The sequence below is a fragment of the Pseudomonas abieticivorans genome (assembly GCF_023509015.1).
In the GTDB taxonomy this organism is placed as follows: domain Bacteria; phylum Pseudomonadota; class Gammaproteobacteria; order Pseudomonadales; family Pseudomonadaceae; genus Aquipseudomonas; species Aquipseudomonas abieticivorans.
Genome location: NZ_CP094975.1, coordinates 3,114,577 through 3,172,247, shown reverse-complemented (window position 1 = coordinate 3,172,247; position 57,671 = coordinate 3,114,577). Strand labels below are relative to the sequence as shown.

The 57,671-nt window shown below is 61.4% G+C and carries 48 protein-coding genes, 1 tRNA gene and 1 pseudogene (2 of these 50 only partly in view); 37 read left to right on the top strand and 13 right to left on the bottom strand.

The window, feature by feature from the left end:
• Positions 1 to 169, top strand: partial view of a SpoVR family protein gene (locus tag L9B60_RS14395; protein WP_249679467.1) — the 3' end only. Its footprint begins 1,394 nt before the window's first position; only the last 169 of its 1,563 coding nucleotides appear in the window; its start codon lies off the left edge, out of view; the stop codon is at positions 167 to 169.
• 66 nt (positions 170 to 235) lie between these two features.
• Complete coding sequence (locus L9B60_RS14390; protein ID WP_249679466.1) at positions 236 to 1,462, top strand: multifunctional CCA addition/repair protein; 1,227 nt, start codon at positions 236 to 238, stop codon at positions 1,460 to 1,462.
• 68 nt (positions 1,463 to 1,530) lie between these two features.
• Here L9B60_RS14390 and folK read toward each other — a convergent pair whose 3' ends face one another.
• Complete coding sequence (folK, locus tag L9B60_RS14385) at positions 1,531 to 2,031, bottom strand: 2-amino-4-hydroxy-6-hydroxymethyldihydropteridine diphosphokinase (RefSeq protein WP_249679465.1); 501 nt, start codon at positions 2,029 to 2,031, stop codon at positions 1,531 to 1,533.
• Positions 2,022 to 2,375, bottom strand: coding sequence for a dihydroneopterin aldolase (gene folB, locus L9B60_RS14380; RefSeq protein ID WP_249679464.1), 354 nt, complete (start codon positions 2,373 to 2,375; stop codon positions 2,022 to 2,024). The genes folK and folB overlap by 10 nt, the downstream gene beginning before the upstream one ends.
• Before the next feature lie 74 nt (positions 2,376 to 2,449).
• Between folB and plsY the strand changes: the two genes are divergently transcribed.
• Positions 2,450 to 3,019: a glycerol-3-phosphate 1-O-acyltransferase PlsY gene (gene plsY / locus L9B60_RS14375; RefSeq protein WP_249679463.1), complete on the top strand. Its 570-nt coding sequence runs from the start codon at positions 2,450 to 2,452 to the stop codon at positions 3,017 to 3,019.
• A gap of 26 nt (positions 3,020 to 3,045) precedes the next feature.
• Here plsY and tsaD read toward each other — a convergent pair whose 3' ends face one another.
• Positions 3,046 to 4,071, bottom strand: coding sequence for a tRNA (adenosine(37)-N6)-threonylcarbamoyltransferase complex transferase subunit TsaD (tsaD, locus tag L9B60_RS14370; protein ID WP_249679744.1), 1,026 nt, complete (start codon positions 4,069 to 4,071; stop codon positions 3,046 to 3,048).
• A 202-nt stretch (positions 4,072 to 4,273) separates the two neighbouring features.
• Here tsaD and rpsU point away from each other — a divergent pair, with 202 nt between their 5' ends.
• The 6 genes from rpsU to trbL all read left to right on the top strand — a co-directional run bounded on the left by rpsU (position 4,274) and on the right by trbL (position 14,522).
• Entirely contained in the window at positions 4,274 to 4,489 is a 216-nt protein-coding gene (gene rpsU / locus L9B60_RS14365; RefSeq protein ID WP_002551877.1) for a 30S ribosomal protein S21, read from the top strand.
• A gap of 364 nt (positions 4,490 to 4,853) precedes the next feature.
• Positions 4,854 to 6,836 (top strand): DNA primase, encoded by a 1,983-nt coding sequence (gene dnaG, locus L9B60_RS14360; RefSeq protein WP_249679462.1) that lies wholly within the window; start codon positions 4,854 to 4,856, stop codon positions 6,834 to 6,836.
• A 67-nt stretch (positions 6,837 to 6,903) separates the two neighbouring features.
• Positions 6,904 to 8,754, top strand: a complete 1,851-nt coding sequence (gene rpoD, locus L9B60_RS14355; protein ID WP_249679461.1) for an RNA polymerase sigma factor RpoD — start codon at positions 6,904 to 6,906, stop codon at positions 8,752 to 8,754.
• A gap of 129 nt (positions 8,755 to 8,883) precedes the next feature.
• Complete coding sequence (locus L9B60_RS14350) at positions 8,884 to 12,618, top strand: bifunctional diguanylate cyclase/phosphodiesterase (protein WP_249679460.1); 3,735 nt, start codon at positions 8,884 to 8,886, stop codon at positions 12,616 to 12,618.
• A gap of 15 nt (positions 12,619 to 12,633) precedes the next feature.
• Positions 12,634 to 12,710, top strand: a tRNA-Ile gene (locus L9B60_RS14345).
• Between the two features lie 633 nt (positions 12,711 to 13,343).
• Positions 13,344 to 14,522 carry a P-type conjugative transfer protein TrbL gene (gene trbL / locus L9B60_RS14335; RefSeq protein WP_249679459.1) on the top strand — a complete coding sequence of 393 codons (1,179 nt, stop codon included), beginning with the start codon at positions 13,344 to 13,346 and terminating at the stop codon, positions 14,520 to 14,522.
• A gap of 467 nt (positions 14,523 to 14,989) precedes the next feature.
• Here the strand turns inward: trbL and L9B60_RS14330 are convergent, their stop codons facing one another.
• The 4 genes from L9B60_RS14330 to L9B60_RS14315 all read right to left on the bottom strand — a co-directional run bounded on the left by L9B60_RS14330 (position 14,990) and on the right by L9B60_RS14315 (position 17,379).
• Positions 14,990 to 15,280, bottom strand: coding sequence for an addiction module antidote protein (locus L9B60_RS14330; protein ID WP_249679458.1), 291 nt, complete (start codon positions 15,278 to 15,280; stop codon positions 14,990 to 14,992).
• Complete coding sequence (locus tag L9B60_RS14325; RefSeq protein ID WP_249679457.1) at positions 15,277 to 15,576, bottom strand: type II toxin-antitoxin system RelE/ParE family toxin; 300 nt, start codon at positions 15,574 to 15,576, stop codon at positions 15,277 to 15,279. The genes L9B60_RS14330 and L9B60_RS14325 overlap by 4 nt, the downstream gene beginning before the upstream one ends.
• A gap of 120 nt (positions 15,577 to 15,696) precedes the next feature.
• Positions 15,697 to 15,930, bottom strand: a complete 234-nt coding sequence (locus L9B60_RS14320) for a hypothetical protein (protein WP_249679456.1) — start codon at positions 15,928 to 15,930, stop codon at positions 15,697 to 15,699.
• A gap of 495 nt (positions 15,931 to 16,425) precedes the next feature.
• On the bottom strand, positions 16,426 to 17,379 hold the full coding sequence (locus L9B60_RS14315) for an NAD-dependent epimerase/dehydratase family protein (RefSeq protein ID WP_249679455.1): 954 nt from the start codon (positions 17,377 to 17,379) through the stop codon (positions 16,426 to 16,428).
• A 284-nt stretch (positions 17,380 to 17,663) separates the two neighbouring features.
• Between L9B60_RS14315 and L9B60_RS14310 the strand changes: the two genes are divergently transcribed.
• The 27 genes and pseudogenes from L9B60_RS14310 (at position 17,664) to L9B60_RS14180 (ending at position 49,276) form a co-directional block, all read left to right on the top strand.
• Positions 17,664 to 19,571: an acyltransferase family protein gene (locus L9B60_RS14310; RefSeq protein ID WP_249679454.1), complete on the top strand. Its 1,908-nt coding sequence runs from the start codon at positions 17,664 to 17,666 to the stop codon at positions 19,569 to 19,571.
• A 67-nt stretch (positions 19,572 to 19,638) separates the two neighbouring features.
• Positions 19,639 to 19,737, top strand: a pseudogene (locus L9B60_RS14305) (transcriptional regulator); the annotation flags it as partial.
• A gap of 65 nt (positions 19,738 to 19,802) precedes the next feature.
• Positions 19,803 to 20,264: an Lrp/AsnC family transcriptional regulator gene (locus L9B60_RS14300; RefSeq protein WP_249679743.1), complete on the top strand. Its 462-nt coding sequence runs from the start codon at positions 19,803 to 19,805 to the stop codon at positions 20,262 to 20,264.
• A 225-nt stretch (positions 20,265 to 20,489) separates the two neighbouring features.
• Entirely contained in the window at positions 20,490 to 22,172 is a 1,683-nt protein-coding gene (locus L9B60_RS14295; RefSeq protein WP_249679453.1) for a flavin monoamine oxidase family protein, read from the top strand.
• Between the two features lie 11 nt (positions 22,173 to 22,183).
• Complete coding sequence (locus tag L9B60_RS14290; RefSeq protein WP_249679452.1) at positions 22,184 to 22,969, top strand: carbon-nitrogen hydrolase family protein; 786 nt, start codon at positions 22,184 to 22,186, stop codon at positions 22,967 to 22,969.
• A 677-nt stretch (positions 22,970 to 23,646) separates the two neighbouring features.
• The gene (locus L9B60_RS14285) at positions 23,647 to 24,417 is read left to right on the top strand and encodes a hypothetical protein (RefSeq protein WP_249679451.1); all 771 of its coding nucleotides are present in this window, start codon (positions 23,647 to 23,649) and stop codon (positions 24,415 to 24,417) included.
• Between the two features lie 46 nt (positions 24,418 to 24,463).
• Positions 24,464 to 25,567, top strand: a complete 1,104-nt coding sequence (locus L9B60_RS14280) for a DegT/DnrJ/EryC1/StrS family aminotransferase (RefSeq protein WP_249679450.1) — start codon at positions 24,464 to 24,466, stop codon at positions 25,565 to 25,567.
• A 4-nt stretch (positions 25,568 to 25,571) separates the two neighbouring features.
• Positions 25,572 to 27,089 carry a lipopolysaccharide biosynthesis protein gene (locus L9B60_RS14275; protein ID WP_249679449.1) on the top strand — a complete coding sequence of 506 codons (1,518 nt, stop codon included), beginning with the start codon at positions 25,572 to 25,574 and terminating at the stop codon, positions 27,087 to 27,089.
• Positions 27,086 to 28,015: a glycosyltransferase family 2 protein gene (locus L9B60_RS14270; RefSeq protein ID WP_249679448.1), complete on the top strand. Its 930-nt coding sequence runs from the start codon at positions 27,086 to 27,088 to the stop codon at positions 28,013 to 28,015. Before L9B60_RS14275 ends, L9B60_RS14270 begins: the two co-directional genes overlap by 4 nt.
• A 5-nt stretch (positions 28,016 to 28,020) precedes the next feature.
• Positions 28,021 to 28,473 carry a low molecular weight protein-tyrosine-phosphatase gene (locus L9B60_RS14265; protein WP_249679447.1) on the top strand — a complete coding sequence of 151 codons (453 nt, stop codon included), beginning with the start codon at positions 28,021 to 28,023 and terminating at the stop codon, positions 28,471 to 28,473.
• Positions 28,470 to 30,680: a polysaccharide biosynthesis tyrosine autokinase gene (locus L9B60_RS14260; RefSeq protein ID WP_249679446.1), complete on the top strand. Its 2,211-nt coding sequence runs from the start codon at positions 28,470 to 28,472 to the stop codon at positions 30,678 to 30,680. The genes L9B60_RS14265 and L9B60_RS14260 overlap by 4 nt, the downstream gene beginning before the upstream one ends.
• Positions 30,681 to 30,748: 68 nt before the next feature.
• Positions 30,749 to 31,261, top strand: a complete 513-nt coding sequence (gene rfaH / locus L9B60_RS14255) for a transcription/translation regulatory transformer protein RfaH (RefSeq protein WP_249679445.1) — start codon at positions 30,749 to 30,751, stop codon at positions 31,259 to 31,261.
• 35 nt (positions 31,262 to 31,296) lie between these two features.
• Positions 31,297 to 32,298 (top strand): glycosyltransferase, encoded by a 1,002-nt coding sequence (locus L9B60_RS14250; protein WP_249679444.1) that lies wholly within the window; start codon positions 31,297 to 31,299, stop codon positions 32,296 to 32,298.
• Positions 32,295 to 33,539, top strand: a complete 1,245-nt coding sequence (locus L9B60_RS14245) for a glycosyltransferase family 4 protein (protein ID WP_249679443.1) — start codon at positions 32,295 to 32,297, stop codon at positions 33,537 to 33,539. The genes L9B60_RS14250 and L9B60_RS14245 overlap by 4 nt, the downstream gene beginning before the upstream one ends.
• On the top strand, positions 33,508 to 34,872 hold the full coding sequence (locus L9B60_RS14240) for a hypothetical protein (RefSeq protein WP_249679442.1): 1,365 nt from the start codon (positions 33,508 to 33,510) through the stop codon (positions 34,870 to 34,872). Before L9B60_RS14245 ends, L9B60_RS14240 begins: the two co-directional genes overlap by 32 nt.
• 7 nt (positions 34,873 to 34,879) lie before the next feature.
• Positions 34,880 to 36,196: a hypothetical protein gene (locus L9B60_RS14235; protein ID WP_249679441.1), complete on the top strand. Its 1,317-nt coding sequence runs from the start codon at positions 34,880 to 34,882 to the stop codon at positions 36,194 to 36,196.
• Positions 36,197 to 36,227: 31 nt separating this feature from the next.
• Entirely contained in the window at positions 36,228 to 37,340 is a 1,113-nt protein-coding gene (locus L9B60_RS14230) for a glycosyltransferase family 4 protein (RefSeq protein WP_249679440.1), read from the top strand.
• 74 nt (positions 37,341 to 37,414) lie between these two features.
• Positions 37,415 to 38,623: a glycosyltransferase family 4 protein gene (locus tag L9B60_RS14225; RefSeq protein ID WP_249679439.1), complete on the top strand. Its 1,209-nt coding sequence runs from the start codon at positions 37,415 to 37,417 to the stop codon at positions 38,621 to 38,623.
• A gap of 58 nt (positions 38,624 to 38,681) precedes the next feature.
• A complete protein-coding gene (locus L9B60_RS14220) occupies positions 38,682 to 40,085 on the top strand; it encodes an undecaprenyl-phosphate glucose phosphotransferase (protein WP_249679438.1) in 1,404 nt (467 codons plus the stop codon).
• Between the two features lie 55 nt (positions 40,086 to 40,140).
• Positions 40,141 to 41,220 (top strand): polysaccharide biosynthesis/export family protein, encoded by a 1,080-nt coding sequence (locus L9B60_RS14215; protein ID WP_249679437.1) that lies wholly within the window; start codon positions 40,141 to 40,143, stop codon positions 41,218 to 41,220.
• A gap of 409 nt (positions 41,221 to 41,629) precedes the next feature.
• On the top strand, positions 41,630 to 44,092 hold the full coding sequence (pqqF, locus tag L9B60_RS14210; protein ID WP_249679436.1) for a pyrroloquinoline quinone biosynthesis protein PqqF: 2,463 nt from the start codon (positions 41,630 to 41,632) through the stop codon (positions 44,090 to 44,092).
• A 148-nt stretch (positions 44,093 to 44,240) separates the two neighbouring features.
• Positions 44,241 to 44,312 (top strand): pyrroloquinoline quinone precursor peptide PqqA, encoded by a 72-nt coding sequence (gene pqqA / locus L9B60_RS14205; RefSeq protein ID WP_008365141.1) that lies wholly within the window; start codon positions 44,241 to 44,243, stop codon positions 44,310 to 44,312.
• Between the two features lie 72 nt (positions 44,313 to 44,384).
• Positions 44,385 to 45,296, top strand: coding sequence for a pyrroloquinoline quinone biosynthesis protein PqqB (pqqB, locus tag L9B60_RS14200; protein ID WP_249679435.1), 912 nt, complete (start codon positions 44,385 to 44,387; stop codon positions 45,294 to 45,296).
• 10 nt (positions 45,297 to 45,306) lie between these two features.
• On the top strand, positions 45,307 to 46,062 hold the full coding sequence (pqqC, locus tag L9B60_RS14195; RefSeq protein WP_249679434.1) for a pyrroloquinoline-quinone synthase PqqC: 756 nt from the start codon (positions 45,307 to 45,309) through the stop codon (positions 46,060 to 46,062).
• Positions 46,059 to 46,334 (top strand): pyrroloquinoline quinone biosynthesis peptide chaperone PqqD, encoded by a 276-nt coding sequence (gene pqqD, locus L9B60_RS14190; protein WP_249679433.1) that lies wholly within the window; start codon positions 46,059 to 46,061, stop codon positions 46,332 to 46,334. Before pqqC ends, pqqD begins: the two co-directional genes overlap by 4 nt.
• Positions 46,306 to 47,466, top strand: a complete 1,161-nt coding sequence (gene pqqE, locus L9B60_RS14185) for a pyrroloquinoline quinone biosynthesis protein PqqE (RefSeq protein ID WP_249679432.1) — start codon at positions 46,306 to 46,308, stop codon at positions 47,464 to 47,466. Before pqqD ends, pqqE begins: the two co-directional genes overlap by 29 nt.
• Positions 47,432 to 49,276 (top strand): alpha/beta hydrolase family protein, encoded by a 1,845-nt coding sequence (locus tag L9B60_RS14180; RefSeq protein WP_249679431.1) that lies wholly within the window; start codon positions 47,432 to 47,434, stop codon positions 49,274 to 49,276. The genes pqqE and L9B60_RS14180 overlap by 35 nt, the downstream gene beginning before the upstream one ends.
• 85 nt (positions 49,277 to 49,361) lie before the next feature.
• Here the strand turns inward: L9B60_RS14180 and L9B60_RS14175 are convergent, their stop codons facing one another.
• Both L9B60_RS14175 and L9B60_RS14170 read right to left on the bottom strand, forming a co-directional pair.
• Positions 49,362 to 49,520, bottom strand: coding sequence for a YqaE/Pmp3 family membrane protein (locus L9B60_RS14175; RefSeq protein WP_033050408.1), 159 nt, complete (start codon positions 49,518 to 49,520; stop codon positions 49,362 to 49,364).
• Between the two features lie 156 nt (positions 49,521 to 49,676).
• Positions 49,677 to 50,840: an aspartate aminotransferase family protein gene (locus L9B60_RS14170; RefSeq protein WP_249679430.1), complete on the bottom strand. Its 1,164-nt coding sequence runs from the start codon at positions 50,838 to 50,840 to the stop codon at positions 49,677 to 49,679.
• Between the two features lie 164 nt (positions 50,841 to 51,004).
• Here L9B60_RS14170 and L9B60_RS14165 point away from each other — a divergent pair, with 164 nt between their 5' ends.
• The gene (locus tag L9B60_RS14165; protein ID WP_249679429.1) at positions 51,005 to 51,904 is read left to right on the top strand and encodes a LysR family transcriptional regulator; all 900 of its coding nucleotides are present in this window, start codon (positions 51,005 to 51,007) and stop codon (positions 51,902 to 51,904) included.
• A gap of 241 nt (positions 51,905 to 52,145) precedes the next feature.
• On the opposite strand, the gene L9B60_RS14160 is transcribed toward L9B60_RS14165, so the two are convergent.
• From L9B60_RS14160 to L9B60_RS14145, 4 genes are all read right to left on the bottom strand, one after another.
• Positions 52,146 to 53,924, bottom strand: a complete 1,779-nt coding sequence (locus L9B60_RS14160) for an acyl-CoA dehydrogenase C-terminal domain-containing protein (protein WP_249679428.1) — start codon at positions 53,922 to 53,924, stop codon at positions 52,146 to 52,148.
• A gap of 115 nt (positions 53,925 to 54,039) precedes the next feature.
• The gene (locus L9B60_RS14155; protein WP_249679427.1) at positions 54,040 to 55,326 is read right to left on the bottom strand and encodes a GGDEF domain-containing protein; all 1,287 of its coding nucleotides are present in this window, start codon (positions 55,324 to 55,326) and stop codon (positions 54,040 to 54,042) included.
• A 190-nt stretch (positions 55,327 to 55,516) separates the two neighbouring features.
• Positions 55,517 to 57,322, bottom strand: coding sequence for a phenylacyl-CoA dehydrogenase (locus L9B60_RS14150; RefSeq protein ID WP_249679426.1), 1,806 nt, complete (start codon positions 57,320 to 57,322; stop codon positions 55,517 to 55,519).
• Positions 57,323 to 57,595: 273 nt separating this feature from the next.
• On the bottom strand, positions 57,596 to 57,671 hold the end of the coding sequence (locus tag L9B60_RS14145) for a pyrroloquinoline quinone biosynthesis protein PqqE (protein ID WP_249679425.1). 221 nt of this gene lie beyond the right edge of the window; 76 of the gene's 297 nt are visible here — the last part of the coding sequence; its start codon lies off the right edge, out of view; its stop codon occupies positions 57,596 to 57,598.

Here is a 57,671-nt window from a genome sequence, read left to right as displayed (position 1 = left end):
CGATTCGACCGAGGAAGTGCTCAAACACCTGCATCGGCTGTGGGGCTTCGATATCCACCTGGAAACCTTGCAAGGCGACCAGATCATGAAGACCCACCACGTGCCCCCCAGAAACGATCACTCAGAGGGCGATTACGGGCGGCTTGACCTGTCTGTCGTGCACCTTTGAACCCACCGTCAACCTCCGCGGGCCCCGCGCAACAGGTTATCCTGTGAGGCCAACGGAGGTTTTTTCATGCAGATCTACAAAGTTGGCGGCGCGGTACGCGATCGCCTGCTAGGCCAAGCGGTCACCGACATCGACTGGGTGGTGGTGGGCGCCACCGCCGAGCAAATGCTTGCCAAGGGCTACCGGCCCGTGGGCTCGGATTTCCCGGTTTTCCTGCACCCGCAAAGCGGCGAGGAATATGCCTTGGCCCGCACCGAGCGCAAGAGCGGACGCGGCTATGGCGGCTTCGTGTTCCATGCAAGCCCGGACGTGACGCTGGAGCAGGACCTGATTCGCCGCGACCTGACCATCAATGCCATGGCCGAGGACGATAACGGCAATCTGACCGACCCTTACCATGGCCAGCAAGACCTCCAGAACCGTGTTCTACGCCACGTATCGCCGGCGTTCGCCGAAGATCCTTTGCGCGTGTTGCGGGTAGCGCGCTTTGCCGCGCGCTATGCCAGCCTCGGCTTTACCGTGGCTGCCGAAACCTTGGTGTTGATGCACCAGCTCAGTGAATCCGGCGAACTGCAGGCTCTGACACCCGAGCGCAGCTGGAAGGAAATTTCCCGAGCCCTGATGGAGGACCAACCCCAGGTCTTCGTCCAGGTTCTACGTGATTGCGCTGCGCTCAAGGAGCTGATGCCCGAAGTGGATGCCCTATTTGGCGTACCGCAGCCAGAAGCGCATCACCCGGAGATCGACAGCGGCGTGCACACCCTAAGCGTACTGGAACAGGCCGCCAAGCACCGCCAGCCGCTGACGGTACGCTGGGCCTGCCTGGTACATGACGTGGGCAAGGGCATCACCCCGCCCAGCGAATGGCCGCGGCACATCGCCCACGAGCATCGCGGGCTAAAGCTGATCAAGGCGATCAACGAGCGCTTCAAAGTGCCGCGGGACTGCCAGGAACTGGCACTGCTGGTAGGCCAATACCATACCCATGGTCACCGGGCCCTGGAGCTGAAACCCTCGACGTTGCTGGACCTGCTACAGAGTTTCGACGTGTATCGCCGCCCGCAACGCTTTGAAGAATTCATCGTGGCGTGCGAGATGGATGCGCGGGGGCGGCTGGGGCTTGAAGAGCGGGCTTATCCACAGGCCGATTACCTGCGCGGGGCGGCCGAGGCGGCGCGCTCGGTGGCGGTGCAGCCGTTGGTCGAGGCGGGTTATACCGGCAAGGAGCTGGGTGAGGCGCTGAAGGGGGAGCGGTTGAAGGCGTTGACCGCGTATAAAAGCGCTCGGATTTGAGTCGGCTGTTTCGCGGATAAATCCGCTCCTACACGGATGTCCCGTGGGAGCGATTTATCCGCGAGCGATCAAATTGCCTGGCCACGCCACTCAAACGCAACCTGCGCCAGCACCTGATCAATCCGCGCCTCACGCCACAGCTCATCAAACCGCTGATTGACCCCTGGGTGAATCACATCTGGAGCAATCAGCGACAACGGCCACAATACAAACGCGTTTTTCAGAATTTCGGCGCGCGGCAGGACCAATCCGTCGAAGTTACCCACAAGATCGCCGTACATCAGTACATCGATATCCAGCGGCAAACCCTTGCGATCCGGCGCGTAACGGCCATTGTCGGCCTCGATGAACTTAAGCCGGCGGTCCAGCTCCATCAACGGCATGTCGGTCAGCGCGGTGACCACCAGGTTGAAAAATGGACCACTCTTGATCCCCACCGGCTGGCTTTCGAACACCGCCGAGCACTCCATCTGCTGGAGAAAACCGGCCAAGGCATCAAGCCCCGCACACAAATGGGTCTCCCGGTCGATGTTGCTGCCCAGGCCCAGGTAGATCCGTGTCAGCGACATCCGCGCTCGATCTCCACGCCCACGCCTTTGGCAGCCGCCACGGCGCCCGGCTTGGTCAACTTGAGGTGCACCCAGGGGATGTTGAACTCGCTCATCAATACTTCGACCAGGCGCTCGGCGAAGGTCTCTACCAACTGGTACTGAGTGCTTTGGGCAAAAGCCTGGATACGGGTCGACACGCTGGCGTAGTCCAGGGCCAAGGTCAGGTCATCACCGGCCGCAGCGGGGCGGTTGTCCCACGCAAAGCTCAGGTCCAGGCGCAGGCACTGGCGAATGCCGCGTTCCCAGTCATAGGCACCGATCACGGTGTCAACTTCCAGGCCCTCGATAAAAACTCTGTCCAAGCACTTCTCTCCGCTGCACGACAAGGGCGCAATGCGCCGTTAGAATCAGGGCGTCCTCGCCCGGAATAGTTAGCATGTTTTGGTTACTGGCGTTACTGGCCTACCTGCTTGGCTCGCTGTCCTTTGCCATTGTCCTCAGTCGCCTGACGGGCAACCCCGACCCGCGCATGAGCGGTTCCGGCAATGCCGGCGCCACCAACATGTTGCGCTTGGCGGGCAAAAAACTCGCCATCCTCACCCTGCTCGGCGACCTGTGCAAGGGCCTGCTGCCGGTGCTGGTGGCCAAATTGGTCGGCCTGGGCCTGCAAGAGCAGGCCTGGGTCGGCTTGTGCGCGGTCATCGGCCACCTCTACCCGCTGTACTTCAACTTCAAGGGCGGCAAAGGCGTGGCGACCGCTGCCGGCATGATGCTCGGCCTCTACCCGCCTGCCGCCCTCCTGGCGGCCTTGGCGTGGGCACTGACCTTCTACCTCACCCGCACCAGCTCCCTGGCCGCGTTGATCGCAACGCCACTGACCCTGCCATTGGTCGCCTGGCGCGAGCCCGAGGCCCTGCTGCCCATGGCGGTCCTGACGCTGCTGATCGTATGGCGGCATCGCGGCAATCTACGCGACCTGTTCGCCGGGCGCGAACGGCATTTTTGAATCGGCCCGGTGAACATCGCTCAGGTTCAAATGGCGGGCAACTGCTCCATCGGCCAACGCGCCTGCACGCTGATGGCCAAGGTTTCGTGCTGCCCGGCCTGCAGGCGCTGGCACCCGGCGTAGGCAATCATCGCGCCGTTGTCAGTGCAGAACTCGGGGCGCGCATAGAACACATTGCCCTTGAACTCACCCAGCATTTTTTCCAGTGACTCGCGCAATGCCTTGTTGGCGCTGACGCCACCGGCGATAACCAGGCGATTGAGCCCGGTCAATTTAAGTGCGCGTCGGCACTTGATGGTCAGAGTCTCTACCACCGCCTGCTGGAAGGCCAGCGAGATGTCGCAGCGGGCTTGATCGTTGTCGTCCCCAGCGCTCTGGCATTGCTGCCAGGTATTGAGGGCAAAGGTTTTCAGGCCGCTGAAACTGAACATCAGGCCCGGGCGATCGCACATCGGCCGCGGGAAGGTGAACCTGCCCGGCACGCCCTGGGCAGCCAGGCGAGCGATTTCAGGGCCACCCGGATAATTCAGGCCCATCATCTTGGCGCTCTTGTCGAACGCTTCGCCGGCTGCGTCATCCAGGGTTTCACCGAGCAGCTCGTATTGGCCGATGCCATCGACCCGAACCAGCTGCGTATGCCCCCCCGACACCAACAAAGCGACGAACGGGAATTCCGGTGGCTGGGCCTCCAGCATGGGGGCCAACAGATGCCCCTCCATGTGGTGCACGCCGAGTGCCGGGATACCCCAGGCAAAGGCCAGCGCCTGGGCGCAGGAAGCCCCTACCAACAGCGCCCCAACCAGCCCGGGACCCGCGGTGTAGGCGATGGCGTCGATCTCGGTGGCCACGCAGTCGGCCTCGGTCAACACCTGGCGAATCAGCGGCAGCATGCGCTTTACATGGTCGCGCGAGGCGAGTTCAGGCACCACGCCACCATAGGCGCGATGCAGGTCGATCTGGCTGAACAGCGCGTCGGCCAGCAGGCCGCGTTCGCTGTCGTATAATGCGACTCCAGTTTCGTCGCAGGACGTTTCCAATCCCAGTACTAGCATGGTCCCGGCCTTGTTGAGGCTGAATTCGAAGGCGCGCATGATAGTCGTCACTCAGGGCCCCGGCCAGCGGTTTTCGATCAGAGGCTTTGCATTCCGGTCGTCTAAGGGTTAACATCCGCAACCCTTAAAAACCGACGTACTCCAGCGCGATTTTTTCCGCCATGAGTTCGTTGTCCCCGGTAATGAATGAAGGTAGCTCTGGATGCCAGCCGTCAAAGTTAAAGAGAACGAACCCTTCGACGTAGCTCTGCGTCGTTTCAAGCGCTCCTGCGAAAAAGCCGGTGTACTGGCTGAAGTTCGTAGCCGCGAATTTTACGAGAAGCCAACTTCTGAGCGTAAGCGCAAAGCAGCAGCCGCTGTTAAGCGTCACGCCAAGAAAGTACAGCGCGAACAGCGCCGCGCCGTTCGTCTGTACTAATACACAGACGTCCGTCGAAAGCTTCTGCCTCGCCCGGCCTACAGCCGGGCTGCCGGCAGTTGCAGCTTTACCCTCGCACTTCGGTGCATAGGGCTGCCGAGCTCGCTCACGCGTGCAAAGCAAACCTGCCTAAAACGTCAGAGCTGGCCTTGGCCAGATCGTGCACGTCACACTGACGAGTCCTCACGGGCTGCAGACGAGCACACCTAACTTCCCAAAGTTACAGCTTCCCACTTCGACCCCAGCTTTTGCTGCTCGAACGTGAAGCCGTTTCCGACGTACAAGCAAGACCAGAAAGCGCCACCGCTGGCCTTTCCACAGATTACACTCCACCACAGCTTCCAAGCCTGATGATGAGAGCGCCATGGCCGGGCTGATCCCCCAAGGTTTTATCGACGACCTACTCAACCGCACCGACATCGTCGATGTGGTGACTTCGCGCCTGCAAATGAAGAAAGCAGGCAAGAACTACACGGCCTGCTGCCCGTTCCACAAGGAAAAGACCCCTTCGTTCAGCGTCAGCCCCGACAAGCAGTTCTATTACTGCTTTGGCTGCGGCGCCGGTGGCAACGCCCTTGGCTTCATCATGGACCACGACAACCTGGATTTCCCCCAGGCCGTGGAGGAACTGGCCAAGGCGGCCGGCATGGAAGTGCCGCGCGAAGAAGGCGGGCGCAGCAGCAAGCCACGCCAGCCTACCGATTCGCCCCTGTACCCACTGCTGACGGCAGCGGCCGAATACTATCGCCAGGCGCTCAAGAGCCACCCTGCGCGCCGGGCCGCCGTCGACTACCTGAAGGGCCGCGGCCTGTCCGGGGAAATTGCCCGCGACTTCGGCCTGGGGTTCGCCCCGCCCGGCTGGGACAACCTGTTCAAGCACCTGAGCAGCGACACCCTGCAGCAAAAGGCCATGATCGACGCCGGCCTGCTGATCGAGAATGCCGAAAGTGGTAAGCGCTACGACCGCTTTCGCGACCGGGTCATCTTCCCGATCCGCGACAGCCGTGGCCGTGTGATTGCCTTTGGCGGCCGGGTGCTGGGCGACGACAAGCCCAAGTACCTGAACTCCCCGGAAACCCCGGTGTTCCATAAGGGCCAAGAGCTGTACGGGCTGTTCGAGGCGCGCAAGCATAACCGCAACCTCGACGAGATCATCGTGGTCGAGGGCTACATGGACGTGATCGCGCTGGCCCAGCAGGGCCTGCGCAACGCCGTGGCCACCCTGGGCACGGCCACCAGCGAAGAACACCTGAAAAGGCTGTACCGCGTGGTGCCCAGCGTGCTGTTCTGCTTCGACGGCGACTCGGCCGGGCGCAAAGCCGCCTGGCGGGCCCTGGAGGCTGCACTACCGGCCCTGCAGGATGGGCGCAAGGCGCGCTTTCTGTTCCTGCCCGAAGGCGAAGACCCGGACACCCTGGTGCGCGCCGAAGGCACCGACGCTTTCAAGGCGCGGATCAACCAGCACGCGCAACCGTTGGCCGATTATTTCTTCCAGCAACTAACGGAAGAAGCCGACCCGCGCTCGCTCGAGGGCAAGGCGCACATGGCCACCCTGGCGGCGCCACTGATCGACAAGGTGCTCGGTGCCAACCTGCGCGCATTGATGCGCAACCGCTTGAGCGAGATCACCGGGCTCAACAGCGATACCATGAACCAGTTGGCGCACAACGCCCCCGCCGAGGCGCCGCCGGCGTACGACCCGCACATCGATTACGACGCGATACCCGACTACACGCCCGACTACGGCGACTTCCACGGCCAGCAGGGCTACCAGCCCCAGCAGCAGGAATGGACGCCGAACAAAGGCGCCGGGCAAAAGGGTTTCGGGCAGAAAAAATGGGAAGGCAAGCCCTGGGACAAGAAGGGCGGCAAACGCGGCGAGTTCGAACCACGTGCCCCGCGCGTGCCGACCACCGTCGAACCACCAACGCTCAGTGCGTTGCGCACCCTGCTGCACCATCCGCAACTGGCGGAAAAGGTCGAGGATGCCAGCCACTTTGCCGACGAAGAGCATGTCTACGCCCAACTATTGGTGGCCCTGCTCGAAGCCTTGCAAAAGAATCCTAAGCTACGCTCTTTACAGTTGATTGCTCGCTGGCACGGCACCGAACAGGGTCGCTTGCTGCGCGCACTGGCTGAAAAGGAGTGGCTAATCGATGCCGACAACCTTGAACAACAGTTTTTCGACACCATAACTAGTCTGTCCGCCCGCCAACGCGAGCGAACACTGGAACATCTGCTGCGTAAAGCACGTCAAAGTGAACTGACGGCAGATGAAAAAAACCAGCTGCGCGAGTTATTAAGTCGCAATGTTCACGCACAAACCCCGACCTCAACTGGCGCGTGAGGTCCTAGCTCGGGTATAATCCTCGGCTTGTTTTTTGCCCGCCAAGACCTTCAGTGGATAGGGTGTTATGTCCGGAAAAGCGCAACAGCAGTCTCGCATCAAAGAGTTGATCACCCGCGGTCGTGAGCAGGGCTACCTGACTTACGCGGAGGTCAACGACCACCTGCCGGAGGATATTTCAGATCCGGAACAGGTGGAAGACATCATCCGCATGATCAACGACATGGGGATCAACGTATTCGAGAGTGCTCCGGATGCGGATGCCCTTTTGTTGGCCGAAGCCGACACCGACGAAGCCGCCGCTGAAGAAGCCGCCGCAGCGTTGGCGGCCGTGGAAACCGACATCGGTCGCACCACCGACCCCGTGCGCATGTACATGCGTGAAATGGGTACCGTGGAGCTGCTGACGCGTGAAGGCGAAATCGAAATCGCCAAACGCATCGAAGAGGGCATCCGTGAAGTGATGGGCGCAATTGCGCACTTCCCCGGCACGGTTGAACACATCCTCTCCGAATACGATCGCGTCACCACCGAAGGTGGCCGCCTGTCCGACGTCCTGAGCGGTTATATCGACCCGGACGACGGCATTGCGGCGCCTGCGGAAATGCCTCCGCCCGTCGACCCCAAAGCCGCTCCTGCGGCCGACAAGGACGATGACGAAGAGGAGAACGCCGAAAGCAGCGACGACGAGGAAGAGACCGAAAGCGGTCCGGACCCGGTCATTGCCGCCCAGCGTTTCGGTGCCGTGTCCGAACAGATGGACATCACCCTCAAGGCCCTGAAAAAGCACGGTCGCGACAGCAAGCAAGGCATCGCCGAGCTGCTGGCCCTGGCCGAGCTGTTCATGCCGATCAAGTTGGTGCCCAAGCAGTTCGAAGGCCTGGTTGAACGTGTTCGCGGTGCCCTGGATCGTCTGCGTCAGCAAGAGCGCGCGATCATGCAACTGTGCGTTCGTGATGCACGCATGCCGCGTGCCGACTTCCTGCGTCTGTTCCCGAGCAACGAAGTGGACCAGACCTGGGCCGGTGACCTGGCCAAGCGCAGCACCAAATGGGCCGAAGCCCTGGGCCGCCTGAACGCCGACATCGTCCGTTGCCAGCAGAAGCTGATCGATCTCGAAACCGAGACCGGCCTGACCATCGCTGACATCAAGGACATCAACCGTCGCATGTCGATCGGCGAGGCCAAGGCCCGCCGCGCGAAGAAAGAGATGGTTGAAGCGAACTTGCGTCTGGTGATCTCCATCGCCAAGAAGTACACCAACCGTGGCTTGCAGTTCCTCGACCTGATCCAGGAAGGCAACATCGGCTTGATGAAAGCGGTGGACAAGTTCGAATACCGTCGCGGGTACAAGTTCTCGACGTACGCCACCTGGTGGATCCGTCAGGCCATTACCCGTTCGATCGCCGACCAGGCACGCACCATCCGTATTCCGGTGCACATGATCGAGACGATCAACAAGCTCAACCGTATTTCCCGGCAGATGCTGCAGGAAATGGGTCGCGAACCGACCCCGGAAGAGCTGGGTGAACGCATGGAGATGCCTGAGGACAAGATCCGCAAGGTATTGAAGATCGCCAAAGAGCCGATCTCCATGGAAACACCGATCGGTGACGACGAAGATTCGCACCTGGGTGACTTCATCGAAGACTCGACCATGCAGTCGCCAATCGATGTCGCTACCGTTGAAAGCCTCAAGGAAGCCACCCGCGACGTACTGTCCGGCCTGACTGCCCGTGAAGCCAAGGTCCTGCGCATGCGCTTCGGGATCGACATGAATACCGACCACACGCTGGAAGAGGTTGGTAAGCAGTTCGATGTAACCCGCGAGCGGATTCGTCAGATCGAAGCCAAGGCGCTGCGCAAGTTGCGCCACCCGACGAGAAGCGAGCATCTACGCTCTTTCCTCGACGAGTGATACCAAACCCCCGGCCCAGCCGGGGGTTTTGTTTTATGGCATTAAGCCTGCAAAAGATCCTGCCCGCCCCTCCCCTGCACGCCCGACCCGTCTACACTCGAATCATTTCCCCGGTGTAATGAGGCCTTCATGCGCGTGTTGCTTTTGCTGTCCTTAATCGCCTGGACTGCAATGGCCAATGCCCTGACCCTGAGTGACCAAGAGCGGACATGGCTGGCTGCCCATCCGCAATTGCGCCTGGGGGTCGATGCATCATGGCCGCCGTTCGAGTTTCGCGACGAAAACGGCACCTACCAAGGCCTGGCCGCCGACTACATCAAGGTGGTCGAGGCCCGGCTGGGCGTGCATTTGACCCCAATCGAACCCAGCAGCTGGAGCGCCGTGCTCCAGCAGGCCAAACAGCGCGAGCTCGACCTGCTGCCCGGGATCATGTCGACCCCGGAGCGCCAGACTTACCTGTCGTTCACCCGCCCCTACCTCGACTTCCCCATCGTTATCCTGGCCCACCGGGGCGGCCCGCAGCCGCGCAACCTGCAGGACCTGTACGGCCTGAAAGTCGCCGTGGTCGCCGACTATGCACCGCACGAACTGCTGCGCACCCACAACCCCGACCTGAACTTGGTCGCACTGCCCAACGTCAGCTCGACCCTGCAGGCACTGGCGACCGGCCAAGTGGATGCCGTGGTCGGCGACTTGGCGTCCAGCGTATGGAGCCTGCGCCAGCTGAAACTCGAAGGCCTCTACGTCAGCGGCGAAACCCCATTCCGCTATCAACTGGCCATGGGTGTGCCCAGCGACGAGAACATCCTGGTGGGTATCCTGGACAAGGTGATCGCCGACATGAGCCCCAGCGAGATCGCTGCCATCCAGGAGCATTGGGTGGGCCAAGTCATCGACCATCGCAGCTACTGGATGGAGGCCCTCAAATATGGCACCCCGGCGCTGCTGCTGTTGTTTACCGTGCTGGCCGTAGTCATCCGGATCAACCGCCGGCTGAGCTCGGAAATTTCTCGTCGCGTGGCCCTGGAGCAAGAACTGCGCAGCAGCGAATACCACTATCGCGGCCTGGTCGAAAGCCTTTCGGCCATTGCCTGGGAAGCGCGCACCACGGACTACACCTACAGCTATGTATCGCCCCACGCCGAGGCCCTGCTGGGCTACCCCCTCAGCCAATGGCTCAAGCCGGGCTTCTGGCACAGCATCCTGCACCCCCAGGACGCGCTATGGGCCGAGGCTTTTTGCGAAGCGCAAACCTCTGCCGGGCGCAACCACAGCCTGGACTACCGCGTGATCACGGCCGACGGCCGCACGCTGTGGGTTCGCGATATCGTCAGCCTGATCGAACATGGCGAGCGGCCGGTGATGCGCGGCCTGATGATCGACATCAGCGAAACCAAACGCACCGAGGACGCGCTGCGCCTGTCCGAGCAGAAGTTTGCCTCGGTGTTCCGCCAATGCCCGGACATCCTGGTGATCGCCCGGCTCAGCGATGGCTGCCTGCTGGAGGTCAACGAAGCCTTTGAAGAACAGATTGGCCTGAGCGCCGCCGACGTCATCGGCCTGACCGCCACCGAGCTGAACATCTGGGGCATCGAAGGCATCGGCCCCGGCCTGCTGCAACGCCTGCAGGCCGGCAGCATCCGCAACCTGGAACTGCCCTTTCGCCGCAATAACGGCCAGACCTTTACCGGGCTGATCTCTGCCGAGCCCTTCGAACTGGAAACCACGCCGGCACTGGTGGTGGTGGTGCGCGACATCACCCAGCTCAAGCAAACCCAGCAACAATTGCAGATATCCGAAGAAAAATTCGCCAAGGCCTTCCACGCCTCTCCCGATGGCCTGCTGCTGACCCGGCAAAGCGACGGCCTGCTGCTGGAGGTCAACGAGGGCTTTACCCGCATCACCGGCTACAACAGCGGCATGTCTATCGACCGCTCGACGCTGGACTTGGGCATCTGGGTTGACCTCAATGAACGCAAGCGGCTCCTGCACAAGCTTCAGGAAGACGGTTTCGTGCGCGACTTCAGCTGCCTGATCCGCCGCAACGACGGTGAGATCCGTTTGTGCGAAGTGTCTGCCCGGCCGCTGCCCATCGGCGGCGAAGATTGCATGCTGACCATGGCTCGGGACATCACCGAGCGCCACCTGATGCAAGAGAAACTGCAATTGGCCGCCACGGTGTTCGAAAGCACCGCCGAAGGCGTGCTGATCACCGATACCCGCCAACGCATCAGCGCGGTTAACCGCGCCTTCAGCGAGATCACCGGCTACAGCGAAACCGAGGCCTTGGGTGAAACCCCGCGCCTGCTCGCCTCTGGCCAGCACGACAGCGCCTTCTACGTGGCCATGTGGCACCAACTGGCGGCCGACGGCCATTGGCAGGGTGAAATCAGTAACCGTCGCAAAAACGGCGAGCTATACCCCTGCTGGCTGACCATCAGCGCGGTACGCACCGCCGAAGACGAAGTGACCCACTTTGTCGCGGTATTCGCCGACATCTCCAGCCTCAAGCACGCCCAGGCCCGGCTCGACTACCAGGCGCACCACGACCCACTGACCGGGCTGCCCAACCGCACCCTGTTCGAAAGCCGCCTGCAGGCTTCGCTGACCCTGCAACAAGACGGCAGCGGCCAGGGCGCAGTGCTGTTCCTGGACCTGGACCGCTTCAAACACATCAATGACAGCCTCGGCCACCCAGTGGGCGACCTGCTGCTAAAAGGCATCGCCCAGCGCCTCAAGGAACAGGTACGCGACATCGATACCGTGGCGCGCCTGGGCGGCGACGAGTTCATCATCCTGCTGCCGGGCCTGCAGCACGCAGGCGACGCGGAAAACATCGCCAACAAGCTGCTGGCGTGTTTTGCCGCGCCATTCCAGGCCGGTGAGCACGAGTTCTTCACCAGCGCCAGCATCGGCACCAGCCTGTACCCCCAGGATGGCACCGACGTGGCCACCCTGATCAAAAACGCCGACGCCGCCATGTACCGCTCCAAGGCCAAGGGCCGCAACCGCGTCGAATGCTACACGCGCGACCTCACGGCACAAGCCACCGAACGCGTCGCCCTGGAGCACGAACTGCGCCGCGCCATTGAGCGCAACGAACTGAGCCTGGCGTACCAACCCAAGTTCAGCCTCAAGACCCAAAGCCTGGTCGGCGCCGAAGCCTTGATCCGCTGGACCCACCCAAGCTTCGGCGACGTGCCGCCCGAGCACTTCATTCCGCTGGCCGAAGAAAACGGCATGATCCTGCAACTGGGCGACTGGGTACTGGAGCGGGCCTGCCAGCAAATGCGCGAGTGGAACCTTAGCTACAAGGCCTTCGGGCCACTGTCCGTGAACCTGGCCGGCGCGCAATTGCGCCAGCCCAACCTGTTGCGGCGCATCGAACAACTGCTCAAGGAGGCGCACCTCAAGCCCGATTGCCTGCAACTGGAAATCACCGAAAACTTCATCATGAGCCAGGCCGAAGAAGCCCTGGCCGTGCTACACCAACTCAAGCGCCTGGGCGTGCAACTGGCAATCGACGACTTCGGCACCGGCTACTCCTCGCTCAGCTACCTCAAGCGCTTGCCGCTGGACATCCTCAAGATCGACCAGTCGTTCGTCCGCGGCCTGCCCGACGACCCCCACGACGCCGCCATCGTACGCGCCATCATCGCCCTGGGCCGCAGCATGCAACTGACCGTGATCGCCGAAGGCGTGGAGACCCAAGCCCAACAGGAATTCCTGGCTGCCGAAGGCTGCGAACAGATCCAAGGCTACATCGTCAGCCTGCCGCTGCCCGCAGAAGAGTTCGCTGCTACATTTCTTCGTATGAGTTTTTCAGACGTTTCGGATAGCACTGTCGAGAAACCGTCGTTATAATCCGCGACCTACTGAGGGCCTATAGCTCAGTTGGTTAGAGCAGGGGACTCATAATCCCTTGGTCGTAGGTTCGAGTCCTACTGGGCCCACCACCTTCAAAGCCGCGCACTGCGCGGCTTTCGTGTTTTTGGGTGGTTCTCCACTAATACAGTCCTATGGCCCAAAGGTACAAAATCGGTACAGTGCCGGGGGAATCAGCTGGCCAGCGCTCAAACCAACCAGCTTCTACAAATTCGCAGCCTGCTAATCGCTCAGCAAAATGCTCTCGCCACCAGCGCACAGATTGAAGCTGATCGTGATGCTCAAAGGCTTGCAGCTAGTAACAAAGCGCTTGCGGGTCGTAATAGCAAAAGCAGCGACAAAGAGTGGTGAGGAAATGAGCCTACCTATTCGACTTATCTTCGGTATAGCGCTCGCAGTACTGCTCATGAGCGGCTGCGATGCACAGAACGACGCCAAGCCCGCCGAATGCCATGGCTCAGATGGGCGGCAGTTACAGCGGAGCGGCCCCGCCACAGATGCAGGCTGCGTCCTAGGGCATGGAAACACCCAAAGCACAGACAGGAAATGGTGACTCATGAAGAAGCTATCCGCCATCTACCTATTACTCATCACACTGGTATTCAGTCATACCGCTCAGCCAGCCAGCCTAGACAGCGGTAACATGCTCAACAAAATCCTCGATAGCTTTTCGACGGTTGCGGTCACTTGGCGATCCGAGCCTGATGGTACTCAGGAGCGCTGATATACAGGCTTTCTTTGCCGAGACCATCCGCTTCTTTGGTACGTTGGGATTCTTTTGGTGGCTACTCATCAATGGCCCAGCTATATCACTAGCCATCATCGACACCATGCGCGCCATCAGTGCGAACGCCTCTGGGCTAGGTAGCGGCTTGTCGCCATCAAGCATCATAGACATCGGTTTCAATATTCTCACGAAGGTCGGGGAATCCTCGTCGGTGATGTATCCGGTAGTTACAGCGCTGATGCTTGCCGCCGCTATCGTGGTGCTGGTGATACTGGCGCTGATCGCGGTCAATATGCTCCTGTTGCTCGTATCGGCATGGTTGCTCGCTTACGCAGGTATCTTCCTCTTAGGATTTGGCGGTAGCCGCTGGACCTCGGATATCGCAATCAACTTCTATAAAACCGTGCTTGGCGTGGGCATCCAGCTTTTCACCATGACATTTCTGATAGGCGTAGGTAAGTCATTCCTGGACCAGTACTACAAGGCGTTTGAGGTTGGAACGCCCGACCTGAATAGCCTCTGCGTACTGCTTGTGGCTTCCGCGATATTGCTCACGCTGGTCAACAAGCTCCCGCCCATGCTGGCTGGCATCGTCGGTGCTGGCGGGCAAGCCTCAGGGATCGGCAGCTTCGGTGCAGGAGCCGCGCTGGGGGCAGCCACAATGGCGGCATCAGCGGTAGCGTCAGCAGGAAGTGCCGCACTGGCGGGAGCTAATGAGTTAGCGGGAGGCGCTTCGGCACTCAGTGCAGCTTTCAAATCGGCTCAGGCAAGTATGGAAAGCACTTCAAACGACAGCGGTAGCTTGATGGGAGACTCCGGCGAACTGCCGACGTCGAGCGGCGTAGGGTCTTCGGCTTTCGCACGAGCTATGGGTTCAGGCAGCGGGCAGGAATCGGGCTATACATCGAGAGTGGCGACCGCCGAAAGGCTGGCGGCTCAAGCAGGATCGGTTATTGCCGATCATGAGGGTCACAGCTTGAGCAGCCAGGCAAGTGCCGCGATAGCAGGCACAGCGGGGGGAAGGCTAGCAACGGCAATTGATGAAAGCAGCAAAAAGTCGCAAGCTGGCGACAACCCTTTGTTTGAGGGTGATAGTTTGAGCGCTCGCTCTGATGAAATTTCGGACTTCGTTAACAAAAGTCCACCGCGGGATTAGGCTTTACTGGCACCGTCGCAGTTTGACTGCGGCGGTCTTTCCCACCCACAGGTACATGAGCAGAAGAATGAAGCCCACCTCTCCAGTAGAACCGCACTTCATTGACGAACAGGACGATGTCAGCGTTTCCTTACCCGCATTCGTTACACGCACGACGCTTCAATCAATTTTGCAGGCAAATGGGGTAATTACTTTGACGGAGCTTGGGGTACGTAAACCTACTCCGGCAGCGGCTGAACATGCGCCTTTTGAAACTCATAAGCCCGAGTAGAGCTATCTGAATTCAAAGCCCTCAACCTGGAGACATTAGAGAATACGTACAGAACCGTACGTTAATCATGCAACCTGTCAGGTTTAGGACACAGAGGTTGCTGGCGAAACATCAGAAGCGCCGGGATCGGCCCTATCCTGACGTTACGCAGGGTGCTGGCCTGGCACCTATAGGTTTACTTCAACTGGGCCTGTTCCTACTGCGCATGCGGGCGGGCGGTCAAATCAACTCCCAGCGCTCGCATCACTACCAGCATGGTTTTCAGTGTAGGGTTCCCGTGCTCGCTGAACGACTTGTAAAGTTGCTCTCTGGCCAACCCTGTTTCCTTGGCCAGCTCGGTCATCCCCTTGGCGCGGGCAACCACTCCCATAGCCTTAGCGATGTAGGCAGCGTCTCCAGTGTCCAGAGCGTCCGCGATAAACACCGCTATCGCTTCCGGGCCGTCCAGCGCTTGCGCGGGGTCGTAGTCATAAATTGGCTCGGTCATTGTGGCCTCCACTCATTTGCCAGGCGTTTCGCCGTTTCTATGTCCCTTGCCTGACTGCTCTTGTCTCCACCACATAGCAGGATGACGATTTCCGTCCCGCGCTGTTGGAAGTACACCCGATAGCCAGGGCCATAGTGAATTCTCAACTCGCTCACTCCCTGACCGACGGGTGACACGTCGCCGGGTAGACCGTTCGCCAAGCGGAAGATGCGGGCGGCAATTGCGGCCTTCGCCCGCTGATCCTTCAGCTTGCTTTCCCAAGTCATGAAAGTAGCGGTTTGTTTGATTCCGATCATCGGCAGATTGTATTTTATAAATCACAACAAATCAATCAGACGTGGGCTTAAGCTACAATTTCCCGAATTCTGCGAGCACCCCTAGCTCAGCGATAGGCTGCCGAACTAGGTCCAGTCTCATCATGCAATAGGGATTTTTTTGCTGAGCGATCGAGATGCTGGTGATCGAACGGCAACCGGAGCAGCCTGACGGCCATCCCCGCCGACGCACTGGATGCTATCAACCACTTCGGCTGTTTTTGCTTTGCGCAAAACGCCAGAGCTGTCGTTTTCGTCAATGGCCTGCAACACGGCATCGTCCATCAGTTTGAGGGCGGATTCACGGCCGATGGAATCAATTAGTGATTGACGCATGTCTGATACCCCCTGGGAACAAGAACCATCACAGGCCATGAGCTAACGATAAAGCTCGTCGAAAGGCAGCGTAGCGCGGGCGCTCTCGAGAAACCCATCCTCATCTTCAAACTTTTCACACACAAGGTCCGCCTACGAGCTACCCCGTAGGGGTCATGTGAGGGCGCGTTTAGTCGTCCAAGCGCGGTACATTGCCGGTATAATACTCAGCTTGAGCAGCCTTCTCCAATCTACTCTCAACACCATGTGCTACGGGGCCTCCAGCTATGCCAACCTACGTTCACCTACGAACGACTTCTCTAGGCATGGCACGTCGCCCAGCAACTCATAATCCCTTGGTCGTAGGTTCGAGTCCTACTGGGCCCACCACCTTCAAAGCCGCGCACTGCGCGGCTTTCGTGTTTGTGGTATCTCGTTTTAGATCACTCCGATTTCTTTCCAAAACACGGAAGTGTCCACTTCAACTTCAATAAAATACACCCCTACCCTGCGCAATCACCTCGCCTGTTTATACTCCCGCCCCGTCTTCCCCAGCGCCTGTTCCAGCGTCAACGGCGGCACCCACCCCAGCAACCTGCGCGCCTTGCCAGAGTCCACCTGCAACGACGCACACAGCGTGGTGTACATGTTCTGCTTGCCCACCAACTTCGCGCCCCAGCGCATCAAGCCATCCGGCACCGGAAGCAGCCGTGGCGTGCGGCCCATGCTGGCGGCCAAACAGCGAACGATCTGCGCCGTGGAGGCGTCTTCGCCATCGGATATCAGGAACAACTGGTTGCCCGCATCTGGGTGGTGCGTGCACAGCACGATGAAGTCCACCAGGTTTTCCAGGGCGACCATGCTGCGGCGGTTGTCGAGCGCGGCGAAGGGCAGCGGCAGGCCGGAATCCACCAGCTTCAATAATCGCGGGAAATTGCGCCGCGCGTGGGCGGCGTAGATCAGTGGCGGGCGGATGAGGACCACGTCCATCGTCGTGCCCTGCACCAACGCGCGCAGGCCCTCCTCGGCCTCGAACTTGGAGCGCGCGTAGTCGCCATCGGGCTCCGGTACCGAGGCCTCGTCAAACGGCGTGCCGGTGGTAACCGAGCCATTGACCCCCACGGAGCTGATGAAGATCAAGCGCCGAACACCGGCCGCCAGCGCCTGCCGCGCCAGTGCCAGGGTGCCCTCGAGGTTGGTGCGCCGGTATTCGGCCAGCGGGTTGGCGCTGGTGTCGGTGGCCAGGTTCAGGCGGGCGGCAATGTGCACCACGACCTCGATGCCCTGAAGGGCTGCCGACCAATCCGTGGTGGCCGAGATGTCACCCACGGCGATCAGCGGCACCTGGCTTGGCGCCGAGCCTGCGGCCCCGCGCGTGGTGCCCAGCACTTGGGTACCTGGCAATACGGCCAGTGCGTTGCTGACTGCTTGGCCGAGAAAGCCGGTGGCGCCGGTAACGAGTATGTTCATGAGGCTCCTGAGGCACTGAAAGGCGCGAGGCATCTGCGAAGCAGCATAGCTTTACCTGACAAAGTGGCATGGTCGCGTCGCACACCCAGGCCCGAACAAACGCAGTGCGAGCCCTTTCCATAGAAGAAAGAGAATTGCCCTACAACGTACGAAGTCGTATTCATCTAGATAAAATTATGTACATCTGGTTGCCTCCCCCGCCTGCGCCCCTTAGCCTACTCGCCCAAACCCACCCACACCCCCGTTAAAACCCTTGGGTGGCGAACAACAGGCCGGATGCCGTAATGCCCTTCAATGCCAATATCAATGCCCTGCGCGCGCTTGCCGTCATGGCCGTCGTACTGTTCCACTTCAACCCCGCGCTGTTCCATGGCGGCTTTATCGGCGTGGACGTGTTCTTCGTCATCTCCGGCTACCTGATGACCGGCATTGTGTTTTCCGGCCTGGAAAACCGTTCGTTTTCGCTGCTGCGCTTTTACATGGCCCGCGCACGCCGGATCATCCCGGCGCTGATGGGGCTGTGCATTGCCTTGATGGTGCTGGGCTTCCTGTACCTGCCGATCGACGACTATCGGGCGATACTGCGGGCAATCAAGAGCAGCCTGCTGTTTACCTCCAACTTCGAGCTGGCGAAAAGCGGCGGCTATTTCGACGCGCCGCCCCAAGAGAACTGGCTACTGCACACCTGGAGCTTGTCGGTGGAGTGGCAGTTCTACCTGCTGTACCCGATTGCCATGATGGCGGGCGCCCGTTGGCTGGGGTTGCGCAAGCTCAAGATGGCCGTGGTGGCCTTGACGGTCGCTTCGCTGCTTGCCTCGATTGCCATGACTCAATGGCGCGAAACCCTGGCGTTCTACATGTTGCCCAGCCGCGCCTGGGAACTGCTGATGGGGGGCATGGCCTTTCTGTTCCCCCTGCGCCGCACCCATGCCGCTCATCGCCTGCTGGTGCCGGTGGGGCTGGTCGGTATCGTAGGGAGCGCCCTGCTGCTGAGCAGCGAAGCTCCGTGGCCCGGTTACCTGGCGCTGCTCCCCGTGCTGTCGACCCTGATCGTGGTGTACGGCGACCGTGATTCGCTGCTGGGCAAGCTGGGCATATTGCAGTGGGCCGGGCGTATTTCCTACTCGGTTTACCTGTGGCACTGGCCGCTGGTGGTCGTGCTGTACTTGCTGGGGCTGCTGAACAGCTGGCAGTACATGCTCGGCGGCATTGCCCTGTCGTTCGCCCTCGGGCATGTGTCCTGGCGCTATATCGAGCGGCACGAAAAACCTGCCGGCTCGCCGCGCAAAACCCTTGGCGTGTTTGCCGGCGCAACCGTAGCTGTTGTGGTTCTCGCTTCCGTCACCGCGTCCTTGCTCAAGGATCACCCGGGCGCGCGGTTCTTTTACACCGAGCCGGTAGCGCCGCTTGAAGCCAGCGAGCGATACCCTCAAACCTGCACCAAGCAACCGTTCGACTCCGAGGAGTGCACCCTGGGCAAAGGCGCGCCCACGGTGATCCTGATGGGGGATAGCCATGCCCACGCCACGGCATCGGCGGTGCAACGGGTCAACCCGGGCTCCACCCTGCTGTGGTGGCATGGCGGCTGCCCGCTGCTGCTCGATTTCGACATGCACAACAAAACCCAGGCCAGCACCTGCCGCGACTTCAACCGCGACAAGCTTGAGCGCCTCAAGCAAAGCTATCCCGGCCTGCCGTTGGTACTGTTCAGCCGTGCCTCGCTGTATGCCGACACGGTAAAGCCGAGCAAATACACGGTCAGCTTCGAGCCAGGCAAAAAGACCAGCCCGGCGCTGTTCGCCAAACGCTACATCGATGAGTACACCAACACGGTCTGTGCCCTGGCCAGCAACCGACCGGTGTACTTGGTGCGGCCAATCCCGGAAATGCCGTTCAACGTCTACAAGGGCCTGAACCTGCGCGCGCAGTTCGCAAGCCAGGTCAGCGACGTGTACACGCCGCAACGCCAATATGCCAAACGCAACGAGGTGGCCAACCAGGCCATCGACCAAGCCGTTGCCCGCTGCGGCGCCAAGGCCATCGACCCCACGGCCTACCTGTGCCAGAACGGCAAATGCATGGGCTCGCTGGGCGGGGTGGCGCTCTACCATGATGACAACCACCTGGTGGATGCAGGGGATGAGCAGTTGAAGGACTTGTTTGTGCCGGTGTTCAAAAACCAGAGCAATTAACCTTCACGCACCCAGGGGCAGGGAGACGCATCGCCCTTTACCCCAGGGAACCCTTCGGTCCAAAATAATCGAATGCTTGGCTCGATTGGGTCGGGACGTGCAGATTGTCGTCAAGCAAGCCCCTCGTTCTCGACGAGAAGGCCGAATTGAAGTGGTCTTTGCATGAACATGCACCGCGCCTGCCAAGCCAGCGAAGGCGCTCAACTGCCTATCAGAACCCCGGAGCCCCCCTTGCCCGACACCCGCCCCACCCACCTCGACGAGATCGACCACCAACTGATCGCCGCCCTGCAGATCAATGCCCGTGAAAGCGTGGCCATGCTCGCCCGCCAACTGGGCATTGCCCGTACCACGGTGAATTCGCGCCTGGCACGGCTGGAGAAGGCCAAGGTCATCACCGGCTATGGCGTACGCCTGGGGCAGCGGCTGGTGGAAGGGGGGTTGCAGGCGTATGTCGGCATCACCGTGCAACCGCGCTCGGGCAAAGAGGTGGTGCGCCGCCTGAGCGGCTTGGCGCAGGTGCAGCAACTGTGTGCAGTGAGTGGCGAGTTTGATTACGTGGCGTGGTTGCGTACCGACTCCCCGGAGCAACTGGACCAACTGCTCGATCAGATCGGCGGGGTGGACGGCGTAGAAAAGACCACGACGTCGATCATATTGAGTAACAAGGTGGATCGTGGGCAGCCTCTTTGACCTCTGGCCAAGCTTACGTCGCTGGCGAAGGGGTGCTGGCACTCCTGCCGCAGCCTTCGGCCGCGACTACGTCATTTTGACCAAAGTATTCGTCACTTCGCATTAAACTCAATCATTTAGACGACACTCTGCTCCTTATTTACGAACACCCCACTCCCTAAAATGGCCGTCAGTCTTTCCTATACTGACCCTTCCGGTCCGTACCCACCGACTCCAAGGCCCGCCATGACCCAGCCCAATCGCCACCCTGCCGACGGCAAGAAACCGATCACCATCTTCGGGCCAGACTTCCCGTTCGCGTTTGACGACTGGATCGAACACCCGGCGGGCCTGGGCAGCATTCCTGCAGAGAACCATGGTGCCGAAGTTGCGATCGTGGGCGCGGGTATCGCCGGGCTGGTGGCGGCCTACGAGCTGATGAAGCTGGGCCTCAAGCCGGTGGTGTATGAAGCCTCGAAGATGGGGGGGCGGCTGCGCTCGCAAGCGTTCAACGGTGCCGAGGGCATCGTCGCGGAACTGGGCGGCATGCGCTTCCCGGTGTCGTCCACGGCGTTCTACCATTACGTCGACAAACTGGGCCTTGATACCAAACCATTCCCCAACCCACTGACGGCCGCGTCTGGCAGCACGGTGATCGACCTGGAAGGCCAGACTCACTACGCGCAATCAATCGCTGACTTGCCCGCGCTGTTTCAGGAAGTGGCCGACGCCTGGGCCGATGCCCTGGAGGCCGGTTCGCAGTTCGGTGATATCCAGCAGGCGATTCGCGACCGCGATGTGCCGCGCCTCAAGGAGCTGTGGAACAAACTGGTACCGCTGTGGGACGACCGCACCTTCTATGACTTCGTCGCCACGTCCAAGGCGTTTGCCAAGCTGTCCTTCCACCACCGCGAGGTGTTTGGCCAGGTCGGTTTTGGCACCGGCGGCTGGGATTCGGACTTCCCCAACTCGATGCTGGAAATTTTCCGGGTGGTGATGACCAACTGCGACGACCATCAGCACCTCGTGGTTGGCGGTGTCGAGCAGGTGCCGCTGGGCATCTGGCGGCATGTGCCTGAGCGCTGCGCGCACTGGCCGGCAGGCACCAGCCTGGCCTCGCTGCACCATGGCGCACCGCGGGCCGGGGTGAAAAAGATCGCCCGCGCCGCCGACGGCCAGTTTGCCGTCACCGATAACTGGGGCGATACCCGCCACTATGCCGCCGTGCTCACCACCTGCCAGAGCTGGCTGCTGACCACCCAGATCGAATGCGAGGAGTCGCTGTTTTCGCAGAAGATGTGGATGGCGCTGGACCGCACGCGCTACATGCAATCATCGAAGACCTTCGTGATGGTCGACCGGCCCTTCTGGAAAGACAAAGACCCGGAAACCGGCCGCGACCTGATGAGCATGACCCTCACCGATCGCCTGACCCGCGGCACCTACCTGTTCGATAACGGCGACGACAAGCCAGGGGTGATCTGCCTGTCCTACTCGTGGATGAGCGATGCCCTGAAGATGCTTCCGCACCCGGTGGAAAAGCGGGTAAAACTGGCCCTGGATGCCTTGAAAAAAATCTATCCGAACGTGGACATCGCCAGCCGCATCATCGGCGACCCTATCACCGTGTCCTGGGAGGCCGACCCGCACTTCCTCGGCGCATTCAAAGGCGCCCTGCCCGGCCACTACCGCTACAACCAGCGCATGTACGCGCACTTCATGCAGCAGGACATGCCTGACGACCAGCGCGGCATTTTCATTGCCGGTGACGACGTTTCCTGGACCCCCGCCTGGGTCGAGGGCGCCGTGCAGACATCGCTGAATGCCGTGTGGGGGATCATGAAGCACTTCGGTGGGCATTGCGCTGCCGAGAACCCAGGGCCCGGCGACGTATTCCACGAGATCGGCCCGATCGCTTTGCCGGAATAAGGAGCACGCTCATGCTAATCGCCCTGTATCAATGTGCACCGCTGCCGCTGGACGTTGGCGGCAACCTGCAACGCATGGCCCACGCCGCGCATCAGGCTGCCAGCCAGGGGGTGGACCTGCTGGTGTTCCCGGAGATGTTCCTCAGCGGCTACAACATTGGTCATGAGGCGGCCAGCCGCCTGGCTGAACCTGCCGATGGCGAAAGCGCCCGGTACGTTGCCCAGTTGGCCCGAGCCAACGATTTGGCCATCATTTATGGCTACCCCGAACGGGGCCCCGAGGGCGGCCTGTACAACGCAGCGCAAATAATTGACGCCCGCGGGCAGCGCCTGGCCAATTACCGCAAAACCCACTTGTTTGGCGAACTCGACCATGCCATGTTCAGCCCCGGCCAGGCTGCCAGCCCCGTGGTGGAGCTGGGCGGTTGGCGCATCGGCCTGCTGATCTGCTACGACCTCGAATTCCCGGAAAGCGCTCGCCAACTGGCCCTGGCTGGGGCCGACCTGATCGTCGTACCCACCGCCAATATGACGCCGTATGAATTCGTCGCCCAAATCACCATGCGTAGCCGCGCCTACGAGAACCAATGCTACGTGGCATACGCCAATTACGCAGGGGCCGAGGGCGACATTCACTATTGCGGGCTCAGCAGCGTAGCCGGCCCGCAGGGTAGCTGGGCCAGTCAAACCGCAACGGCGCAAGGCTTGCTGCTGGCGACCCTGGACCCCGTGGCCTTGGCAACCTCAAGGCGAGCAACGCCATACCTGCAGGATCGTAGGCCCGACTTTTATGAGTAATCAGGTCGCCAAGAGTCAATAACCCGGCATTCAATCAGCCCTCTTTGTGAGGGCTTTCATTTTTTTGACGACGTAAAACCATCCCCCCCTAAGCCCCCGATTCTAGGGGGGAAAGCTGTCAAACCAAGCCTCCCCCAGCAAATACGCGGGTGCGCGCCCCAAAATGGTACAAAACCCGCACAATTGGGCTTCAACGGGCAAAAAAACCATCATTTCGCCAGCGTCAACTTTTTAACTTTCAACAAAATCAATAGGTTAATGACTACCTACCCCCTATTTTACGACTAATCCTTTTTTTTTGACGAAAGCAATTGACAGCTTCCACAAGAGGGTCGATATATCTCTCACCGGCCGCCAAAAAGTTGCTGGTAACTGAGTGCCGTAGAGCACCAATGCAACGAAGTTTTGACATACCTGAATAATTATCTGCCGACACTTACTTTTGCATGCCCGATTTTTTTAACCGGGCCAGTATGGGCTTTTCAAGTTATTGACCACCTCCTGGATTTTTGCGGGTGTGCGGTAGCTTTGACTCTAGAAAAAGTGTGCACCTGGCTTTGTTTAATGGACCGCCCCGTGCGGACCCGGCGGTAGCTTTGCCCAGCGATAAAACAAATAACAATACAGGGTGTCGGCCACGACACCACATGCACTTATGACGCAACGAGTTAGCCGCCATGTCTCACTTGATCTCTATTGATGAAGCGACGTCTGCACGCCTGGTCACCGATATGGACCGCCAAGGCTTTGCCACTCTGGAACATGCCCTGACCGCCGAAGCCCTCAAGGACCTGCGTGCTTATGTCGAGCGCCAGGCGGCCAAGCACAATAACCAATACTTCGCCTACCACGGTTACCCAGCCCTGGCCGACAGCGCCTTGGCTACGCTGGGCAAGTCCGCGGAGTTCAAGGCGTTGATGGGCCACATGCACCGCCTGGGCTGCGGCCACGACGCCAGTAGCGATGAAATCTTCCCTGTGCTGCGGTGCGTGCAAGGCGGCACCGGGCGCAAGGAATCCAACAGCTTCCATTACGATGCCACGCTGTTGACCATGCTCATCCCTATCTACACCCCCCACCAGGGCAAGGATCGTGGCGACCTGATCCTGTTTCCCAACTTGCGCAAAATGCGAACTAACGTACTGACTAACATTATCGAGAAAATGTTCTTTCAGAACAAACTTGTGCGCAAAGTTATTTGCTGGGGCATCCACCGCAACTTATTAAAGCCGATCACCCTGCGGGTAGTGCCCGGCAATGTTTATTTCTTTTGGGGTTACCGCTCCTTACATGCCAACCAGGCGTGCGATCCAGCGTTCAGGCGGGCCACGGCATTATTTCACTATGGCGACCCGCATACCGGCAGCCTGGCCACGCGGTGGATATTGAAGCTCAACCAGTATCGCGCCCGCAAAGCCATGGCCAACTCCAATACCACGGCGTCCTGAACGCAGTTTTATTTGCACACCTTTTGGCCTCCACAGGGAGTTCCTCATGATCAACGTGACCAAGTCCTACCTGGGCAATATCAACAAGTTCAAAGCCTATGTGGACGTTATCTACGCCTCGCACTGGATGACCAACCACGGCCCGTTGAGTTGTGAGCTGGAAGCACGGCTCAAAGACTACCTGGGCGTACGCAACCTGATCCTCACCAACAACGGCACGCTGGCCTTGCAAGTGGCCTACCGGGCCCTGGGCCTGAGTGGCAGCGCCGTCACCACGCCTTTCAGCTTCGTCGCCACCAGCAGTACTTTGCAATGGGAAGGCATCCGGCCGATTTTCGCCGACATCGACCCTGCCACCTGGGACATCGACCCGGCGCAGATCGAATCGCGCATCGGTTCGGACACCAGTGCCATCGTCGCCACCCACGTGTTCGGCAACCCGTGTGCCGTGGAGCGTATAGATGAAATCGCCAAGCGCCGCGGCTTGAAAGTGGTGTACGACGGCGCCCATGCCTTTGGCGTACGCCATGCCGGCCAGTCGGTGTTCAACTGGGGCGATGCAAGTACCCTGAGTTTCCACGCCACCAAGCTGTTCCATACCATCGAAGGCGGCGCGATCATCACCAACGATGACGACCTGGCCCGGGAAATTCGCCTGCTGTGCAATTTCGGCATCACCGGGGTAGACCGCATCGAAGGCCTGGGCACCAACGCCAAGATGAACGAGTTCTCGGCCGCCATGGGCCTGTGCGTGCTCGATGAGATCGACACCATCCTGGAGCAGCGCAGCGAGCAGGGCCACTACTACGAGCAGCGCCTGAACGGCTATTTCGACTTGCAGAAGGTGCAGGACGACAGCCAGATCAACTACAGCTACTTCCCGGTAGGCCTGGCGGACGAAACCCAGGCCCTGGCCATGCGCAATGCCCTGCAGGAAAAAGGCATCAACCCGCGCCGCTACTTCTACCCTTCGCTGGACACCCTGGACTACCTGCAACCCCAGGCCGCGCAACCGCAATCGCGCTACCTGAGCCAACGCATCCTGTGCCTGCCGATCTACCCGGGCCTGGAGCGCGAAACCCAGGACCAGATCATCGACACCTTGCTGGGCCAGGGCGAAAAAAGCGCCACCCTGGCCTGCGTAGGCTGATGTGATGAAAAAGCTCTCGGTGGTGCACAACACCACGCTCAGCTACCTGGGCCAGGCCTATTCGGTGCTGGTCGGGATCCTGATCATGCCGTTCTACCTGGGCCACCTGGGTGCCGAGGTGTACGGCCTGATTGGCTTCTTCGCCGTGCTGCAAGCCTGGTTGATGTTGCTCGACGCCGGCATGTCGCCGTCCTTGGTGCGCCAGATTGCTCATCAGCAAAGTGCCGGCGATGTGCAACGCATCAGCGGCTGGTTGCTGCGCTCGTTCGAGATCGTGTTCCTGCCGCTGGCAGTGCTCTGCTGTATTGCCGTGTACCTGGTCAGCCCCTGGATTGCCGGGCACTGGCTCAACGCCCAATCGCTGGGCCACGGCACGTTGGTCGCCTGCGTGGCGCTGATGGGCCCGATGGTGGCGCTGCGGCTCTACAGCACCTTGTACAAGAGCGGCCTGCAAGGGCTTGAGATGCACGCCTGGCTCAATGCTGCCAACGTGCTGATCGCCACCCTGCGCTATTTCGGTGGGCTGGCATTGGTGGCCTGGGTGTCCAAGGACGCGCTGGTGTTTTTCCAGTTCCAACTGGCGGTCACGCTGATCGAAACCTTGTTGTTCGCCGCCAAGGCGTACGCCCGCCTGCCCGCGCCGCACTGGTTCAGTGGCTTCAACAGCGCGCTGGTCAAACCGGTGCTGCCCTTTGCCCTGAGCCTGTCGGGCACCTCGATCCTGTGGATCGTGCTGACTCAACTGGACAAGGTGCTGTTGTCATCGAGCCTGACGCTTAAGGAATACGGCTACTTCTCCCTGGTGGCCATGATCAGCACCGGCATCGTCACCTTGGTCAACCCGCTGGTGCAGACCTTGCTGCCACGCATGACCGCACTGATGGCCGAAGGCCGTGAAGGCGACATGCAACAGCTGTACTTGGGTGCCAACCGTTTTATCTGCACGTTGCTGTTCCCGCTGGGCGCGATGATCGCCGTGCACGGCGGCCCGCTGATCTTCGCCTGGAGCGGTGACCAACACGCTGCCGATTGGGCTGCACCGCTGATGCTCTGGTACGCCCTGGGCGCAGCGATCCTGGCAGCCAACGGTTTTCAGTTCTACCTGCAGTACGCCCATGGGCGGATGCGCTTGCACGTTTGGTTCAGCGTGGTGTCGGCCCTGATCACCGTACCCGTGCTGGTGGCCGCGGTGCATTACCAAGGCGCGATGGGCGCCGCCGTCGCCTGGTTCCTGCTGCGCCTGGTGTCCTTTGCCATCTGGCCACAAATGATTCACCAGCGCCTGGCCCCTGGCATCCACGGCCAATGGCTGCACGACATGCTGCGCATCACCCTCATGACCGCCGTCGGCGTGCTGCTGACCCTGCCGCTGGTGCAACTGTTCACCGGCCCCGGGCGCCTGCAAACCCTGTTCGGCCTGGCCCTTGCCGGGGTCATCGTGCTGGTGCTGGTGGCCGGCAGCGACAAACCGCTGGTGCAAAAAATCCTCTTTCTACTGACTAAACCGAGCGCCCAACGATGAGCAGCAGAACCGAGAGCGAGATCATGCAAGCCTGGGGGTCGTCACGCGAACCGCTGCTGTCCATCGCCTGCCCCACTTACAACCACGAAGGCTACATCGCCCAGACCCTGGACAGCTTCCTGGCCCAGGAAACCACCTTCCCTTTTGAAGTGCTGGTCAACGACGACGCCTCCACCGACGGTACCGCAGCTATCGTCGCCGACTACGGCCGGCGCTACCCGAACATCATCAAGCCGATCCTGCAGCCGGTGAACCAGTACCAGAAAGGCAACCACCCCTGCCCCGATCTGTTTCGCAAAGGCAGCGGCAAATATTTGGCTTTCTGCGAGGGCGACGATTTCTGGACCGACCCGCTGAAACTGCAAAAGCAGGTGGACTTCCTGGAGGCCCACCACGACTACGTAATCACCTACCACGACGCCATGGCGTTCGACAGCGAAGGCCCCAAGGGCATCCAACTGGTCGGCGAAGGCCAGCGCGACGCCAGCAGCTTGGAGCTGATGCGCGGCCGGCCGATCTCGACGCTCACCGTATGCTTTCGCAACGTGCTGCACGAACTGCCACTGGAGCTTGTACGCGCACCACTCAACGACTTGGTGTGGTGGGCTTTGCTGGGTGCCTACGGCAAGGGCAAATACCTGGCTGACATCCAGCCTGCGGCGTACCGGGTGCACTTGGGCGGGGTGTTCTCCATGCGCTCGGACAAGAAGAAGTTGCAGATGACCCTGCACACCTATTCCAGCCTGGCCAATTACTACTTCCGCATCGGCAACCAGGCGCTGTACGAGCATTGCCTGGTGCAGGTGTTCTGCCTGTCGCTGTCGGCCATTTCACCGTGGCAGAAACTCACGGCGCTGGCGCAGATGGGCCGCAACATCGCCGCCAACCTGCTGCGTCGCCTCAGCGCGTCGGTTTCCCGGGGGTAGGCGCAATGCTCAACAAGGTGCTGATTATCTGCGTGGGCAACATCTGCCGCAGCCCCATGGCCGCCGCCCTGCTGCGCCACCGCAGCAATGGGTGCGTCCAGGTGACCTCGGCCGGTGTGCAAGCCAGCAGCGGCGCCTACATGGACCCCATGGCCAAGGCGGTGCTCAAGGACTTCAAGATCAAGAGCGGCGAGCACCGCGCCTGCCAGGTCACTCGCGACATGCTGCATTGGGCCGACCTGGTCTTGTTGATGGAACAGCAGCAGTTGAAACGCGTGGTCGAACTTGCCCCTGAAGTGCGAGGCAAGGTGTTTCTGATCGGCAAATGGCAGAACGACCTGCCGATCGCCGACCCCTTTCGCCGTCCGAAGAACGCCTTTCAACAGACCTACGCCCAACTGGCGCGCTGTGTCGATGACTGGTTGCCACATCTGAGTCAGGAGGATCAACAAAAATGACTGCAATGACCCGCTCTTCACTGGAGTACTACCAGGATTCTCAGGTAGACCTGGCAACCGTCCTGCGCACCCTGTTCGACCACAAGGCGATGATTGCCTCGATCGTCGGCGTCTTCAGCGTGGTGGGGCTTGCCTACGCCCTGCTGGCCGCGCCGGTCTACCAGGCCAACGTGATGATCCAGATCGAGCCGCGCAAGGTCGGCCTGGACGCCACCCCGGAAACCGGCAAGCAGCCGACCTCGGTGTCGCTGGCCACCGCCGAGATCGAATTGATCAAGTCCCGTGCCGTGCTTGGCCAAGTGGTCACGGACCTCAAGCTGGATATCGTCACCAAACCCAACTACTTCCCGGCCATCGGTGCCTACGTGGCGCGCCATTTCAAACCGGACGCCGGCCAGCCGTTGAACGAAGCCCCCCTGGGCCTGGACAGCTACGCCTGGGGCGGGGAAAACCTCGAGGTGTTCAGCCTGAGCGTGCCCGACGAATTGCTGGGCCTGAAGCTCAAGCTGGTGGCCGGCGAAGACGGTCACTACAAAGTGTTCGACCCCGATGGCGGCTGGCTGCTGGATGGCCAGGTTGGCCAATTGAGCGACAACAAAGGCGTGCAAATACAACTGGCGACGCTCGATGCCCGCCCCGGCACCGAGTTCCAGCTGACCAAAAACCGCGTGCTGACCACCTCGTTGAACTACCAGACCCTCCTCAAACTGGCCGAGGCCGGCAAGGATTCGGGCATCGTCTACATGAGCCTGGAAGACCAGGACCCGCTGCGGGCCAACCTGATCCTCAACGACATCAGCCGCCTGTACCTGCGCCAGAACATCGACCGCAGCTCGGCTGAAGCCGCCCAGCGCCTGGAGTTCCTGCGCTCGCAACTGCCGATCGTGCGCAAACAACTGGAAGCCAGCGAAGACGCGCTGAACAACTACCAACGGCGCAGCAAGTCGGTGGACATCAGCCTGGAAACCAAGGCCCTGCTCGACCAGACCGTGAACATCGACTCGATGATCAATGACCTGCGCCTGAAACGTACCGACATGGACCGCCTGTACACCCGTGCCCACCCTGCCTCGCAAGCCCTGAGCACGCAGATCGGCCAGCTTGAAGCACAGAAAAACGCCATGCAGGGCAAGATCAAGGCCCTGCCGGAAACCCAACAGGAACTGCTGCGCCTGACCCGTGACATGCAAGTCACCAACCAGACCTACACCCAGTTGCTGAACAAAAGCCAGGAGCAGGACATCATCCGCGCCGGCAACATCGGCAACGTGCGCATCATCGACAAGGCCGACGCCAACATCGAAGAACCGGTCAAGCCGATGCGCAAGCTGATCGTGCTGATCTCCCTGCTGTTGGGCGCACTGGTGGCAGTGGCCGTGGTGTTTATTCGCCAGGCCTTCGACCGCGGCATCGTCAACCCGGAAATCATCGAAAACCTGGGCATGCCGGTGTACGCCTCGGTGCCGCTGTCCAAGCAACAGGAGCGTTTGAGCAAGGGCCGTGGCAGCCGCACCGGTTCTGCCGATTCGAAACTGCTGAGCATTGCCGAACCCACCGAACTTGCCGTCGAGTCGCTGCGCAGCCTGCGCACCAGCCTGCACTTCGCCATGCTCGAGTCGCGTAACAATGTGCTGATGATCTCCAGCCCCACGGCCGGTGTCGGCAAGTCATTCGTGAGCAGCAACCTGGCGGTGATCATCGCCCAGACTGGCAAGAAGGTCCTGCTGATCGATGCCGACATGCGCAAGGGCTACCTGCACAAAGTGATCGGCCTGCAACCGCGCCACGGCCTGTCCGACGCCTTGGCTGCACGGCTGAGCAACAAGGAAGTGATCAACGCCACGGTGATCGACAACCTGCACTTCATTTCCTGCGGCTTCGCGGCGCCCAACCCGTCCGAACTGCTGATGCACGACAACTTCAACAAGCTGTTGCGCGAGCTGTCTCCGCAGTACGACCTGGTGATCATCGACACCCCGCCCATCATGGCCGTGACCGATGCCGCACTGGTCGGCCGCCAAGCCGGCACCACGCTGTTGGTGGCGCGCTTTGGCAAAAGCTCGGTCAAGGAAGTGGAAGGCGCCAAGCGCCGCCTCGCGCAGAACGGCGTGCTGGTCAAAGGCGCGATTTTCAACGGGGTGATCCGCAAGGCTTCCACCGCTGACTACGACTGCGCGGCGTACGACTACACCCCGAGCAAAAAATAACAATCAGCTCCTTACCGCTCTCGCCGGCCACTCCAATGGCCGGCGAACCAGATAGCCGAGATACGCCCATGAGCCACTTCACCGACACCGCAAACTGGTACCTGATCCAGACCAAGCCGCGCCAGGAAGCCCGCGCCGAAGAGCACTTGCTGCGCCAACAATTCCAGTGCTATCGCCCCTTGAAAAGCCAGCCTGCGGAGCTACCCAAAAACCGCCGTGGCGTCGAAGAAGAGCTGTTCCCCGGCTACCTGTTCATCCGCCTGGCCATCAGCGACAGCTGGTACCCGATTCGCTCCACCCGTGGCGTGGCGCGCATCGTGTCGTTCGGCGCACAGCCTTGCCCCGTGCAGGACGCGCTGATTCTGCAGATTCGCCAACGCCTGGCCGTGTCGCCCGCGCCGCAACCGTTCGCCCAGGGCGAAACGGTTCTGGTACGCACCGGCAGCAGCGACATCCAGGCCATCTTCCTCAGTGACGACGGCGAAGAGCGCGCGGTGATCCTGCTCAACCTGTTGCAACGCGAACAACGCGTCAGCCTGCCCAAGAGCAGCCTGTCGCACTTGGCCGTGCAGGCCTGCTGACAACCGCAGTCAACCAGAACAAAGGGGAGAAATCGATGACTGCCAAGACCACACTGGTTACCCTGACATACGGTGACCGCTTGCATTACTTGCAAGCCCTGATCAATCGCTCCCTGGCCTGTTCGCAGATCGAACGGGTGATCGTTGTCAGCAACGCCTCCAGCGCCGACCTCAACGCCTTGCCACGGCGCTGGCCGGGCCAGATCGAGCTGATCGACCTGCCCAGCAACACCGGCTCCGCCAATGGCTATGCGGTGGGTATCGAGGCTGCGCTGCGCCGCGGTGCCGAATACATCTGGTTGATGGACGACGACAACGCGCCGACCCTGGGCGCCGTGGAAACCCTGCACCGGCGCCTGCGCGAATGCGAGCAAAAGCTGGGCCGCGACCAGACCGCCGTGGTGGGTTTCCGCCCGACCCATCAGGCCGATGTCGCCGCCGGCGTACCCGAACGCTTTGCCACACAACCGCGCTCCAGTTGCTTCGGCTTTCACATCGCACAGCTGCCGTACAAAGTGTGGCGCCGCCTGCCGTGGGGCAAGCCGCATTCGAGTGCAAAAAAACCGGCCCTGATGCCGGTGCCATTCGCCACCTATGGCGGCCTACTGGCCCACCGCAGCGTCTACGAAAAAATCGGCCTGCCCCTGGGCGAGCTGGTGCTGTACGCCGACGACACCGAATACACCCGGCGCATCACCGCCGCCGGCGGGCAGATATTTCTGGTAACCGATGCCCTGCTCGATGACCTGGAAGACTCCTGGAACATCAAGGCCCGCACCAACAACATTTACGAGTGCTTCCTGCTTGGCAATTCGGACATGCGCGCCTACTACACCGCGCGCAACCAGGCCTGGTTCGACAAGCACGTGTGGGCCGGCTCCACGTGGCTGTATGCACTGAACCGGACGTTGTTCCTGTTCCTGCTGCGCCAGGTGGCGAAGCGAAGCGGCTCGGGCAGGCGCCTGGGCATTATCGAACAAGCCATCAGCGACGGGGAATCCGGACGCCTTGGCCTGCACAAGTCGTATCCCCTATGAACATCCTGTTCCTTAACAGCCTGTACTCGCCCAACATCGGCGGCGGAGCTGAAATCGTGCTGCAACGCACGGTCGAAGGGTTACAACAACGCGGCCTGAACGTCACCGTGCTGACCACTGGCGCCGAGCCTGGGCTACACCAGGACATGGTCAAGGGTGTGAAGGTGTACCGCGCCGGCGTGCTCAACACCTACTGGCATTTCACCGAACAGCGGCCCAATGCCCTGGCCCGGCTGGGCTGGCACCTGCGTGATCGCTACAACGCGGGCATGCGCGCCTTCGTGCGCCAGGTGCTGGCCCAGGAAAGCGTCGACCTGGTGGTGTGCCACAACCTCAGCGGCTGGTCGGTGGCGGTGTGGGACGAAATCACCAAGGCCGGCTTGCCCATCGTGCAGGTGCTGCACGACCTGTACCTGATGTGCCCCGGTGGCAGCATGTTCAAGAAAAGCGGCAGCTGCAATGGCCCCTGCACCCTGTGCAAAACCTTGCGCCAGGGCCACGCCGAACGCTCGGCGCAAATCGACGCGGTGGTGGGGGTCAGCCAGTTCATGGTGGACAAGTTTCGCGACGCGCAGTTTTTCCGCAACGCCACCACCGAAGTCATCTACAACAGCAGCCCGAAAGTCGACGAGGTGCCGTTGGTCTACCCCCAGGGGCGCCTGGTGCACAGCGAGCCGCTGCGCTTTGGCTACCTGGGCACGTTGTCGGAGCACAAGGGCCTGCGCTGGCTGATCGAGCAGTTCAAGCGCTTGCCATTCAACGCCACGCTGCAGATCGCCGGGCGCGGCCAGCCGGACTTCGAGCGGGAAATCAAGCAACTGGCCGACTCGGAAAACATCCACTTCGTTGGCCATCAATCACCGGAAAGCTTTTACCGCCAGATCGACGTGGCCATCGTGCCTTCGGTGTGGAGCGAGCCTTTCGGCTTGGTGGCGGTGGAAGCCTGCGCCCACTCGGTGCCGGTGATTGCCAGCAACCGCGGTGGCCTGCCAGAAATCATCCGCGAGGGCGTCAACGGCCTGCTATGCGACTCCGAGGAGCCGGACTCGCTGGCCCTGGCCATGTTGCGCATGGCCCGCCAACCGGAGCTACGCCGCAAGCTGGCCAGCCAGGCACGGGCCAGCGTGGCGCACTTGCTGGACCAGGAACTGATGCTCGACCGCTACCAGCAACTGTTTGCCCAAGTCCTCCTGAATAGAAGCGCTCATCATGCAAACCAGCCTGCCGTACAGTCCCTCTGAGCACCGGGCAACCCTGGCGCTGAACAAGTCGACCATCATTGTCTGGGTGGCGATCAGCCTGGTGCTGGTGGAAACTTTTTCCGGCGCCATGCGGTTCTATCTGGACCAGGTCGGTGCCTCGGCGCTGATGTACGTGCCCAAGGCGGCCTGCTTCGCCCTGTTCATCCTGGAGTTGCCGCACTTTCGGGCCAGCCGCGGTTTCTGGCTGGGCCTGCTGATGCTGCTGACTTCCGGGGTGTTGGCCATGCTGCACGGCGCCTCACTGGGCAATGTCGGCTTTGCGCTGTTCATGTACAGCCCGCTGTTGTTCGGGCTGGTGTGCGGCGAGCACCTGGAGCACCGCAAGCGGCTATTGGGTCTGATCATCGGCCTTTGCCTGGTGGCCTCGCTGGTGGGTGCGGGCCTGGACATGTTCACCCAAGTGCCCTGGAAGGGCTACAGCTACACACTGGGCGATACCGAGTTGAGCGGCAACACAGCCTGGAGCGCAGGCGGCGCCGACCGTATCGCCGGCTTTACCCGCATGTCTACCAGCCTGTCGGTACTGATCGCGATCTACGCCTTGTACCTGGCCGCCTTCACTCGTTCACGGCTGCTGTTGGCCGGGTTGTTTTGCGTGGCCATCGTCGGGATTTACGTCTCGACCAACAAATCGACGGTGGCCGCCTTCATCTGCACCCTGCTGATGCTGCCGTTCCTGCGCCAGCGCATGACCTGCCGCGCTTTGTTCTTCGGCGCCGTGGCCATGGGGCTGGCCTTGCCGATCATTGGCCTGACGATGAACTTCGACCCGCGCCTGGCCAGCGCCTACAGCGACAGTTCACTGGCATCGCTGTACGACCGGCTGATCAATACCTGGCCGATGGTGGTGCACAGCGTGCACCAGCAAGGCTGGAGCCTGTTTGGCTCAGGCTTTGGCATGGTCGGCAGCAGCGTGTTGCTGTTCCCGGTGTACAGCGCCGATACGCAAGCGGTGTGCGACAACACCGCGGTGTACCTCTGGGCTGCGTTTGGTGCGGTCGGGGTGGTGCTGTACGCGCTGCAACTGCCCCTGCTGATTGCCCTGCGCGAGAAAACCAGTTGGATGGGGCGGGCCCTGTTGAGCATCTGCTTCTGTATCGCCCTGGTCAGCTGGACCACCGACGTGCTGGAAATCCCCATTGCCGACCTGTTTATCGGCCTGGCGATTGCCCATGTATTGCGCCGCAAAGCCTTGCCCAGCACCGGCATGCCAGAGCGCCGCAAAATCAACCGCAACCCGAATGACCCGGCGCCGGATCGCCGCAACCCGAATGGGCGCAACCCTTACCTGCCCTCGTTCAAGACCTTGTGAACCGCCCATGCCCAGACTGTTGAACTTCATCGCCTGGCTGCTGCTGGGGTTACCCCTGGCGCAGGCCGCACACGCCGAAGATCACTTCATCGTCGGCGTGGGCACCCACCTGATGGACCGCGACACCGACCTGCCGCGCGCCATGCGCCTGTTGAGTGACGTCGGCGCCACTTCGCTGCGCGACGACGTGTACTGGTCCAGCGTGGAAGGCCAGCCAGGGCAGTTGGGCATCTACCCGCGCTGGCGGGAACTGCTGGCCAGCGCCAGCAAGCGACACCTGAGCAAGGTGATGATCCTGAGCCTGGGCAACCAGTACTACGACAACAATGCCAAACCGCGTAACGCCGGGGTCAAGGCTGGCTTCGCGCGCTACGTGGACTTCGTCAGCAAGGCCTTCGTCGGCCAGGTGGACTACTACGAAATCTGGAACGAGTGGGACCTTGAGAACGACATCGACCGCGCCCTGTTCAAGGGGCGCTCCCTGAGCGATGACTATGTGCAATTGGTCAAGGATACCACCGCCCAATTGCACCAAAACGACCCTAAAGCCCGGGTGTTGGCCGGTGCGATCACCACCCAGGGCATCCGCCAGGGCTTCGCTGACCGCCTGGTGCAAGCCGGCGCTCTGGACAAGGTCGACGGCCTGTCGCTGCACCCCTATGTGCACTGTGAAAAAAACGGCGGCGGCAACACCCCGGAAAGCTGGATCAAGTGGCTGGGCGAAGTCGACCAACGCCTCACTGCCCTGGCCGGGCGTGCCGTGCCGCTGTACCTCACTGAGATGAGTTGGCCAAGCAGTGACGAACCGTGCGGCGTGGACGAAAAAACCCAGGCCATGTACCTGGCCCGCGCCTACTTCCTGGCCAAGACCCGGCCCAACATCAAGGGCATGTGGTGGTACGACCTGCTCAACGACGGCCTGGACCCCAAAGAGCGCGAACACAATTTTGGCCTGCTGCGCAACGACCTCAGCGAAAAGCCCGCCTACGGCGTGCTCAAGGCCATCGCCCCGACGCTTGGCGAATACCGCTACGACAGCAGCAAGAGCCTGCAGGCCGACAACCTCTACCTGCTCAATTTCAGCCGTGGCGATGACCAGGTGCTGGTGGCCTGGACGGCAGGCCGCCCGCGGGTAGTCAAGATCCAATCCAACGGCCTGGTGCAAGGCCCGGTACAGAGCATCGACACCGAACACCCCGGCCGTGGCCGCACCGACAGTGGCCAGTGGCAGTGCACCGAAGAGCGCTGCAGCACCGTGGTCACCCTCGGTGAATTCCCACGAATCATCAGCCTGGGCAACGCCAGTTGGCTGTTCACCCGTTGAGCCAGGGCGCCGCCCTCAAAAGGATAACGAGATGATTGTGATCAATGCCCGATTCCTGACCCAAGAGCTACGCGGCGTGCAGCGCTTCGCCGAGCAGATCTGCCTGGCGCTCAAGGCCATGCGCGACGACCTGATCTTCGTGACCCCGGCCGGCGTGCTGATGGAAGACACCGCCAAGCGCCTGGGCGCCCAGGTCATCGGCACCCATGGCGGGCATCTGTGGGAGCAACTCGACCTGCCGCTGTACCTGCTGCGCAATGGCAGCCCCCTGCTGGTGTCGCTCGGCTGCACCGCGCCGCTGCTCTACGGCAATCAGGTGGCAGCCCATCACGACATCACCTACGTACGCCACCCCCAAAGCTACAGTTGGAAATTCCGCGCCGCCTACCGCCTGATGACACCCATCCTGCTCAAGCGGATCAAGTCGCTGATCACCGTCAGCCAGTTCTCACGGCAGGAAATCGCCGAGTTCTACGACTTTCCGCAGTCGCGCATCCTGATCGTGCCGAATGCCGTCAGTGAGGCCTTCCAGCCTGCGGCACCGTGCATGAACGTACAGAAATACCTGCTGGCGGTGTCATCGCCCAGCGCGCACAAAAACTTCATCCGCATGATCAGCGCGTTCCTCAGCATCAAAGGCCACGATGACGTGCAATTGCACATCGTCGGCGATGCCAACGGGGTGTTCGTCGACGACAGCCTGGCCGAGCTGACCCGGCAGGACCCACGCGTCAAGTTTCTCGGCCGCATCGACGACCGACAGCTGATCAACCAGTACCAGAACGCCGCTGCTTTCGTGTTTCCGTCGCTGTACGAAGGGTTCGGCATACCGCCACTGGAGGCCCAGGCCTGCGGTTGCCCGGTGTTGGCGGCCAACGCTGCCTCCATCCCCGAGGTGTTGCAGTCGAGCGCGCTGTATTTCGACCCGCTGGACCTGGACCAGATGGCCCAGGCCATGACCCTGGTACTGGACAACGCGCGGGTGCGCGAGCAACTGCGCGTGCTTGGCCTGCACAACGTCAGCCGCTACGCCTGGGACGAATCAGCTCGCCATATCAGCCAGCACGTCGATGCCCTGCTGGCCCAACAGGCCGGTGCGAAACCTCGCGAACCGTTACCCGCCGCAGGCAAGGAGCTGCCATGAAGTCTGCGGCCTCTTTTTCACCACAACCTCCAGAGTGCCCCCAAGCCTCTGACCTCAGAATAAGAAGGTGAACCATGAAAATTGCAATCGTCCACGATTGGCTGGTGACTTACGCTGGCGCCGAGCGGGTACTCGCCTCACTGCTGAAAATCTGGCCGGAAGCCGACCTGTTTTCAGTGATCGACTTCCTCAGTGATGAAGACCGCGCCCACCTGGGCGGCAAGCGCGCGACCACCACGTTTATCCAACACCTGCCCCAGGCCCGCACCCGTTACCAGAAGTACCTGCCGCTGATGCCGCTGGCCATCGAGCAACTCGACCTGTCGGCCTACGAGCTGGTCATTTCCAGCAGCCACGCGGTCGCCAAGGGCGTACTCACTGGCCCCAATCAGTTGCACGTGAGCTACGTGCATTCGCCGATCCGCTACGCCTGGGACCTGCAGCACCAGTACCTCAACGAGGCCGGCTTGAGCAAGGGCCTGAAAAGCAAAGTGGCGCGCATGGTTTTGCACTACATGCGCATGTGGGACCAACGCACGGCAGCGGCGGTGGACGATTTCGTCGCCAACTCGCAGTTCATTGGCAGGCGCATCGACAAGGCCTATCGCCGCCCGTCCACGGTGATCTACCCGCCGGTGGATACCCAGGGCTTCAACCTGCAAGTGGAAAAACAGGACTATTACCTGACCACCTCGCGCATGGTGCCCTACAAGAAGATCCCAATGATCGTCGAGGCCTTCCGCGGCATGCCCGACAAGCGCCTGGTGGTGATCGGCGATGGCCCGGAAATGGAAAAAGCCCGCGCCGTGTGCGGCCCCAATGTCACGCTGATGGGCTACCAGCCGTTCGCCGTGCTGCGTGAGCACCTGCAAAACGCCAAGGGCTTCGTGTTTGCCGCCGAGGAGGACTTTGGCATCAGCCCGGTGGAGGCACAGGCCTGCGGCACGCCGGTGATCGCCTTCGGCAAGGGCGGCACCCTGGAAACGGTCCACGGCCTGGACCACGAACAGCCCACCGGGGTGTTCTACCACGAGCAAACCCCGGCCGCGCTGATCAATGCGGTGCACGAGTTCGAGAACGAAGCCCATCGGATTACGGCGCAAGCCTGCCGTGAAAATGCCGAGCGCTTCTCGGAAAAACGCTTCGAGCGGGAAATGCGCCAGTTCGTCGAGGCGCGCTGGAACGAGGCACACGCACCGTTGCCGCAAACCCTCGTCGTGGCGCCTCGCCTGGCCCTGGCTTCGGTTCCTGCACTGGCCAGCGCCAGCGCCACGCCACGCTGATTTAGCCTCACTGTACCGCCATCACTTGGCTGGCCTGCGCGCCGGCCGGGGAGAAGTCATGCCAAAAAACTTCAAGGGCATCCTGCAGGCCCACCACTCTGCATTGTCGGTGGCCCATCGCCTGATCGATGTCGCCGTGATCGTTGTCTGCAGTTGCCTGCTCGCCTGGCTCGACGGGCGCCTGGACACCAGCGAAACCTGGAGCCTGGTGCTGGCCTCGGTGCTGTTGTTCCACTGGTTCAGCGAGTACCACCAGTTGTACGTTTCCTGGCGCGGCGAACGTGTCTGGCGCGAACTGCTGCGGGTGTTCAACTACTGGTCGCTGACCTTCATGTGCGTGATGCTGCTCGACTACCTGTTGATCAAGCCACCGGTCTTGCTGGGGCACGGTGAAATGAGCTGGTATGCCCTGGTGCTGATGTTGCTGTGCGGCTACCGGCTGCTGATCCGCAGCGTGCTGCAGACCCTGCGCCGCCACGGCCACAACACCCGCACCGTGGCCATCGTCGGTACCGGGCAGATTGGCGAACGCTTGGCCCATTCGATCACCAGCGCGCCCTGGATGGGCTTGCGCCTGCTGGGTTTCTACGACGACCAGCCGCAACAGATGGACCTGGACGGGCGCATCCCGGTGCTCGGCGACCTCGAGCGGCTGGTGGACGATGCCCGCGCAGGGCTGATCGACAAGGTCTACATCACCCTGGCCATGAGCTGCGAGCCGTCCTTGTGCGCGTTGGTCAAGGGCCTGAGCGATACCACCGCTTCGGTCTACCTGATCCCGGACGTGTTCATGTTCGACTTGCTGCACGCACGCAGCGAAAGCATCAACGGCCTGACCAGCATCAGCCTCGTGGACACCCCAATGGATGGGTCCAGTTGCCTGGTCAAACGCTTTGAAGACATCACCGTGGCCAGCGTGATTTTGCTGCTGATTGCCCTGCCGATGTTGCTGATTGCCTTGGGTATCAAATTGACTTCACCGGGGCCCGTCCTTTTTCGCCAGACGCGCTATGGTTTAGATGGCAGGCCGATCATGGTCTGGAAATTTCGAAGCATGAGCGTCCAGGAAAACGGCGCCCAAGTGCTCCAGGCCAGCCGCAATGACGTTCGGGTCACCCGCTTCGGGGGCTTTTTGCGGCGCACCTCGCTGGACGAGTTACCGCAGTTTCTGAACGTGATCAAGGGCGACATGTCGATCGTCGGCCCGCGCCCCCATGCAGTGGCGCACAACGAGCAGTATCGCAAGCAGGTGAGCGGCTACATGTTGCGGCACAAGGTGAAACCCGGCATCACCGGCTGGGCTCAAGTCAATGGATGGCGGGGGGAAACCACTACCTTGGACAAAATGCAGAAGCGCATCGAATTCGATCTCGAGTACATCGAGCAATGGTCTGTGTGGCTTGACCTGAAAATCATCGCACTGACGCTGTTCAAAGGCTTCATCCATAAAAACGCGTTCTGATATCTCTTATGACCTGAGAGTGAGAACCCTGCGTGTTCTCCAAGGAAGTTTTGCCATGAAACGAGCTTTATTCAGCGTGTTGCTGTTGAGTGCGGTTCTGCAAGGTTGCGCCTTTGCCCCAGGCCAACACATGACCCCGGACGATGTCCAGGACGGGCCGGACATGAGTGACGTGAAGGTGGTACCCATCACCCAGCTGTCCGTGCAGCAACAGCAGACCATCTACAAGGCCGAACCGATTCCCAGCGAACTGCTGACCTATCGCCCCGAGGACTACCTGATCGGCCCGGGTGACAGCTTGATCATTACGGTGTGGGAACACGCCGAATTGAACTCGCCGGCCGCCCAGGACCAGAAAGAGGCCAGCGCCCGCGTGGTGCGCAACGACGGCACGCTGTACTACCCCTACATCAACTCGATCCATGCCGGGGGGCTAACGGTCGGCCAGTTTCGCGCCAACCTGCAGAAGGCCCTGGCCACCTACCTCACCGGCGCCCAGGTGGACGTCAATGTCGAGGGCTATTCCAGCAAGCGCGTGATCATCTCCGGCGCCGTCAAAAACCCCGGGCCGCAGGCGCTGACCAACACGCCGCTGACCCTGGTGGACGCCATCAGCCGCTCTGGCGGGGAAACCGCCGATGCGAACCTGGCCAACCTGATCCTCAAGCGCGATGGGCATGAGTACCTGATCGACATCGACACACTGAACCGCCGCGGCTCGCACCTCAACGAGATCTACCTCAAGGATGGCGACCAGTTGCACCTGGGTGACAACCACGCCAACAAGATCTACGTGCTGGGGGAAGTGCTGCACCCACAAGTGATGACCTACGGCACCAGCACCTTCAACCTGATGGAAGCCTTGGGCAACGCCGGCGGCATCAGCCAGGAAACCGCCAACGCCGAAGCCATCTACGTGATTCGCGGGGCCCAGGGCGCCTCCAAGCAACCGGCCACGGTGTTCTACCTCAACGCCAAGAAACCAACCGCGTTCATGCTGGCCAGCCAGTTCGACCTGCAGACCTCGGACGTGATTTTCGTCGGCCCCGCCAACATCACCCGCTGGAATCGCTTCATCAGCCAGTTGTTGCCATCGGCGACGGTGGTGGGCACCACGGCGGCGTTCTCCCACTAAGCGCCCCCCTACACGCATTCGCACCCCCTGTAGGAGCGGATTCATCCGCGAAAGCCACACCGCAGAGCATCAGACACACCGCGCCGCTTTCTTCGCGGATAAATCCGCTCCTACCGGCATACCCATCACCCCTGTAGGAGCGGATTCATCCGCGAAAGCCACACCGCAGAGCATCAGATACACCGCGCCGCTTTCTTCGCGGATAAATCCGCTCCTACCGGCATACCCATCACCCTGTAGGAGCGGATTCATCCGCGAAAGCCGCACCGCAGGCCTCTCGAACAAACCACATAGCATTAACCCAAGCCGCACACGGAGCCTACTGGAACCGTGTGCGGCTTTTGTGTTCATACCCTGCGCACAGATCGTCTAGCATTAGCGATTGGAGAGTTCATGCGCGGGAGCCAACATGTCTGACGCCTACACCCCTGCCTTTGACCAAATGGAGCTTGAAAACGGGCTGCGCGTGCAGTTGCGTCACGAACCGCGCCTCAAGCGCGCGGCGGCTTCGCTGCGGGTGGCAGCCGGAAGCCACGATGTACCTTCGGCATGGCCAGGCCTTGCGCACTTTCTGGAGCACCTGTTTTTCCTCGGTACCGCGCGTTATAGCCGTGACCAGGGGTTGATGACCTTCGTGCAACGCCATGGCGGGCAGCTCAACGCCAGCACCCGCGAACGCACCACCGACTTCTTTTTCGAACTGCCGGTGGAGTCCTTTCCCGGCGCGCTGGAGCGGCTGTGCGAAATGCTCGCCCACCCGCGCCTGGACGTCAGCGACCAATTGCGCGAGCGCGAAGTGCTGCACGCCGAGTTTATCGCCTGGTCCCGCGACCCGCAGGCCCGTCACCAGCAGTGGCTGACCAGCGCGCTGGCCGCCAGCCATCCGCTGCGCGCCTTCCACGCCGGCAACCGCTACAGCCTGCCGGTGCCACGGGAGGCATTCCAACAGGACCTGCAGGCGTTTTACCGCCGCTACTACCACGCCGGCCAAATGACCCTGTGCCTGGCCGGCCCGCAACCGCTTGAGCAATTGCAGGCATTGGCACGCAAATCCGGCAGCCTGTTGCCCAGCGGCACGCTAACCCCCCAGGCTGCCGCACAACCACTGCGCGATGGCTCTGCGCAGACCTCGCCCTGCCCGGACGACCAGCGTTTCAACCTGGTCTTCCCCTGTGAGGGCCTGCCCGAACAGACGCCGCAAGCCATGGACTTCCTGGCCACCTGGATCGCTTCCGCGCAACCTGGCGGCCTGCTCGCGGAACTGCGCCGCCGCGGGCTGGTGGAAAACCTGAGCCTTACCCCCTTCTACCGTTTCGCCGACCAGGCGCTGGTCAATATCGAGTTGCGCCTGACTGCCGCCGGCAAGCAGCCCTTGGCACTGATCAGCCAGTTGTGCTTCGAGTGGCTGGAATTCTTTCAGTCCCACGATGGCTGGCACAGCCTGCGAGATGAATACACCTTGCTGCAACAGCGCCACCTGCTGGTCAGCGGGGCCCTGGCGCTGGCCCGGCACGACAACGAGCACTTCAGCGACGATGGCCGTACACAACTGTCGGAAACCGGCGTTCAAGCCTTGCGCGCACTGCTTGAGCAACTGCGCCCCGACAACTTGCTGCACCCGGTGGCCCCGCCCACCGAGCGGCTCGGCCAGGACAGCGGAGTCAAGTGGCGCCTGCCCCAACGTAACCGCTTCCTGCGCCCCAGCCGCCGCCCCGAGCAAGCCCAGGCCACCCCGGCGGCGATGGAATATTTGCCCGGCGGCAGCACCCCAAGCCATGAAGCCTGCGTCTATGTGCGCTGGCGGGTGAATGCCTCGCAACGGGCAGGCTTGTGGCGCATGCTCGACAACAGCCTGCACAAACTGCGCGAAGAGGCCCGCCAGGCGGGCGTGCAGCTGACCTTCAGCAGCCTGGGCAACGACTGGCAGTTGCGCCTGCAGGGGGTGCAGGAGCCCATGCCGGCGCTGCTCGAACAAGCACTGGATGAGTTGACCACACCCACCCCGGAAACCTGGCGCCAGGCGCGCCAGCCCAGCACGCAGCCCGCGCTGATCCCGATCCGCGAACTACTCAAGCGCCTGCCGGAGCATTGCCTGGGGCACTACCAGTCACCGCCACGGATTCGTGACGAAGAGCTGCAACCCATGACCCTGCAACGGCTCTGGGGCGGTGCCCGCTGGGACGGCATGGCCGTGGGCCTGAGCCCGGCCCAGCAGCAGGCGCTCAATGCAGCCCTGCGCAAGATGCCTGGCAAAGGCGACCCGAACCTGATCACCACCCGCCTGCCCTTGCACGAAAAGCTCTGGAGCGAAGTGGCCCTGGACGCCAGCGAGCACGCCGTGCTGTTGTTCTGCCCCACGGCCAGCACCGAGGTCAGTGACGAAGCGGCCTGGCGCGTACTGGCCCACCTGTGCCAGGCGCCTTACTACCAGCGCATGCGTGTCGATCTGCAGCTAGGCTATGCGGTGTTCAGCGGCTTCCGGCAAATCGCCGGGCGCGCGGGCTTGCTGTTTGGCGTGCAATCACCCAGCACCCCGCTGGCAGAAATCATCGACCATTTGCAGGCCTTCGTGCAGACCCTGCCCGCCTTGGTACGCGGGCAGAACCCGGCCAGCCTGGCCAGCGAGTGTCGCGAATTGGCGTCACGCAGCAGCTTCGAGGAGCAAGACCTGGACCAGGCCAGCGAGGCCCTGTGGCAAGCTCGTTTGGCTGGCCACCCGTCGGATTTCATGGAGTTGCTGCGCAAGGCGTTGCTCCGCCAACGCGCCGACCTGCTGGAGGAAGCAGCCGAGCAGGTCGCGAAGGCTTCAGCCGGCTGGTTGTGCCTGGCCAACGGCCCGGCGGTGGACGAAACCTGGCAAGTGGCAAAGTGATCATTACCCCGGGCGTAAAGGGCTTTCTCTTAGATTTAACCTTTCAGCCCGTGGTTTTTTAGTAAGATAGCTGCCTACCCATTTGAACATCTCCCTGTGGGGATGCTCTTATATGTTGCACCACCCATCACCCAGAAGGAGCCTTCCTATGTGGACCAAGCCTGCTTACACCGACCTGCGTATCGGTTTCGAAGTCACCATGTACTTCGCAAGCCGCTAATTTGTTTCGCAGTACAGCGCCTCGGTCAGCCGGGGCGTTTTTATTTTCAGCTCATGCCTGCAAGGGGCCGCGATGTACATCCAGATTCTAGGTTCAGCCGCCGGTGGCGGGTTCCCGCAGTGGAACTGCAATTGCGTCAACTGCAAAGGCTTTCGCGACGGCACGCTCAACGCCCGCGCCCGTACGCAGTCGTCCATCGCACTGTCCGACGACGGCATCCACTGGGTCTTGTGCAACGCATCGCCGGATATCCGCGCCCAACTGCAAGGCTTTGCGCCGATGCAACCGGCCCGCGCGCTGCGCGACACCGGCATCGACGCGATCATTTTGCTGGACAGCCAGATCGACCATACCACCGGCTTGCTGAGCCTGCGCGAAGGCTGCCCGCATCAAGTGTGGTGCACCGACATGGTCCACCAGGACCTGACCAGCGGTTTTCCGCTGTTCAACATGCTCACCCACTGGAACGGCGGCCTTTCCTGGAACCGTATCGAGCTTGAGGGCAGCTTCGTGATCCCGGCCTGCCCGAACCTGCGCTTCACCCCGTTCCCCCTGCGCAGTGCCGCACCGCCCTACTCGCCGCACCGCTTCGACCCGCACCCGGGCGACAACCTGGGCCTGATCGTCGAAGACCTGCGCACCGGCGGCAAGCTGTTCTACGCACCAGGCCTGGGCCAGGTCGACGACACCCTGCTGGGCCACATGGCCGATGCCGACTGCCTGCTGGTGGACGGAACGATGTGGGACGATGACGAAATGCAACGGCGCGGCGTGGGCACCCGCACCGGCCGCGAGATGGGCCACCTGGCACAAAACGGCCCGGGCGGCATGCTCGAAGTCCTCGATACCTTGAGCAAGCCACGCAAGGTGCTAATCCATATCAACAACACCAACCCGATCCTCGACGAAGACTCGCCCGAGCGCGCCGAAGTGACCCGCCGCGGCGTCGAAGTGGCCTTCGATGGCATGAGCATCGAGCTGTAGGAGCGTGAGCATGACCGACACCAAGGCAATGTCGCCCGCCGAATTCGAGCAGGCCCTGCGCGCCAAAGGCGCCTACTACCACATCTATCACCCCTACCACGTGGCCATGTATGAAGGCCGGGCGACCAAGGCGCAGATCCAGGGCTGGGTGGCCAACCGCTTTTATTACCAGGTGAACATCCCGATGAAGGATGCGGCGATCCTGGCCAACTGCCCGGACCGCGAAGTGCGCCGCGAGTGGATTCAGCGGCTGCTGGACCACGACGGTGCACCGGGTGAAGACGGAGGCATCGAAGCCTGGCTGCGCCTGGGCCAGTCGGTAGGCCTGGACCCAGACCAGTTGCGCTCCCAGGAACTGGTGCTGCCTGGCGTACGCTTCGCGGTGGACGCCTACGTCAACTTCGCCCGCCGCGCCAGTTGGCAGGAAGCTGCCAGCAGCTCGCTGACCGAGCTGTTCGCCCCGCAAATCCACCAGTCGCGCCTGGACAGCTGGCCGCAGCACTACCCGTGGATCGACCCGGCCGGCTACGAGTACTTCCGCACCCGCCTGGGCCAGGCACGCCGCGACGTGGAACATGGGCTGGCGATTACCCTGCAGCACTACACCACTGCCGAAGGCCAGCAGCGCATGCTGGAAATCCTGCAGTTCAAACTGGACATCCTCTGGAGCATGCTCGACGCCATGACCATGGCCTACGAGCTGAACCGTCCGCCCTACCATAGCGTCACCGACCAGCGTGCCTGGCACAAAGGGATCGCCCTATGAGTTTTGATCGCAACCTGACCCCCAAATGGCGCACCGGCTATCGCTTCCAGTACGAACCGGCGCAGAAAGGCCACGTGCTGCTCTATCCTGAAGGGATGATCAAGCTCAACGAAAGCGCCAGCGCCATCGGCGGGCTGATCGACGGCGTACGCACGGTAGCCGACGTTATCGCCGAACTGGACAAGCAATTCCCTGGCGTACCCGAGCTCGGTGCCGACATCGAGCAATTCATGGAGGTCGCTCGTGCAGAGCACTGGATCGAACTTGCCTGAGCTGCCGGCCACGCCTGCGGTCGGCTTGCCCTTGTGGCTGCTGGCCGAGCTGACCTACCGCTGCCCGCTGCAATGCCCGTACTGCTCCAACCCCCTGGACTTCGCCGCTCAGGGCAAGGAGCTGAGCACCGAGCAGTGGTTCAAGGTATTTCGTGAAGCCCGGGAAATGGGCGCTGCACAAATCGGCTTTTCCGGTGGCGAACCGCTGGTGCGCCAAGACCTCGCCGAGCTGATTGCCGAGGCCCGCCAACTGGGTTTCTACACCAACCTGATCACCTCGGGCATTGGCCTGACCGAACAAAAAATCGCCGACTTCAAGACCGCCGGCCTGGACCACATTCAAATCAGCTTCCAGGCCAGCGACGAGCAGGTGAACAACCTGCTGGCCGGCTCGAAAAAAGCTTTTGCGCAAAAGCTGGAAATGGCCCGCGCGGTGAAAGCCCACGGCTACCCGATGGTGCTGAACTTCGTGACCCACCGGCACAACATCGACAAGATCGACCGCATCATCGAACTGTGCATCGCGCTGGAGGCAGACTTTGTTGAACTCGCCACCTGCCAGTTCTATGGTTGGGCGCACTTGAACCGCGTCGGCCTGTTGCCCACCAAAGAGCAATTGGTGCGTGCCGAACGCATCACCAACGAATACCGCGCCAAGCTCGAAGCCGAAGGCAACCCCTGCAAGCTGATTTTCGTGACACCGGATTACTACGAAGAGCGCCCCAAGGCCTGCATGAACGGTTGGGGCAGCATCTTCCTCACCGTGACACCCGACGGCACGGCGCTACCGTGCCATGGCGCACGGCAGATGCCCATACAGTTCCCCAACGTGCGCGATCACACCATGCAACACATTTGGTATGACTCTTTCGGTTTCAATCGCTTCCGCGGCTATGATTGGATGCCCGAACCTTGTCGCTCCTGCGACGAGAAAGAAAAGGATTTCGGTGGCTGCCGTTGCCAGGCGTTCATGCTGACGGGCGATGCCAGTAATGCCGATCCTGTGTGCAGCAAGTCCGCCGATCACGGGATCATCCTCAAGGCCCGTGAAGAGGCGGAGCACGCCACTCAGACGATTGAACAACTGGCCTTCCGCAATGACCGAAACTCACGCCTCATCGCCAAAGCTTGAACACTTCAGTGCCGCCCAGGCCGTAGCCGCCGGTACCGACTTCGCAGAGTTGCGGGTCGGGCCGACCGGCCTGTTCTGGAACGAGTTCCGCCCCCAGGACGCCGCCTGCCGGATCTGGCGTTGGCATGCCGGCAGCGCGCAGCGCCTGACCCCCGACGGTTTCAGCGTACGCAGCCGCGTGTACGAATACGGCGGTGGCTCGTTCTGCCTGACCGATGACGGCGTGATCTTCGTCAACGAAAGCGACCAGCAGCTTTATTGGCAATCGCTGGACGGCGGCCAACCTCGGGCGCTCACCCAAGGCCAACGTCGCTACGGCGACCTGCAGTACGCCGCGGGCCAAGTATTGGCAGTCGAGGAAACCCATGGGGCCGATCACGTCGAGCACCGGCTGGTGGCTATAGCACTGAGCGACAACCAGCGCCAAATGCTCGCCGAAGGTGCTGACTTCTACGCCGCGCCCACGATGGACTGTAGCGGCCAGCGCCTGGCCTGGATCGAGTGGAGCCGGCCCCACCAGCCCTGGACCCAAACCCGCTTGATGACCTGTGCGCGCCAACCCGACGGTCAATGGGGCTCTGCGAGCGCCGTGGCGGGGCATACTCACGCGCAATCGCTGCAACAGCCGCGTTTTGACGCACAGGGAAACCTGCACTGCCTGTCCGATCTCAATGGGTATTGGCAGCCTTGGGCGCAAACCTGCGAAGGCTGGGCACCCCTGCGTGCCAAGGATGCCGACCACGCCGGCGCCCCCTGGCAACTGGGCGCTTGCACCTGGCTACCCTTGGGTGACCAGGGGTTTCTGGCCAGTTGGTTCGAAGACGGCTTTTCCCGCCTGGGTATTTGCGCGGCCAACGGCTTGGTCGAAGACTACAGCGTCGACTACAGCCGCTTTCGCAGCCTGAGCATCGACGAGGACTTTATCTACGCCATCGCCGCCTCGGCGATCTGCCCGTCGGTCGTCGTGGCTATCCATCGCCATAGCCGCGAGGTGCAAGTATTGGCCGGCGGCAGCGTGCCTTTGGCCATCGAACACATCAGCCGCCCGCTGCCCCTGCGCTACCCCAGTGGTGGCAGCGAGGCCTACGGCTTCTTCTACCCGGCCATGAATGGTGATAGCCAGCCGCCGTTGGTCGTGTTTATCCATGGCGGCCCTACGTCAGCCTGCTACCCGGTGTTCGACCCGCGCATTCAATATTGGACCCAACGCGGCTTCGCCGTGGCCGACCTCAACTACCGTGGGAGCAGCAGTTACGGCCGCGACTATCGCCAGGCACTGCACTTGAAATGGGGCGAGGCGGATGTAGAGGACGCCTGCGCAGTGGTCAGCCACCTGGCCGGGCGCGGCCTGATCAACCCCGAACAGGCCTTCATTCGCGGCGGCAGCGCGGGTGGCTACACCACCCTGTGCGCCCTGGCGTTTCGCAACGTGTTCCGCGCCGGCGCCAGCCTGTACGGGGTAAGCGACCCGATCGCGCTGGCCCGCGCCACCCACAAGTTCGAAGGCGATTACCTGGACTGGCTGATCGGCGACCCCATTGCCGACGAAGCCCGCTACCGAGCCCGTACTCCGCTGTTCCACGCTCACCAGATCAAGGCCCCGGTGATCTTCTTCCAAGGCGAACTGGACGCTGTGGTCGTGCCCCAGCAAACCCGTGACATGCTCAAGGCCCTGCACGACAACGGCCTTACGGCCGAAGCGCACTTTTACCCCGACGAGCGCCATGGCTTCCGCCAGGCCGCTAACCTGGCCAATGCGCTGGAGTTGGAGTGGGGGTTTTATTGCCGGGTGATCGAGGCTGGGCGCTAGATCCCTGGTGCGCTTTTCGCGGATAAATCCGCCCCTACCGGGCCCTTGTAGGAGCGGATTTATCCGCGAAGGCCGTCATGCGGTTTCAACGCTTGGCAATGATATACACCGCATGCACGATCCCCGGGATATAGCCGCACAGGGTCAGCAAGATGTTCAGCCAGAAAGCACCGCCGAAGCCCACTTGCAGGAAGACGCCCAGTGGCGGCAGGAGGATGGCGATGATGATGCGAATGATGTCCATGGTGCAGTTCCTTGTGTTGTGTCCTTTACAGACACAAGGCGAACGGCAGGGTTCCACGCGTTAAAGCAAGTTGCCATCATTGCGAAAAAAAAACGCCCCGGGCCGAAAGGATCAGGCTCGGGGCGATGCGCAGTTACGCGAGACGGTTCGGACAAATCAGTGTTTGCGTGCCTGCAGTTGCGCGGTGCGCACGCGGGCGAATGCGCGGGCCAGGCGCAGGAGCATGTCGTCGATATTGCCTTTGCTGACATTCAGCGCCGGGGTGAAGCGCAGGCAGTCGGCTTGCGGGGCGCTCAATAGCAGGCCCTCCTGCCGGGCTGCCTTGACCAACGCCTGCGCGCCGTCATCGCTCAGTTGCAGGCCCCACAACAAACCCTGCCCACGGACGATGCCTTGGCCATGCCGGTGCGCAAGGCGAACCAGGCCGTCACGCAAATATCGACCACTGTCGGCCACCTGGGCCAGGAGGCCGGGCGCCAGGATGGCGTTCAGCACCGCCAGGCCAGCCATGCTCATCAGTGCATTGCCCTGATGGCTGAAGCCCAAGTCTGCGGGCTCCAAACAGCAGGCCTTACCGCGCGCCAATACGGCGCCCACCGGCATGCCGCCGCCCAGGCCTTTGCCCACGGCCAGGATGTCGGCACGCACGCCATAGGTCTGTTCGGCCAGCAATGCGCCACAGCGGCCCATGCCGGTCTGCACCTCATCCAGGATCAACAAAATGCCCAACTCGCGGCACAAGCGTTCGACACCCTTGAGGTAAAGTTCGCTGGCCGGGATAACGCCGGCCGCGCCTTGGATGGGCTCCAGCATGATCGCAACCGTGCGCGAGTCCACCGCCGCGTGCAGGGCAGGCAAATCGTTGAAGGGCACCTCGGTGCGGTCGTGCGCGGTTAGATGGCGGCCATGGCAGCCGTGCCGCGCGGTAATGATGCCGCCTGCGCCGTTGCGATAACGCAGGCCCCAGCGGCGCGCCAGGCGGATGGCAGCTTCACAGGCATCGCTGCCACTGTTGAAGAGATAGGCCTGGTCGCTGCCGGTTGCCTGGCACAGGCGCTCGGCCAGTGCATGGGCTGGGCGCGAAGGGTAACCGGTGTGCAATACCGCCTGGGCTTGCGCGTTAAGGGTATTGACCAGTACTTCAGGGCTGTGGCCAAGGCTGTTGGCCGCAGCGCCTTGGTAAAAATCGAGGTAGGCACGCCCCTCCTCGCTCCAAAGCCAGGAGCCTTGACCGCGAATGAACGACGGCGCCGAGTGCTCGACCTCCTGAGCGCATACCCGTGAGGGTTTTGCAAACCGGATTCTTGACAACACACCCATGCGCGCTCGCCTCTTCTGCCTGCCCAGCCTATGCAAAATCAAATCGCATCCGGCTTCTGAATTTCGCTTAAAGGCCCTGTAAACCTCGCGATTGCGGGATAGACTAGGCTCAAGAGGCCCCTTGGGCCATTTCGATTTTCGAGCTATTTCGATAAGACAAACTTATGGATTTCAGACAGCTGCGTTATTTCGTCGCAGTATACGAAGAGGGCCACGTGGGCCGCGCCGCCGAGCGCCTGTCATTGTCGCAACCGGCACTCTCGCAACAGATCCGCCAACTGGAACATGGTTTGGACGTAAGCCTGTTCGAGCGCGGCAACAAACGCCTGTTGCCGACCCTGGCCGCGCACACCTTGTACAACCACGCCCTGCCCTTGCTCGATGGCCTGCACCAGGCGCACGAAGCCCTGCGCAGCTTCCAAGGCCAGGCGGTGCGTACCCTGGCCATCGGCGTGCTGCAAACCGTGCACCCAAGCCTGGTGCCGCAATTGTTGGAGCGGGTGCGCAAGGCGCAACCGCACCTGGTGGTGCAGATCTATGAACTGTCGGGGCTTGAGATCGAGCGGCGCCTGCTCAACGGCTTACTGGACATCGGCATCAGTTACCTGCCACCGCGCCAGCCCGGGCTGCATGGCGTGCTGCTGTATGAGGATGAACTGCAACTGGTGATCCCCAATGACCACCCCTTGCGCGAATTCAAGAAGGTGTCCATGGCCCAGGCTGCCGAACTGCCCATGCTGTTGCTGGGCGAGGAGTTCCAGATCCGCCAGATCTGGCAGTCACAACTGGCCAATTTGGGCCGCCGCCCGCACGTGCAGGCCGAACTCAACAGCATGGCCGGCATTCTCGAAAGCCTGCCCCACACTCGCCTGGCAACGGTATTGCCAGGGCGCGCGCAACAGATTCGCAGCGATCGTGACCTGCTCTGGAAACCATTGAGCGAACCACGGGTGCCATTGAAAGTGGGTTTGGTGTACCGCGACGCTCAGCGTCAGCAAGCCTCTGTGGAGTTGCTGCGCACCTTGCTTGAGGAGGTGGTGAAGCCGCGCCAGGAACTGCCCTGACCGGCGCAAGACTTTTTCGCGGGCAATAAGAAAACCCCGCCGAAGCGGGGCTTTGCAGACTGTTTCCCTGACATCCGTTTCTGCCAACCATCCTGGTGGCGATCCTGCGTGTTCGATCCGTGTTTTCTATTGCGCTTCCTGCGCTACGTCCATGGAAGAATATTACCGCTGGATCCAAAGAACCGATATAGCCGAAAGACATCAGTTCATGTAAGTGAATGCTTACATGAACGCCGCTTGATCAGAATTGCTCAGCGCTCAACAAAAACAGCGACTCACTACCGGCTTTCACCGAAGCGGTCAGGGAGTGAATACGTGGCAACAGGCGAGCGAAATAGAAACGCGCCGTACCCAGTTTGCTCGCATAGAAATCCTCCTGGCCTTCCTTGCCCAAGGCCGCCTTGGCCATCAATGCCCACATGTAGGCATAGGCGGTGTAGCCGAGCACCTGCAGGTATTCCACTGACGCTGCGCCAATTTCGTTCGGGTTGCTCTTGGCCCTGTCCAGCAGCCAGGCAGTCAGTTCGTCAAGGTTATCCACAGCCGCGTTCAGCGGCTTGGTGAATTCGGCAAGGTCCGCGTTGGCGCTGGCGGTGAAGTGGCGAATCTCGTCGGCGAACAGTTTATAGAACACACCGCCGCTACCGACCACCTTGCGCCCCACCAGGTCAAGCGCCTGGATGCCGTTGGTGCCTTCGTAGATCTGGGTGATGCGCACGTCGCGCACCAGTTGCTCCTGGCCCCACTCGCGGATAAAGCCATGGCCGCCGAAGATCTGCTGGCCGTGCACGGTGGTTTCCAGGCCCAGGTCGGTCAGGAAGGCCTTGGCCACCGGGGTGAGCAACGCGACCAAGTCTTCGGCACGCTTGCGAGTGGCAGGGTCTTCGCTGAACTTGGCGGTGTCCAGCTGCATCGCCACGTAAGTGGAGAACGCCCGGCCGCCTTCGTTGGCCGCTTTCATGGTCAACAGCATACGGCGCACGTCCGGGTGGACGATGATCGGGTCGGCGACCTTGTCGGTGGCTTTCGGCCCGGTCGGCGAGCGGCTTTGCAAGCGATCGCGGGCGTACTCGACTGCGTTTTGATAGGAGCGCTCGGCCGAAGCCAGGCCCTGGATACCAACGCCCAGGCGCTCGTAGTTCATCATGGTGAACATGGCGTTCAGGCCTTTGTTCGGCTCGCCCACCAGGTAACCCACGGCCGCGTCAAAGTTCATCACGCACGTGGCAGAGGCCTGGATACCCATTTTGTGTTCGATGGAGCCGCAGGTCACGGCGTTACGCGCACCCAGGCTGCCATCGGCATTGACCATGAACTTGGGCACCAGGAACAGCGAAATGCCCTTGGGCCCCGCTGGCGCGTCCGGCAGCTTGGCCAGTACCAGGTGGATGATGTTTTCGGTGAGGTCGTGTTCGCCACCGGTGATGAAGATCTTCGTGCCGCTGACCTTGTAGGAGCCGTCTGCCTGGGGCTCGGCCTTGGTGCGGATGATGCCCAGGTCAGTGCCCGCATGCGCTTCGGTCAGGCACATGGAACCGGCCCACACGCCGGCGTACATGTTCGGCAGGTAGGTGCTTTTAAGCGCTTCACTGGCGTGGGCGTTGATCGACAGGCAGGCGCCGGCGGTCAGCATCGGGTACAAGCCGAAGGCCAGGCTGGACGAGTTGACCATCTCCTCGACCTGCGCGGAAACCACCTTGGGCATGCCCATGCCGCCGTATACCGGATCGCCGCCCACACCGACCCAACCGCCGTCGGCGTACATCTGATAGGCCTCGGGGAAACCGGCCGGGGTGGTCACCACCGTGTCGTTCCAGTGGCAGCCTTCCTCGTCACTGCTGCGATTGAGCGGGGCAATGCTTTTGCCGGTCACTTTGCCGGCTTCTTCGAGAATCGCTTCCACCGTTTCGGTATCGACCACGTCTGCAAGGCCAGGCAATTGCGCCCATAGGCTGGCTACGTCGAAGACTTCGTTGAGGACGAAGCGCATATCGCGCAGGGGGGCTTTGTAATCGGCCATGGCAACCTCGCAGGTAAACTGAACAGTAGATCGTTCGAGTGTACCCCAACAACTTTTGCGACACATAGGGTCAATGTGTGACCAATAGGTATTTATTGGTCACACATTCGCGCACTCACCCCGCTGCAGTCCTGACTGCACCCCGCCGGGTTTGCCCGTACGCCACCACACAGTTACGCCCCGCCCCCTTGGCGCTGTAAAGCGCCTGGTCTGCAGACTTCAGCACTGCTTCTGGCCCGCGGTGCTCGATCAGTCGCTCGGCCGCACCGATACTAATGGTTACCGACACGCTGCTGGCCGCCGCAACGCCCCGGCGCTGGCGGCCTTGCTGGTCATCGTGGGGGCGGTTTTCGGGGTTGCGCAACTGGATCTGGTAACTGGCAATTGCCTCGCGGATCACCTCCAGGTGCGGCATGCACTCCTCCAGGGTCTTGGCAGCGAACACCAAGGCAAATTCCTCGCCCCCGTAGCGATAGGCACGGCCACCACCGGTCACTTTGGACAGCTTGCTGGCCACCAGGCGGAGTACCTGGTCGCCGACATCGTGACCATGGGTGTCGTTGAATTTCTTGAAGTGATCGACGTCGGTCATCGCCAGCACGTAATTGCGTCCCAGGCGCTGCATCCGCTCGTTGAGCGCCCGACGCCCCGGCAGGCCGGTCAGTTCATCGCGAAAGGCCATTTGGTAAGCCTCGTGAGCCACCGCTGCGGCAATCATCAGCATTACCTGGCTGCACATGATATTGAGCGTGAACGGCAAGATGAAGGTTTTCGGCAACGCCCAGAACAACCCCAGCAAGCCCACCAATTGGGCCGCGTGCAGCGGCCGTGGCTCGCGCAGGTATTGCAGCGCCAACAGGGCAAACGACAGGAAGAACATCGGGTAGGCCAACTGGATAAGGCTCATCCATTGCCCGTGCAACGCTGGCCAGCGGATCTCGGCCAGCCAGTTGAGCAAGGGTTGTGGAAAGCTTTGCTCCAGGCCCAAGGCCACGCTGCCTACCGCCAACAACACGGCAAAGCGCGCCACCATGTCCTGGAATAGATGGGTGCGCTCCTGCCAGGCACCGTACAAGCCATACAACGCGGGCAATATCAGGCAGCACAGGTGGAACACCACTGCAGCGTCCTCGCGGACCTTGCCGTTGTCGCGGTAGAAATCGGTCTGGGTGTCGAGCAGAAAATAGGCGATGTACACCGTCACCATCAAGAACAGCTCGCGCTGGCGTCGGTACACCGCGCAGTAGGCGCCCCCGAGCAGCAGCACCAAGGTGGGCAGCACATTGAACAGGGAGGTGAAGAATACGTTCAGGTCCCTGACATAAGCAGCCGCGAGCCCTGCCAGCAACAACAGCAGCGAAGGGAGGAAATGACTTAAACGTACAGCGGAAAGACGCGGCAAGGGGAGCTCCGACCCGGCAATTCAACAATATGGCATTGTGCCTCTATCTGTATCGGCCGTGTACAGGAATGATTAACGCCCAATTCAGCTTTAACGGCATTAATCGCTGGTTTTTGAGACTTATTTCAAATAGCGCCCATAAAAAAACCGCTCCCATCACGGGAGCGGCTTTTGTGCTGCGGCGCCGGGCTTAGTAGCTGAGGCCGAAGTTCTCTTCTTTCATGTCCATCAGGTTGTTGGCGCCCGACAGCATGGTGGCCACGTGGGTACGGGTACGTGGCAGGATGCGCTGGAAGTAGAAGCGCGCGGTTTGCAGCTTGGCGGTGTAGAAGCCTTCTTCCGAAGTACCGGCGGCCAGTTTTTCGGCAGCCAGGCGCGCCATGTCGGCCCAGAAGTAGGCCAGGCAGACGTAACCGGAATACATCAAGTAGTCCACCGAGGCGGCACCGACTTCTTCACGGTCTTTCATCGCGGCCATGCCGACCTTCATGGTCAACTCGCCCCACTCTTTGTTCAACTGGGCCAGCGGGGTCACGAACTCGTTGACCGCTTCGACGCCTTCGTTGGCCTGGCAGAACTTGTGCACGATCTTGGTGAAGCCCTTCAGCGCTTCGCCTTGGGTCATCAGCACTTTACGGCCCAGCAGGTCGAGTGCCTGGATACCGGTGGTGCCTTCGTACAGCATCGAAATGCGGCTGTCGCGAACGTTCTGCTCCATGCCCCACTCGGCGATGAAACCGTGGCCACCGTAGATTTGCACACCGTGGTTGGCGGCTTCGAAGCCGACTTCGGTCATGAACGCCTTGGCGATCGGTGTCATGAACGCCAGCAGGGCATCCGCCTGCTTCTTCGCCGCTTCGTCGGTACCGTACTTGACGATGTCGACCTGCTTGGCAGTGAAGTAGACCATGGCGCGGGTGCCTTCGGCGAAGGCCTTCATGGTCAGCAGCATGCGCCGCACGTCGGGGTGCACGATGATCGGGTCGGCGGCCTTGTCCGGCGCCTTGGGGCCCGTCAGCGAGCGCATCTGCAGGCGGTCACGAGCGTATTTCAAGCCGCCCTGGAAGGCCACTTCGGCATGGCAAAGGCCTTGCAGCGCGGTACCCAGGCGAGCGGTGTTCATGAACGTGAACATGCAGTTCAGGCCCTTGTTCGCCGGGCCGATCAGGTAACCGGTGGCCGCGTCGAAGTTCATCACGCAGGTGGCGTTGCCGTGGATGCCCATCTTGTGTTCGATGGAACCACAGTTCACCGCGTTGCGCTCGCCCAGGTTGCCATCGGCGCCGGGTACGAACTTGGGCACGATGAACAGCGAAATGCCCTTGGTGCCAGCCGGTGCATCCGGCAGGCGTGCCAGTACGATGTGGACGATGTTATCGGCCATGTCGTGTTCACCGGCCGAGATGAAGATCTTGGTGCCGGAAACCTTGTAGGTGCCGTCGGCCTGTGGCTCGGCCTTGGTGCGCAGCATGCCCAGGTCGGTGCCGCAGTGCGGTTCGGTCAGGCACATGGTACCGGTCCACTCGCCGGACACCAGCTTGGTCAGGTAAGCCTCTTGCTGCTCGGGGGTGCCGTGCTCGGAGATGGTGTTCATCGCACCATGGGACAAGCCAGGGTACATGCCCCACGACCAGTTGGACTGGCCGACCATTTCGCTCACGGCCAGGCCCAGGGATTCAGGCAGGCCCTGGCCACCGTGTGCCAGGTCGTGGGCCAGGCTCGGCCAGCCGCCTTCGACGAATTGCTTGTAGGCAGCCTTGAAGCCGGTCGGCGTCTGCACGCCCGACTCGCTCCAGGTGCAGCCTTCGGTGTCACCCACACGGTTCAGCGGTGCCAACACCTGTTCACAAAACTTGGCACCTTCCTCGAGGATGGCGTCAACCATGTCCGGGGTGGCGTCCTGGCAAGCCGGCAGGCTTTGATAATGCGCTTCGTAGCCGAGCAACTCGTCACGAACGAAGCGAATATCACGCAAGGGGGCTTTGTATTCAGGCATAGCGATAAACCTCTGCTGATGAATCCTGGATAGGGTGACCGCAACGGACCAGCAAGCGCCGATGGCTTTCGGTCAAACAGTTGTTTGAAACATACGTTTACGCCGAAATCTTGTCAAGCACCCTGCATGAAGACGAAATGAATCCGCCCCGCCGAATGGCAGGCACAGGGCAGCTTCAGCGTACAAAAGACCCTGGGCGGGATACATGAAGTTTAGTAGAGCGATGGGTACGGCGCCGATGATGCGCGGGCGCGCATCACCCGGTGGGCAGGGTCAGGCGTAGGTATCGATCAGGGTACCGAGCATTTCGTCGGACGCTTTTTCAACCTTCACGCCCGCCTCGACTTGC

Bases quoted from the DNA above. Each gene is read 5' to 3' on its own strand.
- tsaD (WP_249679744.1), bottom strand. From the start codon at position 4,071: ATGCTAGTACTGGGATTGGAAACGTCCTGCGACGAAACTGGAGTCGCA.
- L9B60_RS14285 (WP_249679451.1), top strand. From the start codon at position 23,647: ATGTCTCACTTGATCTCTATTGATGAAGCGACGTCTGCACGCCTGGTC.
- L9B60_RS14250 (WP_249679444.1), top strand. From the start codon at position 31,297: ATGACTGCCAAGACCACACTGGTTACCCTGACATACGGTGACCGCTTG.
- L9B60_RS14230 (WP_249679440.1), top strand. From the start codon at position 36,228: ATGATTGTGATCAATGCCCGATTCCTGACCCAAGAGCTACGCGGCGTG.
- L9B60_RS14270 (WP_249679448.1), top strand. From the start codon at position 27,086: ATGAGCAGCAGAACCGAGAGCGAGATCATGCAAGCCTGGGGGTCGTCA.
- L9B60_RS14315 (WP_249679455.1), bottom strand. From the start codon at position 17,379: ATGAACATACTCGTTACCGGCGCCACCGGCTTTCTCGGCCAAGCAGTC.
- L9B60_RS14310 (WP_249679454.1), top strand. From the start codon at position 17,664: ATGCCCTTCAATGCCAATATCAATGCCCTGCGCGCGCTTGCCGTCATG.
- L9B60_RS14225 (WP_249679439.1), top strand. From the start codon at position 37,415: ATGAAAATTGCAATCGTCCACGATTGGCTGGTGACTTACGCTGGCGCC.
- L9B60_RS14180 (WP_249679431.1), top strand. From the start codon at position 47,432: ATGACCGAAACTCACGCCTCATCGCCAAAGCTTGAACACTTCAGTGCC.
- pqqC (WP_249679434.1), top strand. From the start codon at position 45,307: ATGACCGACACCAAGGCAATGTCGCCCGCCGAATTCGAGCAGGCCCTG.
- L9B60_RS14235 (WP_249679441.1), top strand. From the start codon at position 34,880: ATGCCCAGACTGTTGAACTTCATCGCCTGGCTGCTGCTGGGGTTACCC.
- L9B60_RS14160 (WP_249679428.1), bottom strand. From the start codon at position 53,924: ATGGCCGATTACAAAGCCCCCCTGCGCGATATGCGCTTCGTCCTCAAC.
- L9B60_RS14290 (WP_249679452.1), top strand. From the start codon at position 22,184: ATGCTAATCGCCCTGTATCAATGTGCACCGCTGCCGCTGGACGTTGGC.
- L9B60_RS14175 (WP_033050408.1), bottom strand. From the start codon at position 49,520: ATGGACATCATTCGCATCATCATCGCCATCCTCCTGCCGCCACTGGGC.
- rfaH (WP_249679445.1), top strand. From the start codon at position 30,749: ATGAGCCACTTCACCGACACCGCAAACTGGTACCTGATCCAGACCAAG.
- L9B60_RS14220 (WP_249679438.1), top strand. From the start codon at position 38,682: ATGCCAAAAAACTTCAAGGGCATCCTGCAGGCCCACCACTCTGCATTG.
- L9B60_RS14280 (WP_249679450.1), top strand. From the start codon at position 24,464: ATGATCAACGTGACCAAGTCCTACCTGGGCAATATCAACAAGTTCAAA.
- L9B60_RS14390 (WP_249679466.1), top strand. From the start codon at position 236: ATGCAGATCTACAAAGTTGGCGGCGCGGTACGCGATCGCCTGCTAGGC.
- pqqF (WP_249679436.1), top strand. From the start codon at position 41,630: ATGTCTGACGCCTACACCCCTGCCTTTGACCAAATGGAGCTTGAAAAC.
- L9B60_RS14170 (WP_249679430.1), bottom strand. From the start codon at position 50,840: ATGGGTGTGTTGTCAAGAATCCGGTTTGCAAAACCCTCACGGGTATGC.
- L9B60_RS14325 (WP_249679457.1), bottom strand. From the start codon at position 15,576: ATGATCGGAATCAAACAAACCGCTACTTTCATGACTTGGGAAAGCAAG.
- folK (WP_249679465.1), bottom strand. From the start codon at position 2,031: ATGTCGCTGACACGGATCTACCTGGGCCTGGGCAGCAACATCGACCGG.
- rpoD (WP_249679461.1), top strand. From the start codon at position 6,904: ATGTCCGGAAAAGCGCAACAGCAGTCTCGCATCAAAGAGTTGATCACC.
- L9B60_RS14150 (WP_249679426.1), bottom strand. From the start codon at position 57,322: ATGCCTGAATACAAAGCCCCCTTGCGTGATATTCGCTTCGTTCGTGAC.
- L9B60_RS14330 (WP_249679458.1), bottom strand. From the start codon at position 15,280: ATGACCGAGCCAATTTATGACTACGACCCCGCGCAAGCGCTGGACGGC.
- dnaG (WP_249679462.1), top strand. From the start codon at position 4,854: ATGGCCGGGCTGATCCCCCAAGGTTTTATCGACGACCTACTCAACCGC.
- L9B60_RS14275 (WP_249679449.1), top strand. From the start codon at position 25,572: ATGAAAAAGCTCTCGGTGGTGCACAACACCACGCTCAGCTACCTGGGC.
- L9B60_RS14350 (WP_249679460.1), top strand. From the start codon at position 8,884: ATGCGCGTGTTGCTTTTGCTGTCCTTAATCGCCTGGACTGCAATGGCC.
- plsY (WP_249679463.1), top strand. From the start codon at position 2,450: ATGTTTTGGTTACTGGCGTTACTGGCCTACCTGCTTGGCTCGCTGTCC.
- L9B60_RS14320 (WP_249679456.1), bottom strand. From the start codon at position 15,930: ATGCGTCAATCACTAATTGATTCCATCGGCCGTGAATCCGCCCTCAAA.
- pqqB (WP_249679435.1), top strand. From the start codon at position 44,385: ATGTACATCCAGATTCTAGGTTCAGCCGCCGGTGGCGGGTTCCCGCAG.
- L9B60_RS14295 (WP_249679453.1), top strand. From the start codon at position 20,490: ATGACCCAGCCCAATCGCCACCCTGCCGACGGCAAGAAACCGATCACC.
- pqqD (WP_249679433.1), top strand. From the start codon at position 46,059: ATGAGTTTTGATCGCAACCTGACCCCCAAATGGCGCACCGGCTATCGC.
- L9B60_RS14245 (WP_249679443.1), top strand. From the start codon at position 32,295: ATGAACATCCTGTTCCTTAACAGCCTGTACTCGCCCAACATCGGCGGC.
- rpsU (WP_002551877.1), top strand. From the start codon at position 4,274: ATGCCAGCCGTCAAAGTTAAAGAGAACGAACCCTTCGACGTAGCTCTG.
- L9B60_RS14265 (WP_249679447.1), top strand. From the start codon at position 28,021: ATGCTCAACAAGGTGCTGATTATCTGCGTGGGCAACATCTGCCGCAGC.
- L9B60_RS14240 (WP_249679442.1), top strand. From the start codon at position 33,508: ATGCAAACCAGCCTGCCGTACAGTCCCTCTGAGCACCGGGCAACCCTG.
- L9B60_RS14215 (WP_249679437.1), top strand. From the start codon at position 40,141: ATGAAACGAGCTTTATTCAGCGTGTTGCTGTTGAGTGCGGTTCTGCAA.
- L9B60_RS14165 (WP_249679429.1), top strand. From the start codon at position 51,005: ATGGATTTCAGACAGCTGCGTTATTTCGTCGCAGTATACGAAGAGGGC.
- trbL (WP_249679459.1), top strand. From the start codon at position 13,344: ATGGTACTCAGGAGCGCTGATATACAGGCTTTCTTTGCCGAGACCATC.
- L9B60_RS14260 (WP_249679446.1), top strand. From the start codon at position 28,470: ATGACTGCAATGACCCGCTCTTCACTGGAGTACTACCAGGATTCTCAG.